Here is a 53,939-nt window from a genome sequence, read left to right as displayed (position 1 = left end):
TTGGGGGTGGCGATTTTAAGTCAATGCCTATCTCGGTCAACAACAAGCGGTCAGCATGACAGGCAGCTTTTGGTAACCATATCGATACCACACGGAGTAATCACACGCGATGAAATGACTCTGACTCTCAAGGTTCGGCTATAAGCAGGGCTCTGGGTTGCCGGGTGAAACGCTGGGCAGAGCTGTCTCGCTACCTCTACGAAGGGGCAGTGCCCATTGGAAATAATTGGCATGAGAACTAGATCAGACCTTGGGCTTGAGTCGGTAACCCCGCCAGCATCTGCTCGCAATCACTCAACAACTTACCAGCAATCAGGATCAAACCTCGATCACCCTGCATGGGATGCTGCCACCATCACAAAACTGTTATTTGGATTGCGGGTGCAGCGGTAGCGTGACGACAAACTTGCTACCGAGCCCTAAGCCACCGCTGAACACGCTTACCGAGCCTCGGTGCCCCTCGACCAATTCGCGAACGACTGACAGCCCAACTCCCAGGCCTGGGCCGTTGAACCCAATGGCGTGGGCGTCCTGAACGAACGGATCAAAAATAAAAGCCAGAACCTCAGCGCTAATACCTATACCGGTATCGGAGAAGGTCAAGGTGATGTCCTCGGTACCGGCACCGATAACTAGCTCGATTGAACCATTATTGGGTGTGTACTTGGAGGCATTGCCTAGCAGGTTGCATAAAATTTGCGTCAATCTGAGCTGATCGCCATTGATCATCAGCGGGCGACTTGGCTGGCGCATTACAAATTGCTGAAAGCGTAGGTCGATCGCAGGACGACAAACAATGACGGCGTCATCGATGATCGTTGCTATGTCTACAGGCTGGAAGTTCAGTCTGAGCTTGCCTGTCTGGACCATGGATACGTCCATCAGGTCGTCGACCAGCCGCGAAATATGGCTTGTCTGACGCTCAATAATCCCCTGTATGCTCGCCAACCGCTCACGGGAGGAGTGCATCAGCATCCCCGCCACCTGGGTTAGCGGTGTTAGTGGATTGCGCAACTCGTGCGCAACCATTGCCAGAATTTTTTTCTGCTTATCAAGGGCGTCCTCCGCAGCGACTTGGAGTTGTTGCGCGTTGAGTGCCGTTAATACCAACTGCTCGTTTGCCTCTCGCAATTGAGCACGCCGTCTTTCGTGTTCTCTAGGGGCTATGTAGTGGTGATCGCCCGGTTTTCTTTGTGCCTGGCTAATTGGAAGTCTGGTGGGCAACGGTACTGGAGGCAAGTCGGTGCTGTGAAAGGCTACCCCTAGGCCATGCCGTTTTGCCCGATACATCGCCGCGTCAGCGCAATCGATCAATGTGTGCGGGTCATCGCCATCTTTCGGGTAATAACTCACCCCGATGCTCGCTGCCAGTTGCAGAATCTGATTCCCGATCGGATGTGGCACTCCAAGCGCCTTGATAATTTTCTCGCAGATACCCAATACATCGGCATGGCTGATTGTGCCTCCCAGCAAGATAATGAACTCGTCCCCGCCGTATCGTCCAACCGTATCATTCTTGCGTACCGCGCCACTCAGTCGCAGTGCAGTCTCCTTGAGCACTTCATCGCCGACACTGTGCCCCAAGGTGTCGTTGATCAATTTGAAGTGATTTAGATCCAAAAAGAGTACCGCCAGACCCTCTCCCTCTAGCGTCGTATCTTCGATCGCCTGGGCTAACCGTCCGAGTAGCAATCTGCGATTGGGAAGCCCCGTCAGTACATCGAGCTGCGCGGCGTGAGAAACCTCCACAAGCGCAGCGGCTGCCTGTTCAACGCCAATTTGGGCTTGGAGAAGCGCTAATACCAGTTGTTCATTGGCCTCGATTAACTGCCCGGATTGGTGGTTTTCCAGCATTTGGTACTCAGTGTTCAAGACTTTCTGCTCAAGAGCATCAAGCTTTAGGCGAGCCTCCTGAGTTTTCTGCACAACCTTAGTCAGCTCGATACTCGCAGCAGCGAGCGCTTTTTTGTCGTTGTCCGATTTGCGGTTCACGAAAGCCTCCCAAGGTCATCCGCCTCAGACCGCGGCATTGACGCTTGATTGTTCTTCTGAGTCGGGCGGCCCCCTAACAGACCTTCTCGGTCAACAAGCATTTCGCCAATCTGCAGGCCGTTGTCGTCGATGTGATACTGGCGTAACTCATCGGAATGGGCGCTGGCGCGTACCTTTACCACAGCCATGATCCGCAGCAGGCGGCTCTGCACTTCAATGTAGCGCTGGACAATGATCGCGTCGGTGAGAAAAGCGGTGCCGTAAGGACTAAACCGCAGGTCGGTGTAGCGGTCTTCTAACTCAGAGGTCATCAAGACGCTGACCCCAGCAGCCGTCAGCGCGGTGACCATGCGCGAGAGTGACTCGCGAAAGTCAGAGCGAAAGGTTGGCGCCAATGCCAGCTCAAATCCCGACAGCGAATCAATTACCATGCGGGTGGCTTTTAAACGGCCGATCTCACCGAGCAACAAGTGGACGATTTCGTCGATGGACAGGTCCGGCACGCGACTGTCCACCAGGCCAACCTGCCCGCTCTTGATCAACTCGGCCAACTTCGGGTTTTGCGAATGGTTGGGCCGTTGCTCGAACACCGCAATCACACCGGTTTCACCGTTGCGTGCGCCTTCGGCCAGGAAGGTCGCCGCCAAAATGCTTTTGCCCGAGCCCGATGGCCCGGCCACCAGCAGCGAATGCCCGCGAGGCAGGCCGCCGCCTAGCATCTCATCGAGTGCCGGCACGCCCATTTTCAGGCGCTTGATAGGGAACGTCGACGGCGCTTCAACCGAACGATTGATAGCCGCCGGTGGGAACACCTTGATCCCCGAGGATGCAATACGGAAGGTGTGCAGGCCCGGCAAAGTCGGCTGGCCGCGCATCTTCATGATTTCCATCTTGCGAACCATCGAGTTGCGCTCGACGCTTTGCCGCAGCCATATCAGGCCGTCTGCCACGGTGAAAATCGGATTTGTGTCGGTTTCGGTGAAGTATTCGCCGATCAGAAAGGTGGTCGCCTGCCACGTGGTCATCAACATACCCAGTTGCTGGATGAACTGCGGCAGGTTGTTATTCGGGTTGTCTTGGGTCTGGCTGGCCAACACCACGGAGCGGAACGAATCGACAAATACCAGCGACGGCGAATGCTTCTCGACTTCGCTGACGATCCGTCGCAATACTTCGTCCAAGTCACCGGCCAGGGTGTCGTTGGACAGGTTGATATAGCGAATCGACTGGTTGATCGCTTCGTTGTCGAAAAAATCGAATTGTTGCTGATAGCGCAGCATCTTCAGCGGCGGCTCACCGAGGACGGTAAAAAACAACGCCGGACGTTCAGGCGTAGCCAGGGCAAACATCATCTGGTGCGCAAGGGTAGTTTTGCCACAGCCTGGAGGGCCGGCGATCAAGTTGAACGAAAACTCCGGTAGGCCTCCGCCCAGGACCTCGTCCAGTCCTGGCACACCCGTAGACAGACGGTTGATAGCCACTTTGGTATTCATGAGGAGGTATCCTGCGCAGGGGTGTCGCTAAAAGAGTTGTCCCAAACGGGCTGCAACAGACGTACGGATAGAGAAGACCCTATGAACGAGGTCAGTAGCTCATTCAAAGTCTTCAGCAAGTCGTGACCATATGCTGTGGCTGTGTCGCTGGTTTGCTGCGCGAGCAGAAGTCTCAATCCAGAAAAGTCTGTATCGAGGCTGTCGTTGAGGATGGAGAGACAAGTGTGACGTGAGGCACAAATAAATACGCTTCGCCTATAAAGCGCAAACACGCCTTCCTGCCCAATAATCGGCGCGAGAGTAGTATAAATATCCCTGAATGTTGCCACTACCGCATTAGCGATTTGTCCAGCGTTCGGAGTGTCACCGGCGCGTTTAGCCGTCGATGCCGAAATCCTGCGGCTATCATCCCTTTCCATGGGTACGTATCACTTCTTGATGCTATTTTTCGATAGTACACCCTGCTCCCCTGACCAACAGGTCTATTTTCAGCAAAGAAAATTTCGTGCGACGACCGGCGTTATAGAGATCACGTATAAGTAAAAGTTAACGCTTCCATCCTACGACTTTGAACTTTGACGCGTCGCTTAGGTGGACACCATTACCCTTAGTTTAGGTATCCGAGTAGGTGTGTTGTCCAGGCGCGTACTTTAAGGTTCTGTTTTGCGCTCGACGGCAGGTTTTGACGGGTTCTCGACCTGAATAAGGTTAAGTTTTATTAAGTCGCTCGCGCTGATCAAACGGCAGAAATCTGCCAATTGCAGCCCATCGTGACAGGCAGCTATTGGCCGGAGGCGGTCAGTCATGAGCGGCTGCTTCCGTCCAGAAGCGGGCATTGGGTTTCTTCGCCCCTCGCCCACCCCCTTTCCATATTTCCAACGTTAGTGCAGCATGCATTGACCTTGGAGCAGAGGCTGAGCACCAGTTCAGTGGCTCTCAAAACTAGCCCTACACATGGATGCGAGTACCGGGGGAATATCAAAGGAACATCACCAGACACATTGATGTCATCCACTTAGCTGCAAGCAAGGGTGCAGATCTCGTGCTCTTTCCCGAACTTTCCCTAACCGGTTACGAACCGAGGCTGGCTGAGGTCTTAGCGGTGCATCCGAGTGATAGCCGTTTTGATGAGTTCCAGAGATTAAGCGACCAATATGGGATGCTCATCGCTGTTGGTGCGCCAACGAAGGGTTCTAAAGGCACCGAAATCAGCATGATTACCTTCCAGCCCGGGCTGGAGCGCTCTAGCTATTCAAAACAGCACCTACACGTCGACGAATTACCTTTTTTCACCCCCGGCACCCAAAAGCTTGTGCTGAGCCAGGCAAATTTTGTCCTGGCACCCGCCATTTGCTACGAGTCACTGCAACCAAGCCACGCCGAACAAGCCTCACATTCAGGGGCTCAGGTGTATTTGGCAAGCGTGGCCAAGTCTGAGAGAGGTATTGCATCAGCAAACAGCCATTATCCGATGGTTGCTAAAAAGCATCGAATGACTGTAATGATGGCGAACTGTATAGGTGCTGCCGACGACTTTGTAGCAGCAGGTTGTTCCGCCATCTGGAATAGTTACGGTGAAATCGTTTGTAGCGCCGATGCCATACATGAGGCGTTAGTTGCGTACGACATACAGACTGGAGAAGCGAGCATTTTCAGCCTGGCATGAAATCCGGCCCTGCCCACTGACGTTTCTAAATCGAGCGACTGCTTTGGGTCGAGTGCCGTCCTTCGCCACTTGCAACAATCGGCAGAGAACGGCCAATCGCAGTCCTTCGCGACAGGCATAAACCGGCCGAAGCGGACGGTCGCTCAAGCGCTGCGCACACTGGCTTCCGTCCATAGGGCAATGAGGGTAAGACGCGTTCATGGGGAAACTCCATCCCATAGCAATCTAATTGCATTTGCAATCATATTAAGGCGTGCAGTATGGTGCAAGCATGACGGAACGCACGGAGATTTTCGGAATATGATCCGCTTTTCCAGCTTCAGCAAAACACAAGATACCCGCCTTGCCGCTCAGGCCTGCATCGATAAAATCCGAACCCGGGCACAGCAATACACCGCTGGCTTCTCCTCTCCGCTCCACACCATGATCGATATCGCCAACCGACTGGAAAGGGATCCGGGAACGGCCAGGCATGTCTGGGTCATCCGGTCCGACAAGCAGTCTCAAGTCGAAAGCTGTCACACACGTATCAGCGCCTGGCCTCTGCGCTTTAGCCATGCTGCCTGCACCAGCGAAAAACCGCTGTTGTACCTGACCACTTCTGCGACATCAGCCGAACTTTGCGCACTTTCAAACGAGTCCGCCCGCCGGGGCATTCTGTGCAATGACATAGAAACCCTGCCCTCCCGCTGGCCTAAAGGCGCTCATCCCTGGGTTCCGCTTTGGCTGGCCGCCAACCCGCACTGCCTGCCCTTCGACCCCGCCAGCGGTGCCGAAGCGCACGCCATTGCGCTAGCTGCGTTGCAAAGTTTGTATGTGGAAGGCAATGCCGGCTTCTATTACATGGCGCTTCACGATGAACCCAATGATTTAGTCGCCCCCATCAGCAACCTTAGTGCGAGTCAGGCCTTCAAGGGCATGTACAAACTCAACGAGATTGATACAGATGCCGGGCAACCCCGGGTCCGCTTGTTGGGCGCGGGGCTGGCCTTGCAGTCGGTGGCCTCAGCGGCGCAGATGTTGCGTGATGACTGGGGCGTCGAAAGCGAACTCTGGAGCTGCCCCAGCTACACCCGCCTGGCCCGTGATGCAGACAAGGCACAACGCTGGAACCGAATGCATCCTGACATGCCGCGGCGGTCGTCGCATTTGCTCGACTGCCTGAGCGCCGATGATTGCCCGGTGGTAGCTGTGACCGGTTATGCCCAGCATGTCGCCGATCAGATCGGTAGGCATATCCAGTCACGGTTCGTGGCGCTCGGCGCCGATTCAACCGAAACACCTTCGGGCAAAACGGTGGATAAACGCTGGATCGTGGCACTCGCTCTGCGAGCGCTGGCTCAGGAAGGTGTCATCGCGCAGGCGTGCGTCGAACAGGCCATGGACCGTTATCTGCTGCAATGACCAAACAACGGTCAACCCGCTCGCCCACTGTTGCGCGCCGCCGTTGCGGCCAGCTCAAGCGCGTCACTGAAGAACCGCTGCTGCTCGTCATCAAATTGCGACAAAAACAGCTCGTCCACCGCCCCTTCATAGATTTGCCACATTTTTTTACGCAGCACTTTCCCGCTCTCTGTAATGGCTGCATACGCACCACGGCCGTCATCGCTGGCACGGCTGCGTGTCACCAAGCCTTCGGCCTCCAGACGGTCCACCAGCCGGGTGAGGTTATAGCGCTCGATCGCCATCACGTCAGCCAATTCGTTCATGCGCCGAGTGCCGTCAGGGCCGCTTTCCAGACCCCATAACGCGTCGTACCACGCGTAAGCCGGCAGCCCGGCCGCCGCCAGCCGACGCTCGATTTCCCGGATCAGGCAGCGGTGAGCCCTGACGAATCTGAACCAGGTATCCGGATCGCTTGAAGACATGCATCACCCTTTTCATGAAATCTATTTAGTTGCAATTGTAGCGTGCGGCAGGCTAAGTTCTCGCATGTAGTTGCAAATGCAACTACAAAAATTCTTTAAGGCTGGCATCGACCCACACCCCTTAGTCAGGCACCCAACGACTCGGTGCTGCTGCACTGTTCAGGAGACGACGATGGCACAACAACCCCTGTTTCTCGACGAAGATCCACAAGAAACCCGTGAATGGCTCGAATCCATCGAATCGGTGGCGAGCGTCGAAGGACGTACCCGCGCCCACTATCTGATCGATCAGATGCTGGATTTCGATGCCAGCCGCCATGGTAATTTTTATGGGCGCGTCACGACGCCTTACGTCAACACCATTGCGGTCGACCGTCAGCAGCCCTACCCCGGCGACCTGACGATAGAGCGCCGGATCAATGCTTACATCCGTTGGAACGCTTTGGCCATGGTGCTGCGCGCCGGCAAACATTCGAACGTGGGCGGGCACATCGCTTCCTACGCCTCGGCAGCCATTCTGTACGACGTCGGCTTCGAGCATTTCTTCCGTGGGCGCACCGAGCAGTTTGGCGGTGACATGGTGTATATCCAGGGTCACTCTTCACCGGGCATCTACGGGCGCGCCTATCTGGAAGGTCGCCTGAGCGAAGAGCAGCTGGACAACTTCCGCCGCGAGACTGACCGCGACGGTGTCTCGTCATATCCACACCCAAGGCTCATGCCGGACTTCTGGCAATTTCCGACGGTATCCATGGGGCTTGGTCCGATCACAGCCGCGTACCAGGCCAGGTTCATGCGCTACCTCGAAGACCGTGGCCTGAAAGAACATCAAGGACGCAAAGTCTGGGCGTTCCTAGGTGACGGCGAAATGGACCAGCCGGAATCCCTGGCGGCGATTTCCCTGGCGGGTCGGGAGAAGCTCGACAATATTATTTTTGTCGTCAACTGCAACCTTCAGCGCCTGGACGGACCGGTGCGCGGCAACAGCAAGGTTATTCAGGAATTTGAAAGCCTGTATCGGGCAGCCGGCTGGAACGTTATCAAAGTGATCTGGGGCAGCGGTTGGGATGCCTTGCTGGAGAAGGACACAAGCGGCCTGCTGCGTCAGCGGATGATGGAATGCGTGGACGGCGACTATCAAAACTACAAATCCCAGAACGGCGCTTACGTACGTGAGCATTTTTTTGGCAAATACCCTGAGTTGCTGGAACTGGTCAGCGACCTGAGCGATGAGGACATCTGGAAGCTTTCTCGCGGCGGCCATGACCCGGAAAAAGTCTACAACGCCTACGCCGCCGCCATGCGCCACACCGGAGGGCCGACGGTCATTCTGGCGAAAACGGTAAAAGGCTTCGGCATGGGCGAAGCCGGCGAAGGCCAGAACATCAACCATCAGCTCAAGAAAATGGGTGAGGACGCGGTCAAAGCGTTCCGTGATCGTTTTGCGCTGGACCTCACCGACGATCAACTGGGCGACATGCCCTACCTCAAACCGGCAGCGGACAGTGTCGAGGCCCTTTATCTGCAAGCCAGGCGCACCCAACTGGGCGGTTACGTGCCTGCACGCTTCAGTGCGGTCGAGCCCTTGCAGATCCCACCACTGTCGGCTCTGGACAACCAGCTCCAAGGCACCGGCGAGCGCGAGATTTCCACCACCATGGCGTTTGTGCGCATCCTCGGCACTTTGCTCAAGAACCCGAACATCGGAAAGCTGATCGTGCCCATTGTCCCGGACGAATCACGCACCTTCGGCATGGAAAGCCTGTTCCGTCAGATTGGCATCCATTCCCACGTCGGCCAGTTGTACACACCTCAAGACGCCGGCCAACTGAGTTATTACAAGGAGGCGCGCGATGGGCAGATCATGCAGGAGGGGCTGAACGAGTCCGGCGGCATTTCTTCGTGGATCGCGGCGAGCACTTCGTACAGTACGCACGGCGTGACGACAGTGCCCTTCTACATCTTTTATTCGATGTTTGGCTTCCAGCGTGTCGGCGATCTGGCCTGGGCGGCAGGCGATGCCCGCGCCCGAGGTTTCCTGCTGGGCGCCACGTCCGGCAGGACCACGCTGATGGGCGAAGGCCTGCAACACGACGATGGTCACAGCCATGTGCTGTCCTCAACCGTACCGTGCTGCGTGTCCTACGACCCGACGTTCGCCTATGAGCTGGCCGTGATCATCCAGGATGGCATGCGGCGTATGTATGTTGAAAACGAAGACATCTATTACTACATCACGTTGCTGAACGAAAACTACGCCCATCCGCCCATGCCCGAAGGTATCGAGCAGGATATTCTTAAAGGCATGTATCGGCTCTCAGCCCCGGCGCAGCCAATCGAAGGCAAGCATGTACAACTGATGGGTTGCGGTTCAATCCTGCAAGAAATCATCGCCGCCGCGCAGTTGCTGGAGCAGGACTTCGGCGTCAGCAGCGAGGTATGGAGCGTCACCAGCCTGACCGAACTGCGTCGGGACGGCCAGGATGCCGAACGCTGGAATTTGCTGCACCCGCATAAGGCGCCACGTATCGGTCACGTTGAAAGTTGCCTGCAAGATAAACAGGGACCGGTGGTGGTCGCGACTGATTACATGAAAATATTTGCCGACCAGATCCGCCCGTTCGTGCCCATGCGACGCTTCGTGGCATTAGGCACCGACGGTTTCGGCCAATCGGATACCCGAGAATCGCTGCGCAGGTTTTTCGAAGTGGATCGTCACTTCATCGCGTTGGCGGCCTTGAAAGCGCTCGCCGATGACGGAGGGGTGCCAAGGGAAAAAGTAGCTGAGGCGATTGCGCTTTATGGGATTGACCCGGAGAAACAGAACCCAGCGAAAGTTTGAGTCTTATCTGTTGTAAATGCCTCCCACTGTAAAACGGGAGACGGCTTCTGGCCGCTGCCTTTGCAGCGGCCTTTTTATGGACTCTATTAACCTACCTGCTATTTCTTCGCGCAGATACGAAACTTCAAACCAGCCCCCCCGCAGCCCGGCGATTCGACAGCTTGTTTGTGAGGGGACCTCGGCAAACTCAAGCCAACAGCTCGGTGACCCACCGGGGCCTGCCGGGCGATATCCTGCACCTTCTCCTTGTTCGCGGCCCCTCGCCACAGGCAGAAAACGGCCAGGAGCGGCCATTCAGGACGCTCCTGTCCTCATAAATAATCGCCATGCGTTGCGGCACTATCCATTCGTCACTTTGATATGTCGATAGACCTTCGTTGTGCGCACCGAGAATCCTACCCTCTCGTACAAACGATGGGCAGATTCACGGTCTGGGTTGGATGTCAGATCCAGAGTTTTCGCACCGAGGTTGTGGCTTTTTTCTATTGCTGCTTCTATGAGTGCTTTGCCGACACCTTGACCTCGAGCACTGGCATCTACTACGACGTCTTCGATCCAGGCTCGAACGCCTGTCGGAATACGAAAATGAATTAGGGTTAATGCCCCTAAAATACTTCCCCCACCTGCTGTTCTCACTACTAATAAGTTGGAGCACTCTGAATTCACTATCTGCTTCAGATTTTCCATTGTCATTGCTTGAGCGTTTTTGGAAAGCTGTGGGAGAAGTTCATTCAAAGACCTGAGCAGCATAGGATCGGTTTCTTGAACCACCTCTACAATAGCGGGTTGGTTTGTCATTGGAGATCCTCAATGGGCGGTGAAGCTTCGATGGTACAATTCGACACGTTACTCCAGAGCGTCTGCGAGTGACCGCTTCTGGCCGAGGCTGTGTAAAAACGTTTTTCAGCGCGACAGGCACTCAAAACTGTACTGGAAATCGCGCTTCTACGCGAAATCCACATCTGCTTACGTTCGCCAACAGTTTCTCCTGAACGCACTTGGATGCACGGTCGTTCCCATGATGGATTGGGCATAGCTCTTCATCTGCACCCCGGCCAGCCATTCGCACCGGTGTGAAGGAGCAAAATCATCAAAGTCATACTCTCCAGAGTTTCGTACAAACTAAAGATAAGAAAATTGATTTCTACCTCGTTCTTTAGCCATGTAAAGAGCTTTGTCGGCTCGGGCTAGCAGATCGTTACATGTGTGCAGCGGACTAAATAGATGTACTGAAAAACCCACGCTTATAGTTAAGTATCCTGTCTTAGAAGCGCAGTGCGGTATTCTCAGGTCTCGCACTAGCTGACAAAGAGTTTCAACATGCCGAGCTGATTGGTCGCTTGTCATTCCGCTGAAAAGAACTACAAATTCTTCACCACCATATCTAGCTGCAAAATCAGAGCCTCGCTGAAAAGACTTACTCAAGCTATCCGCGACACGTATTAATGCCTCGTCGCCAACTTGATGCCCGTAAACGTCATTGAATAGCTTAAAGTTATCAACATCAATCATAGCAAGAGTCAGTGAATCGCTGTTACGGCACGCGATTCTGCATAAGACTTCAAACTGCAAATCAAAAAAACGACGATTATAAATACCTGTCAACCCATCTTTTATGGACAATTGCTCGAAGTGCGCCTTCATCTCTTCGAGAGACTGATGCTCGTCGCGAAGTTGCTGCAATATAAGCATGCGAGGCGTAACATCTTTTTGTATACCCAAAAAATTTGTCACAACACCATTTTCATCATGAATTGGAGATATGCTCAGTTCATTCCAAAACATCGTCCCATCCTTGCGATAGTTACGCAGTGTTACAAGGCAGTACTCTCCGTTTTTAACGGCATCGTGAACAATCCCAAGCTCAGGCTGTTCTCGATCGTCTTTTTGTAGGTATCGACAGTTAATATTAGTGACCTCTTCAAACGAGTAGCCGGTCATGCGTTCAAAAGCAGGATTTACAAAAATCAGCGGATTGTCTTTAATACCATTATCAGAGATAGTGATGCCATCTCGTGAATCCATAACTGCCTGTTTAAGAATCTCAATTTTCATGCAAACTCCTTTGGTACGACTGGGTGGAATATCGCTGTTTTGCATGGAAACAAGATCTAGAAGGCCAGCTAATCAATTTTCTTATCGTATAAGCGTAGCTCCTGAATAAACACAATGTATTTTTATTCTTTCGATCGCCGTTTTGTTTGATTTCGGTGAAAAGCTTCGCACAGATGGCGATCTGGCTGGGCGCATCGGAGATAACCAGCGAAAGGGATCATTATTAAGGCTTAATCGCTCACTTCTTTTTCGCACGTCTGCTTTGTGGCAAACAGTTTTTGCCAGAACGCGGCTGTTCGCCCGCAGCTCGTCGCATACCTCTCGCACACCTACCTCGCCTCGACCACTGTGCATACATACAGCAGTTGTGCGGCGAATCCCGCAACATGAATTTCGATCAAGCGAAAACCCTCCGGATCCAGCGATGGCGCTCAACTCTCGACGATCAGGACTTCCGTCTACAGAACCCAGAGGGTCATCGGGAAACCCTTCACGAGATGGCCGCGACGCTCCTTGATGAGGGCCTGATCGACCAGCTTGAGCAGTTCGATATGAACGAAATGGCAGACGCCGCGTACTGGCACTCCGTCGAGGAGCTGCAGAATTCGCCCAGCCAATACCGCGGAGCCTCGACCTATGACGTTGTGCAGTTCGACAACCGAAAGCTGCTTGGTACTATCAGTCGATCGATCTTTAACTTCGAAAGTGACGAACCACGCGGTGCCTCCTTCCCCTACGACGGTAAGGTCTACTCTGACGCGGAGGGGGTGCGGCTGACCTTGGGGCTTTCCCGGAAGGTTGGGACAATCTCGGGCCTGATGCTGGAAATCAACGGGCGCCGGTACCAGTTAATCGAGACCGAGCGGGTTATCAGTGGTGTTGACTACAAGCCTATCGACGATCCGGACGCTTACCGCGCTCTCGTTGATGTAGCTCAGGTCGCTAAGGAAGATCGGAATCTGCGCGCCTTTGAAAAGGTGCGACCTCATATCGAGTCAGCAATGTTCTGCATGTGCCCTGCCTGCCTCGATCACTTTTGTTCGCGCGATGATTGTTCGACGTGTGCCGGAAAGGGCTTCGTGACAAAGCCTGCGCCAAGCTCGCGCACATAAGCCTGACAAGCCTGCAGCGCGATCAGTCCCCGGTCGCCTTCATCGGTGATGGCGATAATTCGTTGAGCATGCGCCGGGTCAAGTCGGGCTCGTACGGTTGCATGATCCACGCCGCTGGCGCCGGCGGCTTTTGGCAAGTCACAGCCACTGGCTGAATCCGAGTCGATGAGGACTGACAGCCGCAGACCAGCAGTGGCAAGGCGATCGCGCAGGCGATCTTGGTCACGTTGGGCATCGGTCATTTTCCTGAAGTGGGTTTGCTCGCTGGCCGCCAGCCGCTGCTCGAGCGCCAGACGCTTGTCCTGCTCGGCCTGCTGTGCGGTGGCGGCGGCCAGGGTCAGTTGATTGAGGGTTTCGGCGTGCAGCTTGCCCTGTTCCGCCAACTGCTTCCCGTAACGCCAGTCCTGAAACTGCCAGGCGCCGCCGAAGCAGGCGAGCATAAGCGCCAGCAAACCAAGCGCTCGCCATGGCACCACCATCACGGCACATCCCGGAAGAAGACGTGACCACCCAACTTCAGCGTTTGCGTTGCCTTCACTGACCAGGCGGGCGGCTTAATGCTGGTGGCGTAGTAGTGCGTGGCACCGTCCGTGGGGTCTACCACTTTGCCGTCAATCACTTGATCTGCCGCGATCCGGCACTGCGCCAGCTCTCGAAACTGAATCTGCTTCACGCCGTTCAGGAACTGATAGTTCGGGTCGGTCTTGTTCCAGCAGCTGAACTGGTACGGCTTCTGGCAGACTCCGGCGTAGCCCTCGCCCCACCACGACTTTTCCTTGCCATCGAACACGCGGTTGCGGATCGTCCAGGCCACGGCCACTTGTCCCGCCGTTCCTTCCCCGCGCGCCTCACCCCACAAGGTGCGGGCGAGGATGTCGCGGTCTTGTTCACTTGCAGTCATTGGTTTTCTCCACGCGAAAAAAATCCCCGCACTTTGCGAGGATCTTTATTGGTTAATAGGCCGTATTGGTTGTTCTGCCGCCCAGTGACAAGAGCTTGCGCTGCTATTAATTCATGAACACTGCATCTCTTTTGGATAGATCGGGAGAGATTTTTCGGGCGACGAGCACTATCGCGTTCTGCCCAAATATTCCATACAGCGGGCTATGAAGCTTAAGCAGGCGCACCTCGAATCCTTGCCTTTCCATCATGCAAAGTAGCTCTGGCGCGAATATGTTGAACACCAACGCCCCTTCAGGCCTCATCGGATCATCGTGATACCAAGGTTTCATATGCTCTACTACAGATCCGTCATCTTGTAGGGTTGCTCTGAGCTCATTGGTGAAACGGTGATGGTAAAACGGTGCAGTGAAGATGTGGCAGCCACCAGGCTTTAGAATTCGATAAGATTCGGAAATAGCTTTTTCCGGAAAAGGGATATGCTCAAACACATCACCTGTAATCATGAAGTCCAACGAGTTATCAGAAAAATGGCTGCCTTGGATATCTCCATGCACAACGCCATTTAAAACTTCTCCGCTACTGAGCGAAGGGTCAATGAACTCGGTGGAAATATAATTTTCGCCCAGATGGTTCATCAGACTCATGTGGAGCGCGCGAGTGGTTTCAGTGTTCCAAACCACAATGTCCTTCGGCAGGTCTTTAATGCTAGTCATGCGCGGATGGGATGGGCCTCTGCGAAGCCGGCGCGATGCAGGTCCCGATCCGAGGTAGTCGACTAGATCAGTGGGCTTTTGATTACGAGCTAATGCATAAGACATTAGAACTGATGCGATTTGCCGCTGACGATTTCTGCTGCCGCATCGACTGCACTCTACATGCTCACGAAAGCCTGCCACGTGTGTTTTAAATACTGTAAACCGCCCACAGATATTACAGAATCCGGGAGTACGTTTAACTTGATAAGCCAAGCGATCGATCATTGACTTTACTGAATTACGGCTTTCCGTTAGCGGCCAAATCGTTTCCATAAATAATCTTCAGTTCGCTTCATAGAGAGTAGCCATTCTCATTTTGCTGAGGTCCCCATTGCTAAGGATGGTGACGAAAAAATCATTCACATCACATTATCCTCAGCCTGTGGAGTCCAGCGCTCCTTGCCTGAGCATATCAAGACGCAAAAGAGCAGGTGGGAATTTTCTGCAGCCGAATAGGATTCTATTTTCCTCACCACGGTATCCCGCGCGCGCACGTCATTCAGTGAAATTCACATTGAACTGGTCGGCGTTATGGGCCAATCGATGTCTTGCGGATATCCCGGTTGTTCTGCAAGTCGGTTGAGGGCAACTCGATATTTCTTCCAGGCTTTCAGCCGAACTCCCTCATCCTCTGTCTCCTCATCGATGTCCACTGCATCTTGCAGTGGCGCAATTCGCAGCGCGGCCTGTTCGAGGAGTCGATCAACCTTCGACATCGCCTCGCTCACCAACTGGGCGCACTTCAGGTCAGCCAGTTCCTGGTCGGACAGCGCCTTGTCGTCGACCCAGGCCCCCTTCACCCATTCGCCGGAGATTGATCGGGACCCCGCATAACGCCCGGCGAAAAATCCGTCTGGACAAATATCAGCGGTCCAGTTGTTGGGGGTGGGAAGGCCGATACCTTCGATGAAGTCCGAGACAAATCTTCCGGATTGATCCAACTCTACGATTCGATTCATGCTGGCTTGAACTCAAAGGCGAAACTGGTAGAGGCGCCGGCGACACCACCATTAACGGCGACCGTGCCGTCGGTGTTTACGACCACCCGAGAGCCAAAGGTTCCCGGTATCGCGAACGCCTGATCGGGTCTAAACCCCGCAGGTAATATCGTAACAACCATGCCATCCGTGTAGCTCGCAGGGAAGATGATGTTCATCTTCACCTCGACTTTGCCGAGGTACATTCGGTAACCGTTCAGGCGGCTCGGTTGAGTCGAGTAATTGTTCTGGAGCGTGGTCGGAATGTAGTTACCAGCCGCAAGGCCGCTGTGGTAAATCGTGTAATTACGCCAAGTGCCGCCCGAGGTCGGGTTCGTGATCGTGGTCCAGTTCAGCTCCCCACTGGTGCCAAACTGCAGGATGTTGCGCCACTCCCCGGACGAACCCTGAACACGCAGTGCGCAGCCGAACGATGTCTGAGCACCGGCGGTGCCGCTGTTGAACTGAACCGCTTCGAACGCCCTCCCGTTGTACAGATCGGTGACGATGGGCGCGCCACCAATCCCGCCTAGGCCGAAAGCCCCGGTCAATAAAACCCGGCTGGGCGTGGAGTCAGTTGCAGAGGATTGAAGGGTCAACCCGAGATTTGCTCGAGCCGTCGGGATGTCGTTCGCGGAAGTACCGCCCTTATCAATCGGCAGGATTTCGTAGTTGCCAGTGGAGCCGAGCGCGGCAAGCTTGGCGCCGTACTGATTCACGATGCCACGCAGCGCATCGGCCGAGTCCTTCACGTATCCCTGCATCGGTGCGATGGCGTAACCGCCGCCAGCAACAGTCACGCCCTTGTAAGCCGGTGAAATGGACATCGCTGTATCGCTGGCAATGTTGGTGACCTCATACCAACCGCCGTCCGGGCCGCGGAACGCATCGCCGACCCGGCCGTTGGAAATGAAGGCGGTGCCGGAACCGATCACTGCGCTGGAATTTTGGGTGATAGAGACCGTTCCCGATTTGTACCAGGGCATGGAGAAATCCTTCTTTTATGTTCAGGTAAGATGGGAAGTGATCAGTTGTACGGGAAAGGCAGGTTGTTCGTCTTTATTACCAGCGCCACTGGAAACCGGTCGATCGGCAGGCTAAAAAAGTGTGTGTTGGCTGTTAGTGGACTCGCCATGGTCGTTCCTGCGCTAGCTCCAAAAATAAAAGACATATTGCCCATACCGCCGAAAGCTCCCTCCGCTCCTCCGTATTGGATATACGCCGGGTATCCCCCAATATCAGACGCGTCGTAAATACCTACAGACCTGCTCCACGGAAGGTAGGCTGCATACTCGTAACCGGCTGACAGCGGGATGTCTATCCTCGAAATTAACCTAGACCGGTTGTACTGGTTAACTGGGCCGCTATTTAAATTGTAGTTGTACCCTCCCGAGTAGGTCGTTCCATACTTGCCTCCTGAAGGGGTTGGTGGCGCGGGAGCCTGAATGGCATAGACAATGTTTAACGGAGGCTGGAGAGAGTTAAACGTAATCAGCCCGTTAACGTTTCGAGTTTTCATGTAGGGCGAACCGGGAATGTTATCTGCCATCAAGTCAAAACAATAAAACTTTGTGGACGCATCCGCATTGGAAAAAAGAAATGTCATGGCATTGCCCGCCAACGAGGTGCCGTTCAGACAGCCGGGCCCAACTAAAAACACGATGGGAGATATCGAGTTGTACAGAGTGAATCCGTAAAGAGCATCAGCTTTGTGAGCGGGGTCATACGTAACCGATACGGGAACCCAGTTGGCTCCGTTATTGGGATCTAGCTGCGCCGACCTTAAAGTTCGCCTGCTCCAAGTCTCCTGATAAGTAACATATCCGCTCTTCACTAGCCCATAGCATATTAAATCGGTATCAAACAGAAGCTCACCACTCTCCTTAGTTACCTTCATCAGTAGTACCCATAGTAGATTCGACAGTTAGCCGAGAAATAACCCCAGCCGCTGGTGGAATATGAATAAGCCCAAGAAATGCTATTCCCAGAGATAGTCACGCCTGGTTTCTTTCCTTTTTCCAATTGCAAATCCACCAGCGGGACAACAATGTAAAACCGGGTCTTCCCCGCTGGCAGTGCTGGCAATGCTGCGGACCCGTTCGACGATGCCGTATCGACATAGCCTTGCCGCTGACTAATATTCATCGTCATGTCAACCATAACGACGCCGGCGGCGTTTTTTATTGTTAGTCCGGTCATATCAAAGGCTTATATCGATGCCCAACACGCCGTTGGCGTGGTAGAGCTGGATTGCTGTATTGGCGATCTGAAGACGACCCGCCCCGTTTGTGCCGTTCAACTGCCAGGGCCCTGTTTTAGGAAGCATCCATCCTTGGGTATTTCCTATGAAATCCGTCGACTGAAGCGCTCCGCCAATCTTAGCGTTGGTGATCGTGCCGTCCTGGATGAACGCCGAGTTCATAAAAACCTGCCCACCCTGCACTGCGAACGGAACCGAAATTCCGCCGCCGGCAATGGAGTTGACGATGGCGAAACGGTCAGCGGCAACCAGAAACTGGCTCTGCAATCCAGCCCCGGTGTTCTCGATACCAAGGCCGATGCCCGCGGCGACGTACTGCCCGTTTGCAGTGACTTGCATCTTCACCGACCACATCGTCGTCAGCTTCCCAGCGGTGTCCGCATAGGCGGTCGAGGTTTGCTGAATCTGCGCAGTGTTTTGCCCAACGGACGCGGTCAACTGATCAATCTTCGTCGCCGTCGCCGAATTGGTGGTAGTAACCACTCGATCAAGCTCGTTGATGGTCGCCTCGTTGCGCCCTACTTTCGCGTCCAGCGTTATCTGCCGTTGAGCCATCGCTTCGCCTTCGGACGCCCGCACTTTGCTTTCCGTAGCGATCGCAGCGGTGCTACTCCATCCTTTCAGAGCATCTGCAAGCGCCCCTTCGCCGTTGTCGTCTCGCGACGATGCCCGTAGCGCCTCGAATGAAGTTGCTGTCGCCGTTACGACGCCGTCGAGTTCAGTAATCTCGGCGGTGTTGGTTGCGACCTGCTGCGCCAGACCATTTGCCGTCTCCACTGTCTGGCCGACATCAAGCCAGTAAAGCGGGTTCGGCGGCGGCATGTTGAGCGGTACCGGGCCAGTAGCCTGATAGATCCGCTTGCCCTGTACAACCAGGTCATATTCAACGTAGGTGGCTTCCGGGTCGTAGCCCTTCAGCCCATCCAGTGCGTCGATCTGGGCCTGCAAACCTGGGATCTTCTCGATCTCTGCCAGCAGATCCTCACCTAGCTCTGTCTCGGTAATCTGACCTGCGATCATCTCCAAGATGTCGCCAGCGTTAGAGCTTGACTGCCCCTGCACGCCAAGGCCGATCGGATACCACGGGCCGATGTTGCCGATCTTGTCGACGATGCGACCCCAGAAGTAGAAGGTCACGCCAGCAGCGAGCCCGAGCATGGAAAAATCACTTTGTGGGTAGGCCAGATCTGTCAGCTTGGTGGCAGCATCGAGGCTGGTCGTCGGCCCGTACCAGATCTCCGTGCGCTGACTGTCCTCGGCGCCAGCAGGGAAACCCCATTTCAGGTAGATACCGAACAGCAACGGTGTTGCGGTCAGGAATGCCAGCGGCGGCGGCAACCCCTGCTTACCGCTGAGGTTGGTCAGGATCGAGTTGCGCCATGGCGACGTGATGTCGAACGCACTCACCGCGCGAACGCGGGCCACGTATGCACCGGCATAAATGCCGACCACGTCCACGTTGGTCATGCCGGTGCGCTGAAGCTTGATCCAGTTGCCGCTGTCCTTGCGCCATTCCACGTCGTAACCGACCGCGCCATCGACAGCAGGCCAACTGATGGTCATGGTGGCCACGGCCAAGCCCTGCACTACCGACGAAGTCGACGACAGCGAAACGCTCGCCGGCGCCGGAACGACGGTGATCGGGATCACGCTGATCGGGCGCTCTTCCAGGCGTGCGCCGGTGTCGATGAAAGCAAATTTGCTCGGCTCAAACTGGAGCGCACTGATTTCGTAGTCGCCCTCGGTGGTGCGCTTGGTGCGCAATACCCGATACAGCGGAATGGCCAGATCATCGGCATCGAGCGCCCATTGCAACTGCGCAACAGGTGGCTCGCTGTAAGCAACCGTGACGGTCACGGCGCGTCCGCTGACGCTCTGCACGGTGCGGCCCTCAGCACGACCGCCCGGCAGGTTGATGATCAGCCGATCACCTGCCTTGGCCTGTGTGTCGCGATCGAGCGAAATCACCCGCCCCGCGACCGCCGAAATCCGGCCGCCGACTTCACGACCAGCAAGCAGCGAATCCGCCACGGGAATGATGTGGCCCGGCAGTGGAATCACGCCTTCCATACCGGTCTTGAACGAGACGGTCCGGTCTTGGTTGTTGCTGAGGATCGCCCACTTGCCACGGCGCTGAGCCTCGGATGCGCGCGTGCAGCCGATCGCGCTCAGCTCTGTCGGCCTGTCGCCGTAGCGGCGTTGCAGATTCAGATCCGCGAACGGAATGACGTCGGTGTCATAGTTGTTGGCCGGGTTGTCGTAACTGACCAGTGCCCGGGTATAACGGGTTTTGGCAGAGGCACTGCCATACGAAAACTTGCCGTCGATCACGTTGGACCGGGTGAAGACATAGTCGAAGTCCTGAGCGCGCGGCATGTCCGCCTGCATCACCAGCTGACCTTGAGCCCAGTAGGTCATGCCCCGGTATATCGCCGAGATATCGCGCAGCAGCGACCATGCGTCAGCCTTGCCCTGTAGGTTCATGTCGCAGAGGAAACGCGGCTCCACGCCATCCAACCCATTCGGCACGAGCTGATCGCAGTACTGCGCGATTCGGTACAGCTCCCACTTGTCGACCATGAACGGTTTGATGCGCTTGCCTAGGCCGAAACGGTCTTCGGTGCACACCCCGTAGGTGATCCACGCTGGATTGTTGGTCCACGCCGACTTCATGCTGCCATCCCACGTCCCGGTGTAGGTGCGCTGGATCGGGTCGTAGTTGCTCGGCACCATCCAGCGCCGCGCCTTGCACTTCACGGTGACGGCCGGGATGTTGGTGAACTGCTCAGCGTCGAACTCGATGTAGAGCAGCGCGGTGTTCGGGTAGCGCAGCTTGGCGTCGATCACTTCGGTATAACCGGCGATCAACATCGTGTCGGCGATCTTGTTGCTGTTCTGGTTCGGCGTCAGGCGGCGCACGCGGATCTGCCAGCCCGTGGTGGCGTCCGGTAAATCGATGCGGCGTGAACGCTCGTATCGCGTGGTGGTCTTGCCGTCGGCCGCGTCCACCAGCACTTGCTGATAGGCGCCGCCGTCGGTGGCCACGTCGATGGCGTACTCGACGCGGTAGCCGCCGACGTTGCCCTCGTCATCCTGACGTTGCAGTGCTGGCCAAGCCAAGCGAATGCGCACAGCGGAAAGCTGAATGCTGGTGATCGAGCGCACCCATGGCGAATCGTTACGCAGCTCAATGTTGAGCGACGTCTCGTTCTCCACGGACGGGATGCCCGGTATGTAGGTCTGATCCACCGAGCCCGGGCGCCAGTCCCACTTCACGTTCGGGAAGTTGTAGTTGCCGCTGGCATCGCGGATCGGCGTGTTGTCCAGGTAGATGTCGTAATCGGTGGGGGCACTGTCGAACTCGCCCTCGCCCACGGCGATCAACAGCTTTGCAAGGTTGGTCGAGCGCAGGCTGTCGCTGGCTTCGGTCGGCGACTTCGGCTTGCTACTACCGCCTTTCTCGCCGTGGATATCGATGTGTGCTGCTGCGCCCATGCTTTCCTCCAGGCATAAAAAAACCGCCTCGCGGGCGGCTGGTGTGCTGTTGTTCTGATTACGCTTTGTCTTCAGCCACGATCGAGGCCGAGATGATCATTCCGCCCCAGCGACGTTCGCCGATGCAGATCGGTACCGGGTTGCCGCTGGCTGTGGTGTTCTTGGCGCTGCCGAAAGCGTAGGAAGGTGCGTTTTCGGGGGATGCGCTTTGCTTTAGGCCTGAGGCTTGGGGGCTGAGCATTTGGATCACGCCTCCGATCGCCATAGACGCACCGGCCGCATACAAAAACGGTGACGCGGGCGCAAAGGGTGTGAACGACAGCACATAGGCTGCTGCGATCATCACCGTGCCGATGATTGTCTGTAGCCCACCGGCACGCTTGCTGCCACCGATCACCGGAACAATGCGGATTTCCCGCGTGCCGCCGAGATCGAATCCGCCCATCCCAATGTTTGCGCGGTTCCGAAAAATCGCAAACTTCAGTCCAAGACGCTCCAGCCGCTTAATTTCCTCGGCGAAACCATCTATCGTCGCATTGAGCGCGCGGAACACTTCCACTGCCGATCCGCCGTCGAGTAGGAATTGCTTGCTTCGAAAAAACTTTTTCGCGAGCGAACCGGACAGCATCACTTTCGTCGACGGTGTGTAGGTGATTGCAGAGCACATGCCATTCTCCAGGCAATAAAAAACCGCCCGGAGGCGGTCTGTTCAAAGGGTCGTTGGCAGTATGTCGATCTGCCCGTCACCACCGGTGAAAACTCGATATTTCTTGATCGCGCCGTCTTTCACGATTGCTTCCCGCTCCACTCGTGCAGCTCCCATGGAGCAGATGCCAGAGCCGGTGTAAGCGGCGCCAACTGAAACCGAATCAGGCGGCAGATAGAACGATGCCTTCTGACCCGGGTCGAGCTTGGCGGCTTGTTTGCCATCGATGAAAACCGCCATTGAGCAAAGGCTTCCGGTCTGCCCAGAGTCGCGGATCACTTGCAGTGTCCCATATGCCCCTGATGGCTTGGCCTGGTAGGCCGACAGCTGACTGGCCGGCGCCTGCTTGGCTTCATTGGAAGGCACCGGCGAAGCCGCACACCCCGCCAACAGCGCTACAGCCAGCGCTCCTACGATCAATTTCATGCAGGTCACTCCTGTGGGAAAGGGTGCACGATATCACCGGCTATACCCTGCGATCTCGGTAGGTGTCGAAAAACATTTCTCAGTCGCCGTATCACACTTAAACCGCCAGAGCATGAACATACGTTCATCGAAAACATCGTTCCATACGTCTAGTCTGCGGGTTCCAACATAGTGACTACAGGAGTAACCCACCATGTTCTCGCACGAAAGCGTCCCGCTGATCATCATCTTCATAATCATGCTGCTTGGCGTGGTTGCCGCCGTACTTCATCCGTTGCATGCGCTCATTACCAGCGTTCGTAGGCGCAGAGACAGATCATCCGCAGAGATCACAAAAGAGGTGGATTCGCGCTGAGTTTTGGTTAACAAGCCCGGCGAAGGGTCGGGCCATCACGTCACTTATGGAAGATCGCCCAAAATACTGCTCCAACAATCAGAGTGTTGAGCAGATAAGAGCCGATGTCGGGTTTAAAAAAGTCTGACACCTGTGGCACTCACAAAATTATTTTATGAACTGGTGCATCCACTTTGATCGTTGGCTCGTAGATTCAATACCCTCACTCGGAGGGCATAAGAGCCAAGGAGATACACCATGCACGCCTTTTACAAAAAAATTGCTGCAGCAGCCTGCTTCGCTATTCTCTCCGCAACTGCAACGATCAGCTTCGCCGCCGACTCTGTGATGGTCGGAGGCGCAGCGATGTACCCAAACAAAACCATCGTAGAGAACGCGGTTAATTCAAAGGACCACACAACACTCATAGCAGCAGTAAAGGCTGCCGGGCTGGTTGATACGCTCAACGGCAAAGGTCCCTTCACCGTATTCGCACCGACGAATGAAGCCTTTGCCAAGCTGCCCGCAGGCACCGTCGATACTCTAGTCAAGCCTGAAAACAAAGCCAACCTGACTAAAATTCTTACCTACCATGTTGTGTCCGGCACTCACACATCTGCACAAATGATGGCCGACGCCAAAAAGAACGGCGGCACCGTTGCGTTGAAAACAGTTCAAGGTGAATCGCTGAATATCAAGCTGTACGACGGCAAGCTTTGGGCGGTAGACACCAAAGGCGGTAAGGCAGGTATCAGCATCGCAGACGTGATGCAGTCAAATGGCGTGATCCATGTTGTCGATTCTGTCTTGATGCCTTAAGCACTTTTCACTCCCGGCAGACGCACAGTTTGCCGGGTGTTTCTTTGTGTCTGAGGATCAAGCGCGCCCGGTCGAGCCAAGGCCCACCGAAGACAATGACTTCAGACGGTCTCCCGTACAGGTGGTGCAGAAGGAACGGGCCGGGGCCGAACGTCGCTGCGTCCTCACCGGGTAGCGCCGGTTCAGCGCCGAGGAAGATGCCAGCGTGGTTCGGGTAAACCGTGCGTCCCACCTCCATCACGATCATGTCGCCGCGCTGCGGCTGGTCTACGCGGTAGAAGCCGGCCGCCTCGTAATTCGCCTCGTACAGGCTGGCGTTGTCCTTGCTCTCCCACCAGCCATCGGCGCGCTTGAAGGCTTCGAACTCCAGCCCCCACTCGCGCTTGTACCAATCTGCGCACACCTGCCAGCAGTCCCATGCGCCGTGCACGAATGGCCGCTTCAGCAGCGGAACGTCGCCAGATGGCATGACAGTTCTCAGATCGCCCTCCGGCCAACTGAGTATGTGCCAAGGCATCGCGGTGGCTTCGCACATGGCGAGGTCACGCGGTGACGGTCTGCTGGTAGCGTCCGGATGCGAATGCACAACGCCGATCACCTCGCCGACGTCCTCCGCCGCCGCGTACTCTTCCGGGTCAATTCGGAACTCTTCGTTCGGTTCAGTCGAGACATTGCGGCACGGGTAGTACTGCTGTTTGCGACCGATCGCCAGCAAGAGCCCGCAGCACTCTTTCGGGTACTCGGCTGCCGCGTGTTCCTGGATCGCATTCAAGATGTGCTTTCGCATGTCAGCTCCTTGCGATCAGGGATACAGCGGGGAAGCCTCCGAACGGCATCGGGTTTCCCTCGCCGAAGCGCGGGATGCATCCCTTGCCCAGCGTGGCGTCACACTCGTCCAGTTCGGGGTTGTCAGTGATGACACCGTCCTTCGTGACGTACGGCCCGGTGTAGCCGCAGTTCGGCCCGCGATAGCCGCCGGTGAGACACCAATGGCAAAGGGTTGTGGCCTGTCGACCGATCGACTCATTCCCTACGTCGCCCGGGCTGGCCAGCTCCCAACTCACCGTCTCCCCGTCCTCGTTCGTTTTCTGGTCGATGTACCAGACCTCGATCGTCTCCTGGGTTGGGTCGGCCGTCGGGTTGCCAGCTGAGAAGTTCGCCGCGTCGAGGTAGGTGCCGAGCGTGTGCCGCATCGTCAGCTTGAACTCGAGGAGATCCTCGAACGCCAGACAGAGCGCGGTGATGCGACCGTTGACATTGCCCACCGACAGCGTCGGTCGTACTGCAGTGCCGTCGCCGTTCGTCTCGATGCCGTCGATCTGCATCGGCCACGCGCTGTACTCGTTGCCCTGCCAGTAGATGGCCTTCGCCGGCAGTTGGTCGGCATTGTCGCCGGCGGCGATCAGCTCCGCCGCCGTGTGCGGAATTGCGTGCCCGTGGAAGCGCAGAACGTCCGCACCGTAGTCCGTGCCGTCCAATTCAAAGAGCAGCACTTCGCTCCCAGGTTCAAGCACCTGGATGTCACTAATCAGCGGCATGGTTGCCCCTTATGGATGGAATGCACGCTCGAACGTGGCGGTGAGTTTGAAAACGCCGCCGCCCACCGGAGTGGGCACGGGGTTCTTGCAGGTGAACAGACCAAGCTGGCCAAAGGGAGTTGTCCAAAGGAAGGCTTTCGCGCCGGCGTGTCGGTCAAGGAAGCTCATGATCTCCTGCACTTTGGCCTGCGGGCCGCTGTAGGTGATCGGATACGCGTCTTCCTTGTTGTTCGGCCCGTCGCCAACTTCCTGTTTGTAGCCGCCGCCAAACTGCGAGGTGCGCACCCGATAAGTAATCTCGGGTGAGTCACCGTGTTGGGTCGGCCAGATAAATGTCTCGATAGCCATCAACCCCTCCCATTTGTAAGACGCCAGATTGAACCGCCTGGCTGTAGAGCTCGGGCAATCGCAGTTTCCGCTTCAGTTTTTGCAGCCTGCTGGATGCCTTTGCCGAGTTGGCTCGATGCCTCTTGCGAGACCCCGCCGCCCTCGCTGCCAGACGTTTGCACCGAGACCGATACAGGGAAGTTGTAAATATTGCCGCCGCCGGTACCGGACATTGCGGCAAGCGCTGGCCCGCCACCGGAAGTCAGAGGTGTGACGCTACCGCCACTCGCGCCAGTCATGAGGTATGACCTGCCGCCCTGATTGAAAAGCTCAGGCCCGTTTTCATTCACTTCGTAGAAAGTGTTCGGTTCAACACCACCACCTACAGCACGACCACCACCGAAAGACACGGATGCAGAGCTGGCATCAAACTGACTGCCAAAACTCTGGGCCCCGGCCTCCGCCCCACCTGCCGTCGCAGACGCCGTCGCACCGCCTCCAGTGAAGTAACTTGTAGCGGCGCCGACCAAACTGCTCAGCAGTGCCGAACTGGCCTGCCGAGTCGCGATCCGCGCCATGTCAGCCAGAATTGATTTGGTGAAGTCGGCAAACGAAAGCTTCCCAGTCATGGCGAAGTTGACGATCGCGTCTTCCATTGAGCTGAAGGCGTTGGTGAACAGACTTTTGGTCTGCCCGGCAACGTCGCGCGCCGACTCTAGGTAGTTCTGCCACGCCGACGATGCGCCAGCGCTCCAGTCTCCTTGGGCTGCGGTCATCTCGTCGTAGTTGGCCTGAACGGTGTCGTGTAGATCCTGTTGCGTGTTTTTCAGCGCCGCCAGTTTCTGCGTGTACTCGTCGAGACTCATACCGCGCGAGCCGTCGCCGTACTGATTGGCAAGATCCAGCTTTTGCTGATTGAAGCGGTCGTCGATAAAGTTTTGCTGATCGGTTAAACCGCGCTCCCGATCACCTTGACCAAGTCCCGCAGCCGCGCGCTTTCCCTGCTCGCGCAAGGTTTCGACTTGCTTCTGCAATGCGCTGGTGTACATCTGAACGGCCTGCTCCTGCTTCTTCAGTCGCCCCAATTCATTCGTCGCCAGCACATCCAGTTCGCTGTCCGCCGCCTTCTGCGCCTTGACCATGTCGGTGCGTGCATCGGCGATCTTCTGGTCAAGCTGAATGCGCTGCTCAGCCGTTGTGCTGGCCTTGGACTTGGCGGCTTCGAGCGCTGCAATCTCTGTCTCGTATGCGGCAGTGACCTCGTCCCGCTCGTTGCCGATCAGTGCCTCGCGCTTCAGCAGATATTCCTGCTGCGAGATCAGCCCCGCCTTCTGCGCGGCATCCAGTTGTTTCTGGGTGTTCGCGTATTCGGCCTGGATTTCCTTGAGGGCGTTCTGCGCGGCGTTGTAACCGGTGAGGTCGACGGCGCCGGTCGAAGGACCCTTCTGATCCCTGTTCTTGTCCTTGATGTTCTGAAGCGTTTTTGCGACATAGTCGGCCTGGACTTTGGGATCGTTAGGATTGGCCTTTCTCAGTACCTCAACGTCCCGCAGATAAGCCTTCGTCAGCTTGTCGCGCTTCTCGGCGTTGGTAAGGTTTGAATCGCTGATCTGCTTGAGTCGCTGTTCAGCTTCAATCCCCTCCTTCTGTACTTTTGCACGATTGGCTTCAATTGCAGCGTTCTCAGCCAGTGCAACTTTGCGCTTTTTGAGATCCACCAGCTGCTGCTCGAGAAACTTCGTCGAGCTACTGGACGCCCCCAAATCGTCGGGGAAAAGTGAAGTCAGAAAACCGCCTTTGCGATCGCCGACGATCTTTTCAAGGTTGGCGATCTGGGCGTCAATGGATTGCACCCTGCCGACATCCAGAATCGAATCGAGTGCACCGCTCGCAGAATCCTTTACGCCCTTCCACGCTTTTTCCCACAAGCCTAAATTCTGCGTGACCTGCCCAGAACGCTCTTGGATGGTATCGGCATAGGCTTTGGTGAGCAGATCAGCAGCGCCAACCGTGTCGCCCTGTTCCTTGAGCGCGACAATTTGCGAGTACACCGACGCCGTCAGGAATTGGTACTGGCTGTTCAGTTCTTTCGCCGCCGCTACCGGGTCTTTGGCGATCTTGATGAACTCAGCGATGGTCGCGTCAACCGACTTGCCGGTGGCGTCTTCCATCGTGGCGGCAGCGTCGGCGATTTCCTTGAAGCTGGAGCCGGCAATGACTCCACTGGCAGCCAGCTTAGTCAGCGATGCCGCCGCCTCCCCGGTAGTGCCATTCGTAGCGCTGACCTGCTGAGCCAAATTGGCCAGTTGGTCGGCTGATGTCCCAGCGGCATTGCCGGTGAGAATAAGGGCCTTGCTGTACTCGTCTGCTTCCTTGCTGCCTTGGCTGTAGCCGTAAATCAGGGTGCCGACTGCTGCAACCGCGGTCGCTACCGCAGCAGCCATACCCAAGACGCTTGTTGATGCACCGGTCACGCTCGGTGGCAGCGCGCCGTATGCCTTTTGGGCGTTTTCTGCCGCTTCGGCCGCAGTGTTCGAGCTTTCAGCCAGGTCCGACAGACTTTCACCAGCCTCCCCTGCGTTGTCGGCCACGTCCTTGGCATTGGTGGCAATGCCGGCGAGCGATTCGCCCAACACCGCAGCGCCGGCGCCACCAGTGAAGAGTGACCGGAACTTGTCCTTCAGCGCTTCAAGAGTGGCACCCACGCCACCGAACGAGTCCTTGATCTGCCCTCCCTGCTGAAGCAGCACCAACAACGGGTTTTGACCACCAGCCAGGCTGGTGAAAATATCCGTGAATTGTGCCGGTAGTTGTCGCAGTGCTTCCTCGGTCTGCTTCGAGCTGACACCAGTTTTGCGAAGCCCTTCGTCGAAGTCGCCCAGCTTCTGCCGGGAAGCGTCGATGCGGGTCGAGTATTCGCGGAAGGTGTCGGCATCAATCAGCCCGGCCGCTTTGTACTTCTGGAGCTGGGCTTGTTGCTGATCGAGCTTGTCGAGCGCTGCAATGGCGGGATTGATCTTGCCGAGCAGCGCTTGCAATCCCTCCGCTTGTACACCGGTCGCAGCCGCCGCCCTCTTCGCCGCATCAGCCTCTTTGTCTGTCGAGCCGATCAGTGCGTCCGATTCAGCCTGCAAGCGCCGCTTGAGTGCCGCGAGACTGCTGACTGACGAACCCGAGGCGTCCATTGCTGATGCACTGGTACCGACGCTGGTGGTCAGCCGCTGGTAGTACTCGCTTGACTCCAGCGAGGCTTTCGCCATCGCCGTCAGACGTTTCATGGCGTCTTCGGTGGACTCGGCCAGTTTGCCATCGGCGGAGGCCAGGCCGGTTGATGCGGTTGCCGCTTTACCGAAACCTGCCGCCACACCATCAGCGGCTTTTTCTGCCTTGGCGCCGGCCTGCGCGAGGCGCTCCAGATCCGTAGCGGCCTGGACTGCCTCGCCTGAATCAACGGCGACACCTAACTGTGCAATTGTGCCCGACATGAGTGCTCCATTACTTCGATTCGCTCATGACGAGCAGGGCCTCGACCTCCATTGCCTGAAGATCTGGGAATATCTCTCTGAGTTGTTTTCTGGATGTGCCGACGAAGTCGGAGACGTCTCGAAGAGCGGTGTAATCAAGGCCAGTAGCCCCGCCCATGCCGGTGCGCCACTGAGTAGACATGGCGTTGAAAAGCACGAAGGCCGGCCAGTTTTCAGCAAGTACTTCGCACTCCTCTTCCGGGATGTCAGCGAGGGACAAGCCGAACGCCGCCAGATCCGCCTCAGACGGACCAGGCTCGTACATCAGGCGGGCGACCTTCGTCAGTTTCCCAGTCGGGCCGCCGAGAAAGCCTTCTGGTAAGCATCGACAATCGCGTCACCGGCACCGGCCGAGGTTTCAACCAGGGCGCGGATAGACTCAGCACCGAGCTTGTCGTCGAAACCCCAGCCAGTGACCAATTGGGTGACCTGCTCGATCTGCCGCTCGACATGAGAGTCGGTGATCTCGATCAACGTGAGTTCGTCCCCCTTGGCCTTAAAGCGCTCCTGATCTTCCTTCGCGCTTTCCTGCCAGCCTGCGAACAGCACTGCTAGCTCCTTGCGATCTCGGTACTTGAACTCAAACGGCACTTTGATCGTGGTGCCGCCGACGCGCGGAATATCCACGTCGGCTTTGAACGTCGGGTTTTGAGCAATCTTGAACTTGGCCATGGCTTACACCACCGCCGCATAACGGGCTGGGCGACCAGTCAGCGCCACGCTGATAACGCGGGTCATCAGATTGTTGCGAGACATCGTCGGGGTCGAGGTGATCGACACGTAGCCGTTGTAGACGATGCTGCTGCCACCCGGGAGATTGAGCCGGAGCACGCGCGGCTGCTTGTCGTCATCAGCTGCTTCGCAGACATCGACATACGGTTTGGACGGATCGTCGGCGACCGTGATGGAAAGCGTGATCGGGTTCTTGGTGGTCGGCATCTGCCGATCATCATCGTCAGCCAGGAAACCGTATGTCAGGAACTGCTGATCACCGCCGGTAGAGTTCAGCTCGGTAATCTGCGAGATCTCAGTGAACGAGGTCACTTCCCGCGCCGAGCCAACGCCGGAGCCCGCCGGATATTGCTGAACGTTGACGGTGTTGACGCCGCCCAGCGCAAAGGTGCCGCTCGCGATATCGGCAACCCGAATGGCGCGGCCATCGAGGCGGGTCCAGCCGGAGTTGACTGCGATGATGTCGCCGTCGGCCAAGCCATGTGCTGCGGCAGTAGCAACCGCCGGGTTCGCGTTGCTCAGCGAGGTGAATGGGATTGCGGTGCCGTAGGCGGAAGCAATTTCGAACGTTGCGCCGTTGGGCATTTGAATGCCAGCCATTGGTGTTTCCTCTTTTCAGACATGAAAAAACCCGCTCATGGCGGGTTTCGGGTTTGCCCAATGGGCGAATTAAATTGTTGTGTCGGATCGGTATTGGAACGACACAGGCACGGTGAAGGTTGTGTCGTCGGATATGCCGGGGCCGGGGTCAACCGGCGTCATGGTCACCACCGTCAACGCGCCTTTGGTGTTTCGCTCGTACAGCGGGAAAAGCGCGGCGATCTGATCGGCCAGCGAGCCGGCCGCCCCGCGATATTTGCCGGAGGGCGTCACGATGCTGACCTGAAACACGCCGGTGTACAGCTTGTGGTCGCCGGCCAGCGTGTTGCTTGCCGTGTCGGCCGGCAGCGTGAACGCCTTCAGGAAAGTGGCGCCATCAGCAGGCGTGTAAGCCTCGTTCTCGACGACGACCTTCAGCGGTACCGGCAATGCTTTAGCCCAGTTGATCAGCCTGGCTTCGAATATCGAAGCGATGAGGTTATGGCTCATACCTGGTTGTTCCTGATGGCCTCCAGCACGATCTGCTGGAAGCGGGCCACGGTAACGCGGACCATCCCACTTGGCGCCTGAGTCGAATGCCCAAACTCCAGCGGAATCGCATACCCAAGGCTGTTGGTGATGTAGCAGGTATCGCCGGCTTTGAATTCGATTGCGCCGGAAACGATCCGCGCCGTTGATTTGGCTCCGGTGGGATCGACCTCTTCGGTCGTGGTGCTATCCGGCGAACCAATGTTTAACATCCAGTTGCCCCGGAACCGGCCGCCAACGTAGCCACTCGGCGCGCTGATATCCATGCCGTCGTGAAGCTTTCGCCCGGGCTTGAGCCGGCCGGCCTTCGTCAAATTGGCCGGATCATTCCGCAGTCCGCTGTTGTGATCGTCGACAGCCTTGTTGTACTGACTCGCGACGGCGTTCTGTGCCCAGATCTCGGGGTTGCCTACCGGTGACATGCGAATGAGGCTGTTGCCCACTTCGATGATGATCTCGCGCAGACTGGCGTCGATGGCTTCAGTGGCCTGGGCTGCGAACTCGGCGAGACTCAAAGCGAAACTGCCGGACTGACCGGCGCCGGCGCGAATCACGACCGCAACTGCAATTCGTAGAGAATCGGGGTGCCGGCCGGATTGATCTCTTTCAGCGGCGGGACGATTGACCATGTGCGACCTTGAACAATGACCTTATTCAGTAAGTCAGGCACCCACTCCAGCTCCTGGGCAGCGATCTTCAGCTTCTTGTCGCCCTGCTTGATGAGGCTGTTATTTTGAAATTCTTGGCCGGTGAAGTCGAGCAGGATGCCTTGGGCGGTTTGCTCTTTCGTACTGTCGGGCGGCGCGGTACCGGCATCCGGATCGTACTCGCCGACAGTGGTTGCCCGAATGATCACGGGCTGGCCGAACTCTGTGATCATCTCCAGAGCCATCAAGGCCATTTCGTCGTAGAAGGTGGCCATCAGCGCTCCAAATGTGAATAGCCCAGCGCGATGGCTGGGCTCTTTTTATACTTCGCTTTCGTCCCATAGCTGAGACAGCTTCTTTCTTCGGCGAAGCAACATCGCGTCAGCATAATGAGCCGCCTCATCTGCGAGGACAGCCCCATCGGCTGGTTCCCTCGAAGCGATAGCAGTGATTGCTGCAGCTGCATACAAATCCCACGCTTCAATTTCCTTTTCGGCAACGCTTTTTCTGTCAGCCATTTGGAGCTCCATTGAGTGAACCCCAACGCTACCACTATGCGCGAACTGCAAACAGGCCGCGGCGTTGCAAGTAGTCAGCAAACTGGGTTGCACTCGGCCGGTCTGGCGCCGCCGGCAACACCCGGCCGCTGGTGTTCGAGATCGTCGCGTACTCGCGCGTTACCGCGCCCTCGACACGCTCCAGCGTAATTGCGCCTTTGCGCTTCTCCACCGGATCGATATCGTCCTGATGGATCTCAGCAGCCAAGGCCATCTGTCCATACTGGATCCGCGCCGGTAGATAATTGTTAGGCTTGATCTCGCAATCCAGTTCGACGCCCCGACGCGGCCAGGACAGAGCCTGCTCGCTGTTGGTCTTGCGCCCTTTCCAAGTCATGCCATCCATCGCCAGGGCGGCCCGGCGCAGCAGCGCTTCCTGCTTAGCTGCGTCCGCAGGGATGGTCACGCCAAACTTACCGGCATACATGGCCAGGTCCTCGGCGCTCGCGTAGCTTTCGGCGTCAGACTTGCCTGTGCCGTCCTCGATGATGAGTTTCATGCGTCAACTCGCTGCAATGGTTTGTAGATTGGCCGCCGGGGGACCGACAGCCAGCAGTATTACTTCTTGAGCAACTCAGCGACGAGTTTTTCGAGGGATTCTTTCGAGGCGTTGGCACGGTACTGGATATTGGCTTCATCGAGCCTTGCCTTCAGCGCCGCGATTTCACCAGACTCATCAGCCGGCGGCGTGAGGGCGGACTTCTTCAGCTCTTCAACCTCGCCGCGAAGTGCGTCGACAATCAAGACTAGGCCGTCACGCTCAGAGGTCAGCTCAACAACCGAAGCATGGATGGTGCCCAGCACTTCAAACAAGCGTAACGCCAGTTCGCCCGACTCGGGACGATCAATCTCGCCATCTTCCAGGCCGTCAACAAGGATCTGGATCGATCCATGCTCAGCACGCAAAGCCGCGATCACCTTTTCCAGTTCAACCTGGTTGCCCGCACCAACAATCAGCACGCGCTTGGCTTCCTTCACCGATACGTCAATGCCGGCTGCTTCGTACGCATTGACCACGCTCGGCCAATCGCCAATCACCAGCACGCTGGTGACGCCGGCTTCGGGCTTATCGAAGTGTTCCGGATTGCGATAACGCTTCTCCGGGTCGAAGCCGTTCAGTTGGTTGCTGTAAGTCAGTTCCATGTGTTTCTCCAACGCGGCCATTGCTGACCGCGCGTTTAGACTTAGCCACCAGTGATAGGAGGCGTTGCGGTGAGCGTGATCATCACGCCAGCGGTGACCTTGTTGCTGCCCGCGTGCTTGACCCAGTTGGCAGCGGAGCCGACGGCAGCCAAGGTCGGGTTGGAACCGCCAGTGGTGGCTTTCCAGCTGTAACCCAGCACATCGATGTTCACCGTGCCTTCAGCGCGGTAGCCGATGCTCAGGTTTTCTTCGTCGTTCACTTCGTAGGAACGGAAGCCCGGGGCCTGGGATTCAGTGATGGTTACCGCGTTTGGCAGCAGGCCAAAAATCACGTCCGCCGGCGCGGTATCGGTCACCAACACCGGTTTGCCCAGGGTGCCCGGCAGGCCGCCGTAGATCACGACGCCAGCTTCCTCGTAGATCTTGTTGGTGATGGCTTCGTCGACGATGTCGAAGTAGGCGCTGGAGTGCATGACCCACAGAGCAATACGGCCGAACTTGTCGCCGAACTTGCGCATGCCGCGGGTCAGCGTCTTCTTACCGTCGGTTTCGATGTTGGCCGAGACCACCATGTCAGCGTTGGAACCGATGGCGGCACGCAGACCAGCAGTTGCGTACTGGATGAAGCCTTCCAGAGTCGCATCAGCAACATCGGCACCGACGATCTGGGAGAACTCCTCGACCGGACGACCGCGGCGCTTGAAAGCCTCTTCAGTGGTCTGGTACGGACCGTATTTCCATGGAGCCTTGACGCCGACAGCTTCGCCGGCGCTGATCTTCTTGGCAGTTACCTTGCCGTCGGAGTTGACGTCGCGGTGCTCTAGGGAGCCGTTCAGTTTGTAGAGAGCGCGTTTACGGAAGTCGCCTTCGATCAGCTCGTTGTCCAGCACCATCGCGCCGTTGGACGATGCGTTGAACACATCCAGGTTGTCCTGGACACGCTCCAGATATGCGGTTTGCGCCTCATCGTTGTAGATGATCAGGTCGCTGTTAACGGTTGTAGCCATGGGTGAATCCCCTTACTTGGGCAATGCGAGATATGCGGTTTGGCCGTGCTTGCGCTGAAAATCGCGCTTCTGCTCGGAGGTCATTTCGGAGCGCTTGAATGCAGCCTTGCCGCCACCCCCGCCCGGGGCAAATGTCCCTGAAGCCCTTGGCCACAGATGAGGTGCGCTTTCGCGCAGAGATTCCGCCCATTCGAGCGGAGTCAGAGGGGTCTTGCCGTCTTTACCGAGGATGACCTGGCCGGATTCATCAACGGCGACTGCATCGCCATCGTCGTTAAGGGTGAACACGCCTTTGGCGCGCAGGATGATGTCGTCAGTTGCTTCTGGCAGAGCGCCGGCTTTCAGTGCCGCACCGCGCACCGAGTCACCCAGAACCTTGCCCTGGAACTTGGCAGCGAAGGATTCAGCCTTTTCGGCGCGCTCGCTGATGGTCTTCAACTGCTTGTCGTAGTCACCACGCAGGCGTTCGGTGCGGCGGTTGAAGACTTCGTCCACCTTGCCCTCTGTCAGCAGCTTGGTTTCTTCGTCTTGGCCGGCCCGGCTCAGCAGACCTTTGACGGCGTCGATATCGATGCCTTCAAACTGGGTTTCAAACTGGGTGAGCTTGCCGGTGGTGTCCTTCAGCTTACCCAGCAACTCGGTATTCTTGGATTTCAACCCTGAAACAGATGCTTCAACGGCAGTCGCGATAGCGGCCTTGATAGCCGGGTTTTCTAGGTCGATTTCTTTTTCTTCTGCCACGTTGATGCACCCCTTGGGTATGTGTCGCCCACTTTGCAGGCATAAAAAAACCGCCGAAGCGGTGGGAATTTAAAAACTGGCCGTTAGGCTGTATGAGCTGCCCTAGAGAGCAGACCTCTTTAGCAACGGGAAAAAAGATGAGACGTGTATTTCGAATTAAGGCAAGCGACGCCGCTACTGAAAAAAAACGGGCCTCTGAGGTCATATACGCGGCATTCATCACGGGTTTTGTCGCAGCTGCCGGAGCGGGGCTCACGTGGTTTGCCAGCAACGAATCAACTAAGCAAGCCGTAGCTCAGAGCTGTATCCAAAGAATCGATATTCAAGAAATGAAAATTCGAGAAAAAACCGAAGCTTTCCTGGGAAACATTGCAGATCTCATAAGTCGAGGGTCTAACAAGAAGCTGTCATTCGACGATTCGAGACCCGACGCAGAAAAAGTCATTCGCTCGGGATTTGAGCTAATTGCATATGCACCACCTGAAATGGGGCACTCAGCGCTGAAGGTGACAATGGCAGTCCAAGAGATGCTGAATGTAGAAAGCAAATTAGATGTTGATCGGGTCGCACTGCAGAGCCAAAACGCAATGACCGAGTGGCCGAACCAATTCTTCAAGCTCATGGACGAATTCCGCGACCAGAAGGCCAAATGCCAAGAGTGATGCAACTTATAAAAGCGACGCTCTTTGGAATGCCAAGGGCTCCAGAATCTTCATCTGCGCCAGTGTCAGCGGAGCGAAGTTTCGATCGAGCTGCAGCTCCGCGAAGCGCTTAACGCTCAGCCCTCCCTCGCGAAACAGCTTCGCCCGCACCGGCCCGATTGCCACGTCCTGAAACGACGCCGGCTGCTGCTGAAGCCAGTGGTAATAGTCGAGGCTCGCACTGACCTGCCCTGCTCCATCTGCGCCCACCGAAGCCCGGGTAGCGCCCTTGGCGAACATCTCGCTGAGCTTGGTCAGGAGGACGAACGTGGTGCGGCAATTTGGGTGAAACGGCGGACGCGGCCCGGAATCAACCGGAAACCGGCGTTTATCCATCGACCGACATTGCTGACTGGTCTTGCTGTCCAGCGTGGCAACCATCTCGACTTCGGACACGATGTCCGTATTAGCCTTGGCCACCTCCATGCGCGCCTGAGACGACACATGCTGTATCGCGGTGTGTACGACAGTGCTGGCATTGCGGCTGGTGGTGGCGAGAACTCCGTCCTTGTAGCCGGCCAGCTTCGTGCCGCGGATGTTGCGGATGATCTGGAAGTTCGTTTGCCCTTCGAAGAAGCCCTGCCTGATCGTACCAGTGACGCGCTCGCGCTCGGTACTGGTCCAGCCCTTGATGAACGACTTCAACAGCTTGCCGCCGCCGGTACCGCGTACGCTGAGAGGGTTGGTCAGTACCGCGGTGCGGATAGCGGCCGCTGTGGGGGCCACGACATCAAGCGAGACACCGACCGGCGCAGACCGGGACAGGCTCGACGCCTCAAACTCAGCCTCATAGTTGGCGATGTCGATCAGGTCGAGGTTCAGTTGCGCGCTGTAGCGGTCGAAGATGCCCAGCAGCAAGCTATCAACCTCCTTCAGCAGCGCCTCCAACCGCTTCACGTTGTACTCGGTCAGATCCGACTGGGTGAGTCTGGCGCGAATCGAGCGATCGATCTCTTTCAGGAAGGGTGCAAACTTTCCAACCTCCCCGGCCTTCAGTTTTTCGAGGAAGACCGCGTGCCGAATCGTGGCGTCAAGAATTGCTTGGTTTGCCGCCATCTACTTTATCCTCGTCGTCCAGACCTAAGCCGTCGCCCTGCTCTGCCAGCTCACCATCGATCTGCTGGTCTGTACGCTCAGGCGCGATCAGGCCCAACTTACGCAGGTACGCCCGAAGATCCGCTTTGGCGAATCCACCGTTCTGCCATAGGCCGACCAGTGCGGTGGTCATTTGCGGATCAGCCGTCAGCTCCACGAATTCCTGATTGATCTGATAAGCGACCTTAGCGTCGTCGACGCCCATGTAGGTGCAGCACCACATGATCGCCCGGGTGTAGGCCTCGCTAACGTTGGCCACACAGCCGGCGAGCACTGAAGTCGATGCAGACTGATCGCCGCGCGACTCGGTCGCGGTCTTAGTAGCGAGCGAAGCTACGACCATCCGTGCACCCAGCTCAATCATCATCTGGTTCTTGTCGGCCATGGCCTCTTTGACCAGCGTGTTCGGCAGTGGCTGGGCATAACCGAAGGCGCCACCTGTTGGCAGCATCATCGGGGCACGTGAGCCGACGTAAACGCCGTTCTTCTCCATCCAGTCGCGCCACTGTTCATCCAGACCGGAAATCCATGGCTGGGCCTGGCCACACCAGAAGACGCTATCTTCGTAGTCGGCACTGTTCCGGTAATGGCCTAAGTTGATCATGGCGATATCGTAGAGCGGCGACTCGTCAATGCTCGGATCGTTGTTCTGTGCGCCGACGAAGGTGAACGGGATCTCCTTAAGGCGTCCGGCGGCGCCGGTGGGTTTGAATTCCTGAACAACGGCCAGCGGCCCGCCACCTTTCGGCCCTGAACGGCGCCAAACACGACAGACAAATCCGTCATCCTCAAGGGCCAATTCCCGGTACTGCTCGATCACCTTGAAGCCGAAGCCGTCTTCGATTTCCGGCGATTCACGCAGCACCACAAGGGTAAGTACGCAGTGACCGTTCACCATGCCTGTGCGCCAGTTGATGATGTCTTCGGCGCAGTACGACAGGATCACCGAGTGCCCACCGGCGCCGGCGTCTTGGTGATAGTCGACGTACAGACCATGCCGCCCAGCCTCAAGCACCTTTTCCAGCGTGCCTTGCGAGTGCTGGTAGATGCTCACACCGAAGCCGTTGGCATCGTCCTGCAGATACTCCAGCTTCTTCGCAACGACCAGCGTCGGATCTTTGTGAAAGGCCAAACCGAGCAATCCGTTTCGCGTGTGACCAGTGGCGTTCTTGAACACCGCCCGTTCGCGATAGGCCTTGTTTCGATCTACGTTTTCTGGCGACTTGTCGTGAGCGTTGATGTAAGGCAGTCGGTCGACAACTCGGTGCTGGCCGGCGCAAACGTCGCGAACGGTTGACCAGCGATCCAATACTTCGATGTAGTCCGCCCGCTTGAAGGAAACGTCGTTGCTCATCGGGCGTATCCCATTTTGATAGCGGTGACCGGTTTGATAATCGGGTACTCGCGGTGAATGAAGTAACCGCCGCCGTCGTTGGCGTGGTCGTTTCCTTGGCTCTTGTCCGGCTCGCCGTTGGGCGCCCAGATCTGCTGTTCTAGGCCGTCGGCGTAGGTCAGACATGTAAACGAGTTGACCAGGTAACGCCGCTCGCCCTGCGCATTGCAGAACATAGCGTTCATGGCGTTGATCCGATCCTTCACCGGCGGGTTGGCCGCAGGCGCGATGACCGTGAAACCCGCCTGCTTGAGCATGGCGATATCGGTGAGGCTGGCATTTACCGACTTGCGCGAATCGCCAGAGGCGTCCGGGTAGATCCGGATCTCGCAGGTTTTCTTGTAGTCGTTACCGGTGTGTGCCCAGTAACGCTCTTTGATGCGACGGATCATGTCCGGCGTGTCATAGCCATCCATCAACTCGTCCACAGCGCGCGGCAGGCCCTGATCACGTTTGACGTGCGTAATCGCCGCCATCTTGCCGACGTTGAAGTCCATGCCGATGAACAACGGCTCACCGGGCTGGACCGTGTCGAAGCACTGGTTCAGCTTGCGGTCGTAGGCGTGGTAGATCGATCCGGATGTCAGGTTGACGAACTGGCCATTTAGGTACGCGCGGATCAGTTGTTCGGGATAGGACTCCATCAACGACGCGATGTAGTCGTCAGGCAGGTTCAGCTCGTTGTCGAAGGTGCTGGCTTGGATCAGGCCATACATCTCCTTCAACGCGGGCTTGTCGCGCAACTGCTTCACGAACTGGAGAAAGACGAACTTGAAACCTTCCGGCGTCGTAGTCACGTCCACGCCGTTTTTCAGCCCGGGCAGGTTGTAACGCATTCGGGCAATGATCTTGCGCCAAGCCTGCTGCGCCTTAATCGACGTCAACACGTCCAGCTCATCCACCAGCGCGTGACCGATCTTGAAGCCGACGATTGTCTGCGGCTTTTCCATCGACCGGCAGATCACAGTGCCGCGATACTGCCGGCCGCTGTAAATGTGAACCTCATGATTCGCCTGGTTGATCTTGGTCTTCAGCCCCCAGTCGTAGGCCACCTCCTCCATCGTGGGATAGAAGATGTCGCGGATCTGCGGGTAAGTCGGTGCGAAGTAACCCGCGTTGACGCCGGGCCACTCCATGAAATGCTTGCTGAGCGCTGAGCATCCGACCCAGGTCTTTCCCGAACCGAACCCAGCAACGAATGCGCGAAACTTGTGGGGCAAGAGGAGGAACTGCGACTGCGGAACGTTAAGGCTCGGCATTCGTCTTCCTCGCATCCACTACGTCGACCTGGATGCGCGTCGGGATCGCCGGCTCATCGTCTGGCTCGTCCTTCCGGTTGCGATTGACATAAACGTCTCCGACTTCCTTGGCCGCCTGCTCTAGGATCTGCATGGCGAGGCCGATGTTCTTCATCGTCTCGGCCCGTTCCACGAATCGGTTCATGGCCCGGAGTCGGAACGCTCTGTTGGCGATCGGGATCTCGGCCGTCTCTTCGCGGAAGCGCTTGCGGGTATCTTCAAACACCGCCTTCCACTTCACGCCAAGCTCACGGCCAGCGTGTTTCGTTGGGTCGTACTGCTCGCACTGCTGGCGAGACACCTCGACGCCGAATGTTTCCTTGACCGCCTGCACTACCTGAGTCGGCGTATCAAAGCAGGCCAACGCCTGCACAATGAAGCGCTTCACCTCATCTTTCAGGGCTGCCATATGGGTTTATTCCGTCAAGGTCCTGTCAAGGATCAGGCCGACTTGAGCAGACAGGTTCCGCAGGCCCTCGATATGTTCAACTTCGGCGTCATTTCAGATGTGCGCCCATGTTCTTCTTGCTGCCACATCCCTAACGGTCGCCATCGACACGCCGAATTGATCAGCCAATTCAGCCTGAACTGATTTCGTCAGCGACCTGGTCGCGCGAATGACGCGAACGTTATCTTCAGTCAGCTTGGAGTAGCCGTTGCGCTCACCTTCAGCTGCGTTGGCGCCATGATCATATCCGTGCTTACGATTACCTGAGGCACTGACCCACTCCAGATTGAGCAGGTCGTTGTTGGATCGAGATGCATCAATATGATTTACCTCGGTGGCGCCTACCGGCTTTGGCAGGAAGGCTTCAGCAACCAGGCGGTGGACACGCACAGATTTTCGCTTTCCGGAATCGGTTAGGTTCACCGACGGATACCCAGAGACCAGGAACTGCGAAAGAATTGCTCCAGCCACTCCGCTGTTTCGAGTCGTGAGCCTCTTGATTCGTCCGCGATCACTGACCGCGTAGTTGGGCCAGTCCAGAATCTGTTTCCATTGCTCTTCCACCTATGCAACCCCTCTGATGCAAGTACCACAGGACCGGGCAATCGAAGCCTTTGAGACCTCGGGGGACCCGTTCGCCACCTCAACCATTTGCTGGACGTCTTTTGATGCGCCGTACCGCCTGACTACGCCAACAAATTCCTCGACATCATGCCCGCGGATACAAAGTTTTGGCGCACCCTCTTTTGTAAACTTTGGAGCCCCGTACTGATCAAGCTCTTGAGCTATATGAAATAACTCATGCTCCACCAGTGCGCAGAAGTCAGCGTCAGAACAGTCAGCGCAGTAGTCGGCAGCCAAGGTGATGATGAAAGCCGGCACATCGCCGAACCAATCACGCATCTGTTGTTCCATCCGAGCTTTCTGCCAACCACCTGCGCGGAACGCTACCTGCTCGGTTTGGCCAAGAACTGTCCGACCCTGCTTCTCAAAGCTCGACGATGCCCACATGATTCGGATGTCTGCATCGAGAAGGTGGGCATGATCTTCGTTGTGGATGGTGCCGGTATCGGCGAGGATCTCGGTCTGGAGCCACTTCCATACCTCAGGAGCTGGTGTCACACGTGAACCAAAGTCGCCCATATCAGACAGCTCAAGTAGTGATAATGGTGGCATAGGCCGATTCATCCGTTACGCCTCCAATCAGAATGGTTGGTCTATGGTTAAGCGTCTTATCAAATGAGGAATATGAATGATCGAGCGAATCACTGAGGGCTTGGTGATACAGGCTGCCCGGGAATGGTCGGCACGAAAGAACAAAAGCGAAGCGACCGCCGTAGCCAACGTAAGTGAAACAATCGCCGCGCTTAAGGCGCAGCTCAAGACAGAGGAATACGACGACGCATTGGCAAAGCTTTATCGCGAGTACGAGGAGTCGTAGCGCGCTCAGTCCACAATGATGTGGGTCTGTGCGTGGGAGTGGGCATGCCCGTGCAACACTGCGACGATCAACCCCTGAGGTAGTCCAGCAGCCTTAGTAGCGCCCACGGCCTTGGTTATCCCGCTATCCAGCTCGGTCAGGACATCGTTGATGTCTTGGCTCAGCGGCAGCGCGTAGCGCAGGCAGTTTTCGTTAGTCAAGCTCAGTCCGGTGTCGCGACACTCTTTGCTGATTCGCGAAATGTGTCGCGGATTATTCAGGCTTGCGGCTCGGCAACTTGAAGTCAGTCACCCGATCCGCGATGTTGCGGATCTTCTCCACGCCCAAGAAGCCAACCCAGCCGCCGGCGAAAGTCGCCATGCTCTGGGGCAACCCGAAGAAATCTAGGCCGCTGATGATGGTCAGTGTTAGGCCTCCGCATATGGCGCCCTCCACCAGCATCTGGCGACGTGTGCCGCCACCGTAAGTGATCCGCAAGACGGCCATTGCGCAGGACAGCGCAGCCGCATAGAGGATCGGCGAATGCTGGCTCAACCACGCAAGCGCTATCGCCCATGTGTCTGGTTTGTCTGGCATGTTGGACATCTCGGTTCCTCCCTGTCAGGGAGCTAGGGATACGACAGGCCTTGACCTGCAGATTTGATTCAGCCCCATCAGCACTCCCAGCTCGGAGCAATGGGTGTGGTGGAGCCAAAAACGAAAAGACCTCCATCAATGTCGAGGCCATGAATAGGTGCGCAATCGAAGCGCGCGAGGTTTAATCACGGCGAATTTTTAGCGTTCTACGGACAAATAAATGAAGAAATCGAAAATCTTCGCCTTACTGCTCTCGGCCTTCTCCCTTCCTTTGCATGCGAGCGAAGTTGAACAGAAATTACGGTTACACAGAATCCGGGAAACCTGCAAAACATGGGAGTTACATCACGTCCTGGCTCAACAGCGCCATTGTGTATTCGCGCCACTGAATCGAGGGCACGCGATAAAATTCGCCGCACTTATTTGACAGGCCACAATAAGTATCTAGAGTTCGTCTGTGAAGAACTGGAAGGAATCCAGTCTACCCGAGCTAGAACCAGGAGCTGCATGATGTACAAGATCACGGATGAGCCGCAGTTGAACCGCGAAAAAGCCTACCAGAACAATCCCGCCTACTCGTATATCGACTTTCGCCAGACAGCCTCCGCGGCTATCTGCAAGTTGACGCCCATCTTCTATTGCGTGCGCCACTAGCGACGTACTGCATTCGCTCGTCCCGAATAAAAATCAGACGTTAAAAAACTTGGTGTGCCATTACCCCAACAAGCTATCCGGGGTGGTGCATCTCGCTCTACAGAACTGCCACTCGAATCTCTGGCGTGTTTGTGTAGTTGAAAAGCAAAAGGTCCCTGCACTTATGAAACATGTTCTTGTGATTCGTTATTCGCAAAGCGGTCAGTTGAGCGAAGTGGTCGAAAGCCTGATCTCGCCTCTACGTTCGACACAGGAGGTTAAGGTACATGAAGTGGTGCTCAAGCCCCGGGTTGCCTATCCGTTTCCTTGGCCGGTGGGCAAGTTTTTCGACGTGTTTCCCGAGACCGTGCAGCTCAGCCCGCCGGCCATCGAACCGGTGTATACGAATCACACTCAGCCCTTCGACTTGGTGATCCTAGCGTATCAGGTCTGGTATCTGTCGCCATCACCGCTGATCACCGCGTTTCTCAAGAGCGCGGAAGGCAAGCGTCTGCTGGCCGGGCGCCCGGTGGTCACGGTGATCGCCTGCCGCAACATGTGGCTGATGGCCCAGGAGGCGGTCAAGCGTCTGCTGGATGAGGCCGGCGCGCAGTTGCGCGACAACGTGGTGCTAACCGACCGGGCCAATACCTTCGCCACCCTTATTACCACGCCGCGCTGGATGTTCACCGGCAACCGCGAGTCATTTCTCGGCCTGCCCAAGGCCGGGATTAGCGCCCAGGATGTCCAGGGCGCCGCACGTTTCGGACGGGCATTGAATGCCGCCCTGTATGCCAATAAAGAGAAAGCCGAAGGGCCGATGCTGGCTGGACTGGGGGCGGCAACCGTCAATCCCGGGCTGATACTCAGCGAGCGTGCGGCCTATAAAGGCTTCAAGTTCTGGTCGGGAATAATTTGCCGTTTCGGCAAGTATGGACAATGGCTACGGCGAATCTTGCTGTGCTTATTCATCGTTTATCTATTGTTGGTCATCATGACCGTCCTGCCTATTTCACTGGTGTTACGCCGTTTGCTTCATCCCTTTATCCGGACGCGCCTCAATGAGTTGCAGCGTTATTACGAACAGCCGTCCGGCTCGCAACTAAATTTTGAATCTAAAGAGTGAAATAATCATGAGCAAATCGTTTGTCTATATTACGAAAACATCCACTTACATGCCGGGAGAGGCGGTCGATAACGATACGATGGAGAGCATTCTCGGGTATGTGGGCGGGCGACCTTCACGGTCTCGGCAAGTGGTGTTGCGTAATAACGGAATCAAGCAACGCTATTATGTGCTGGATCCGGAGACTGGTGTTCCCCGTTTCACTAACGCGCAAATAACCGCCGAGGCGATCAAGGGCCTGGTGGGCGACGGTTTTACCCTGGACTCCATGGAATGCCTGTCCACCGGCACCACCTTGCCGGACCAACTGATGCCCAACCATGGCGTGATGGTGCATGGCGAACTGGGCAACAAACCTTGTGAGGTGGTGTCCACCGCCGGCATCTGCCTGGCTGGCCTCACCGCGCTGAAATATGCCTACCTGTCGGTGCTTGCGGGAGCCAGCCGCAAGGCAGTGGCCACAGCTTCGGAGGTGGTTTCGCCGGTGCTGCATGCGCGCAATTTCGATGCGGAAAACGAGGCGCTGGTGGCGCAGATGGCGGCCCGCCCGGAAATCGCCTTCGATAAAGACTTCCTGCGCTGGATGCTATCCGACGGGGCCGGGGCCTTCCTGCTCGAGAACCAACCACGGGCCGGCAGCCTGTCGCTACGTATCGACTGGATAGACATCTTTTCCTACGCCAACGAATTGCCGACCTGCATGTACGCGGGCGCGGAAAAGGCCGAGGACGACAGCTTGACCGGCTGGATGCGGCTGCCCTCTGAGGAAAGGGGGTCGCGCTCGATTTTCGCAATCAAGCAGGACGTGCGGCTGCTGAACGAGAACGTGGTGAAGTACACCCTCGGCAAGCCGCTCAAGGAGGTGATGATCAAGTACAACCTGTCGCCCGAGGCCATCGACTGGTTCCTGCCGCACATGTCATCGGAATACTTCCGCAAACCGATTGTCGAGTGCATGGAAAACACCGAATTGGCGATTCCCCAAGAGCGCTGGTTCACCAACCTTTCCCAGCGTGGCAACACCGGCTCGGCGTCGATCTACATCATGATCCACGAGCTGCTTGAGTCCGGACGCCTGCACAAAGGGCAGCGCGTGCTGTGTTTCGTCCCGGAAAGCGGGCGCTTCTCCGGTGGTTTCATGCATCTGACGGCGGTCTGATACGCATGGCTCAAGAGCCCAGTGGTCGGCGCGGGCCGACCACTGTTTCGTGGTACGCATCCAACCGCAAGGGAATGAACATGGAAACGTTCGAACAACATGTGAAAAAAGTGGTGGCGACCGAACTGGGCGTCAACCAAGCAGACTTCACAAATTATGCCCACGCCTCACAATGCCCAATCCGCCGACTACCGAGTGCTCATCGAAGCGTGGGCGGCCAACGCCGTGCCGCCGGCGCCCACAGGGCGCAATCATTGCGGTCGCCCTCTCTTTTACTCCGCGCATAAAAAAGCCCGAACTTGTCGGGGCTTTTTGCTTTCTGGTGGGCATAAAAAACCGGCTTCAGAACCGGCTTTTTCAAGTAAGTTGCCGTAGGCAAAATACTAACTGTGGAGAAATCATGCCCTCAGCCGTGCGGGAAGTCAAGCGGCCTCTTTCATTTTATAAATCACCCCACCAACTGGACTCAATGCGCGTGCGTCGATGTCGTAACAGGCATCGAAGCAATGCTGCACGAATGGCTCCCAATCACGGCCCCAAGCTGCGGACGGCAGCTCGACGTCGTACTCCCCTTTCATCCAGGCTCGGAACAACTCGGGCTTTATAAGCGGATCGGCATTGGCCGATTGTCCGCCTTGGTGCATGTAGCGGTAACGACGAAACACGCCCTTGGCAACGTACTCGGCCCGCTCCCGCTTGCCGGCAGTCATGCGTACTGCTCGCGAACATGCAAGATTGAAAACCGCTGCTTCGGCCTCCTCCCGATCATCATCTGTCGGCTCAGCCGCATACATGGCATTGCCGAAAGCCCGCAGTTGAAAGTGAAGCCGTGCAATAGCCGACTGAATATGACCGGCTAGCGTTGCGTGCATCGCGGGATTCGCTGTGGGGCCTCGCTCAGTGTTCTGCACTACTACCCCCAGTTCGGCAGCGTCGGAAGTCTGGCCCGGGGCCGGGTTGTAGTTGCAGTCGTGCCAAGCCTGGCGCGCTGAATTGATTTTCATGCTGCGTGCCCCTTTTTCAGTTCTCTGGTCTTTGCCCGGCAGTCAGCCTTGATGGCCTTGATCTCTTCTACGGTGTGCTTGCAGGCCTGGTGCGGTCCCTCCAGCCAATCGACTTTTTCCGGGCCGATCAGCTGCAGGAGCGAAAGCCGGTAATTCACCAAGTTGCCGGACAGGTGCGTGTTGCAGGGCGCGCACTGCTTCCACACGTTGAGCGCCTCAAAACGAAGTTCTGGGTTCGCTCCTACAGAGCGGTAGTGCCCGGCGTGATATTGGCCTTCGTGGTGACGACCGCAGCTCACGCATGGGCGATCGGCATCACGCAGGCGGATCCACTCGTTGAACGCGGCCTGGGCTTCGCGCATGTGCTCCGCCCTGCTCTTCAGCTTCTCTTTGCGGACTTTGATCTCGCGGCGCTCGCACTGGTCGATCGCCTTGCGAGCTTTTTCGTGATGACGGGGGGCATCAATTGCCGCACAAGCCGGGCTGCAAACTGCCTGCCCCATCCGCGAGGGGACGAATGAGACCCTGCAGGTAGCGACACGGCATTTCTTCGGCTTGGGCTGCTTCCGTTCAATCGTCATGCAACCTCCTGGCTCAGAAGATCATCGAAGTACACGCCCTGCTGACCGAAGCGCGCGACGATACGGTCCGTGTACGCCACACCCTGAGCGCGATTGAACAGACTGGTAACCGGAAAGCCGTCCGGACCGAACAGCTTGCAGCCCCCCATCATTTCCAGCTTTGTCGCGTACGGCAGATGTCGCATTACGCGGTACCACTCAACCTGAAACCCGGCGTCCTCGTTCAGCAGGATCTGCACGCCGATGTGCAGCTTGCAGTATCGACGCGCGTCGGCCTCGTCGCCGATCTGGGTCATTTCGGAGATACGCTTGTACATTGCGAACCAGAGACGGTTCTGGTCGAGCGTACGGTCTTTACCCGGCCGCAGTGACACCACGACGAACTTCTTGTCGCGGAACATCCCGCTGAGCTTGGTGATCGCCTCGGAGAGTCTTGCCGCGCTGTTGACGCTGATCTTGTCGGTCATGTCAGAAACCCTCCTTGCCGCGCTGTGACTCCCAGGTGAATGGAAGGACAATCACGCCGCCCTCACGCAACCGGTCTGCTGAACGCTCGCCCATGGCCGCCGGCAACTCCTTCACGCCAAGGTTCGAGATGACGATCGTAGGAAGCATCTTCTCGTATCGACCGTTGATGATCGCGAACAGCCGGCTCAACTCGAACTCACTCGGGGTTTCCTTGCTCGCCCCTACTTCGTCCAGCACCAGAAGCGTGGGTTTGATCAGTGCGTCTAGGATGCTGCCTTCCGTCTGGCCGGATGAACCGTCAAAGGTGGCGCGGATGGCGTGCAGGATTGCCCCGAGAGTGCGGTAAGCAGCGGTATGCGTGCTGGTGGCCATGACGGCCTGGGCAATTGCGATGCCGAGGTGGGTTTTACCGGCGCCGGGGTTGCCCACCAGGATCACGCAGCGCCCCGCTTCGAGATTCGGCTCGAACTCTTCGACGTACTGCCGGCATTTGGCGAGAACCTTCTTCTGGGCACCGGTCGAAGCCGTATAGCTGTCGAAGTTGCGATCCTTGAAGCGTTTCGGGATCAGGGCGTCTCCAAGCTTCCAAGCCAGCTCATGGCGCTGACGCTCGACTTCCTGAACTCTGTCCGCCTCGGCGCGCAGTCGCTTGCACTCAGGGCATGGCGTGCGGAACGTGTGACCCATGATTTGGGTTTCGGTCACCTGGTATTCACCATGGTCTTCGCACACTGCCACGGAGGTGGCTTGCGGAGTCGCCATGTTCGCCAGTCGAACAACGTTCTCAGAAACCAAAGCTGCCATCCTCACGGGCGATCAGCCCGTCGGTGTAGTCGCGGTCGGTGAAGCCGTGGTGAATCGACTGGCCACCGCTGGGTGGCTGGCGGGCATCGCGAATCCGGTTGATCACCCAAGACGCCTTGAAGCCCTGCCAGCCAGCAGAGAGCGCTTCGGTGATCGCGGTTGCTGCGGTGATCCCAGATTCTGCGCACTTGCCCAACTCGGCGTTCACAGTCGCCCAGACGGTGGCGGTCACTGCTGCGCGCTTGGCCTTGCGCTGGGCCAGCCAGTCACCAAGCAGTTGCTCAGGGATCTGGTGCGGGTTGTCGGCCAGCATCTGTGCCATTCCGAACGGAGTCTTGCGGTCAGCCTTCGCCGGGCCGGTCTGAGCTTGGGGCGGATTAATCTCTTCCGAAGGAAGAGTTAATAGGGGTTCTTTCTTTGTATAGAGAAGGCAAGTTGCAGATTTGGTCTCACTCAAATCAGTTCTCAGTGAGACGATTTGAGCTGAGTGAGACGTTTTGGTCTCAGTGAGACGGTCTGTTTTTTCTTCGTAGAAAAGCCATTCAGAGGCTGGAGAAATACCGATATCACCTCGGCTTCCTCCAACGCGGTAAATGATCCGACGTTCGAGCAAGTGGCTGATTGATTTCGAAGTGACGTCGCGACGCATGTTGGTGAGCTTGCCGATCTCGTCAGCGGTGAGGCGCTTGGTCTCGACCTGGTAACCGATGGTCTGACGGGCTATGGCCATCAAGACGCGCAGATCGCGCGCCGGAAGGTCTACAGTGGCCAACGACTCCATTAGGGTGTTGTCCATTCGGGTGAACCCCCTGGACTTGTCAATGTGAATGATGTTTGTCATATTGGCTCCGTCAGTTACATCGAATCAGCCGGGCCGCAATCCCGGCTTTTTTGTGCCCGTCGTTTGGGCTCTACTACCACTTCCGAAACGCTTGAATCGTCCCGCTCATGGCCTTAGGCCTGGTCCTACGCGTGAGCTCCTGCTGAATCCCAAGCTTTGCCAGCTCAGCCGAGGTCATCCCCCGCTTTGCGGCCTCAGCCTCCAGCAATCGCAGCTCATCCGGATCAAGCAACTCATCAAGCTCCATGCCTTTCTGTTCTTCTGGCATATGCCCTCCGGTCCCTATCGAGTCCCTGCTGGGTCCCTACGGTTTCGCTTCAGGCAGCTCGGTCGTCGCGAATAGAATTGCCAACAAGACCAAGCAGCCATGACTTCAAGACCTCTCGGGCGAGCACCGCTTTTTTTGTGCCGTGAATTTGTGCCGCGCAGGTCAAAAGGTCTTCGAACTCTTCATCGAGCAAGACCTTGATCTGGTTGACGTGCTTATGGTTTTTCCGTGGTTCGTCTGCCATTGGTGAGGCTCCTTGGGTATTCAAATTTTCAGGCCGCCGCTGCCAGCTCTGGCCAGATGACGCTCCAGTCATCCGGGCGCAGAAGCTTCCTGGTCATGAGTCCAGAGGTCTCGCGCTCGAGAGATGCAGCAATGGCGGCGGATGCTTGCTTGTTGCCGTAGGCAATCTGTTTCAGGTAGCCCCGCGTGGTTCCGGTTCGTTCAACCACCTCGTCAGAGGCGGTTTTGAGCCAGTCCAGGAGCTGGAGGTGTTTTGTACGCATCACGATTCTCCTCGTTGATGCGACAATTTTTACCCATAGGTACGTAATAAAGCAATACCCGCAGGCCATTTACCTATGAGTAACTAGGAAGGCATATTTCCAACATGGATAAATTCGAAATCAGAAAGGCAAATCTGCAGACGCTCATTGATCGCGTCTACGGTGAGGGTGTGTGGGGTGCAAAGGCGAAATTTGCTAAACGCCTTGAAAAACAGCCCGACTATCTCTCGCGCCTGCTATACCCGAAAGGGAAGCCTGGAGCCAAAAACGTAGGTGAGGACTTGGCCCGGGAGATCGAAAGAGAATTCGATCTCCCTCAATACAGCATGGACATGCCTGGCCTGAGGTTTGACCAAGGCCCGGAAGAAGATTTTCTTATGGCCGAGGTGGTTGTTCGACCACGCTACCTCGACCAGAACTACGAAAAGGCGGCGCCTGGCCTTCGACGGATCGCGGATGAGATTGCAAACCGCATACTCCAGATGCCGGAAGACCGGGCGCTTAAACTGAAGCAGGCTATAGAACTGCTGGTGCCCGCTGATGACGTCAAAAATTGACTACCCACCGCTTTTGGGTCATGGGGTTCATCCCTTTACCCCGCTCCAGCTACGTCAGCTAACCGTAGAAGCATTCCCAGATTCCAGGCGACGGCCTTCGTTACTCAAGAATCTTTTTGCCTACCTCGACCGACTGTCGGCGACTGGCCTTGTATTTGAGGTCTTGATTGGTGGCTCATTCGTCTGTCGAAAGCCAAGCCCCAATGACGTCGACCTGATCATCGTGTACGACGCCGATTCAGTCAGGAGACTGTCTCCAAAGGAAAAATCCCTGGTAGCCCCTCTCCTGCATCCCAAATATGTCTTCAACGAGTACCAGCTGGATGTCCGAGGGGTCAGGTCGAGTGATGACGACGGTATTACCTATTGGTTGAATAAATTCGGTACACAGCGAGACGACACCACCCCGCAGGGCCTGGTATCAGTGAGGCTAAAACCATGAAAGAGCAAGTAAACACAATCGACTGGCTTGAGCGCCAGCTTGCTCAGGTAAAGACCTTTATCGAGCGGGACACTGCTCTTCTGAAAGAAGACCCAGATGACTTCGCTGTTGAGTTGTCTTTGAATTCTTGGAAGTTCGAGCGTGAATCACTTGAGGACGAGTTGCGACTTGCGAGAAAAGATCTTGTACCTAACTCGCTTGAGATTTTTTTTGCTAAAGATGATGGCTTATCGCTATCGAGAAAAGAAATAGATGATGCATTCCAAATATTGATTGACGACCTAATCAAAGCAATTTCTCTCGCGCATTTATTTAGGTCAACTGGGAGAGGGCCTAATGAGGACCTAAGCAAATCTCATGATAAGTATTTGTCACTCTCTTACAAGAGAAAAGAAAACGAATACGGTAAATTCATATTGTTTGAAAAAACAAAAAGTAAATCTTCTGTAGATATTCAGTTTGAGAGCGCAATATTAGGAATACTCAATACCCTAAATGCAGACACATACCATAAGCTATTTGAAAATTTTTTAGCCATCGGATTGGATTGTACAATCCAATTGCGAGACATGCTTGCAGCGCTTGACCGGCGAGGCATTAGGCCTAGGTTTGCATGGGCATCTCACGATCATGCTTTGTTCTGGCATGGAGATGTAAAGCACTCGATAAAATCATTCGAGCGACTTTCGTTAGCGGAGTATATTAAAACAAGACGCGTATTTCTTACTGGCGAGTTTATTAGCGAGGATGAAAGCGGAGTATTCATCAAAGCTCAAAACAATGAACCAGTAAAAATAATTTGCTCAGAAATTCAGCGTGAATCGATGCCAAAACCTAAAAGAGACAAAATTATATCCATCGAAGTTATGGAATATGATTTATATATAAACGATGATCATGAAAGACTGATTGCATTTCACGCAGCCACATAAATTGCAGCCCGGAGAAATCCGGGCTTTGCTTAACAAGACATGAATGGAGGCAAAATGTCGGAATCGTCAAATACAAGAAATCTTGACCAGCTTGTTCCTCAGACTCTCTCTATAACGCCTGAACAACTGCAGGAATATGTAGAAAAAAAGAAATGCCTAAAGACTTGCGAAGCTTGCGGATCAGATAAGTGGGATGGTTCTGCAATAGATGGGAAGCCAGGCCTATTCACTATCGCCAGCGCACGAGACACGAGCTACGCGTCCTGGATGTTCCAGTTCAACTGCCAGAACTGTGGCAACACCAGGTTCATTGGGGCTGGCTACGTCTGGAGCTACTTCTTTGATCGTAAAGGGCTGCTCTCATGAACAGCAACGTATTCCCTTTTCCAAATCCAGAGATCAGTGACAAGCATCACGATGGCGACCATACTGAGCACCACGGTAATGGTAGCAACGGCGGAGGTGGTGACATGGAGGCCCGAGTAGCAAAGCTGGAAACCCATGTGGAATACATCCGCAGAGATGTTGATGCCCTGGTGAAGGGCGTAGGTGAACACCGCAAAGAAACTGCCGCCGACTTCCGAATTTTGTTTGGAGCGCTGATCACCACAGCCCTCGGTCTCGCGGCAATTATTGCCAAAGGATTCCACTGGTTCTGATGACATAATGCCTTTCTAAAGCCCGGCCCAGCGCCGGGCTTTTTGTTTCAGCCCTCCCCTATCTGACCCAAAGCCCGCCACTGAGCGGGCTTTTTTGCGCCTCGCAGAAATTATTTTACCTTTGGGTATTTACACAAATATTTACCCCGAGGTATCTTTGATCCATCGCAGCGACACACAGCCACTGCGAAGGGCCTCAAGAGACCCGCCGCTCTTTCACAATTTGGAATCTTCGCGGATCGATCCCCGGAAACGGGCATAGCGCGAAACACAAACTTCGATCTCCATGCAGGCTCTGGAACCTGCCGGACTCCCCTAATGGGAGGACGCCAAACCATGCAAGCCAGCCGGCGAAGAACACCGAACACGAAATGTGTGACGCCGGCCAGGTGGGGAAACCGCGGCGCCGAGCATGGAGCGGATAGCAACACGGAATTTTTCACTGATGCACCTGGTAACGGGTGCATTGGGAAAACAACCGGGAGTTTGAAATGGGTAAACAAGATGAGCAGGAGGCGCACAACGAGTCGCAAATGGCTTGGCTTGTGAGAATGCTTGCTTCAGGGATCGAGTTTGAAGAACTCGATGTGATGCTTAAAGCACTGGACGATTACAGATCAGCCCCGAAAGTAAAGCGCCAACGCAACAGACCACCGGCCGCGTCGTGGTCGCTCCCTGAAGGAAAAATTTCCTACTCCATAACAGAGGCAGCTCAGTTAATCGGGGTCAAGGCCAGCACTGTCACCGGATATTTGAACGTGAGCGGATTGCCAAGCTTCCGACTAGGCAAGCGCCGTTTGATTCTCGCGGATGACCTTGAGAAATGGCTACGCGTACAGGCCGCAGAAGGAAGGGTGAATACCAGATGAAGTCGCTATCCAACGAACAGATATTGGCATCTGAAATCTCCTCCTATGAGGAAATGCTGAAAACAAGCATTCAGCTTAAAACCCGAGTCGACGAGACGGTTACAGCGCTTGAAACCTCTTACTCCAATATCATTGGTGCGAAGTCGATCTTCGAGGAAATAAAGAAGGAAAACATCGAAGAGCTTCGGCTTTACAGGCAAACAATCGCCCGAGAGGTCGGCGAAATCACTCAGGCAGTCAAGCAACTCAAGTCCAATCTCGATTCAAAAAGCCTTTCCGATCTGAGGGAGTACGTTTCCCTCTGTGAGCGCTTGAAGGTGCTTCAGGATACCGGATTTAAATTTCCAGCCTGACCAACCAGCGCCACGTCAGCGACTGGGTAATCAACAGCGTCAAGCCCAGCTTAAAAACCGGGATTTGAGAACTGGATATAGATACCAAAGTTTGCGAGAACCACCCAGAAAATCACAAAAAGCCACGGGGTTCTCATAGAGAACTGGAGGGATTTTCGATACCCCTTTTGGCTGGACTCTGCTTCGCAGAACAGGGGCGAATCATCATAGTTGGCCCCCATTGCAGGCTCACTGCGCAAAAGATGGCTTTGCTTGAAATGCCAGTGATCAATTATTGCGTAAGCAGCTCGAATCCCTGGCCGCGCATTGAGCGAACTCACAATCCCGAGTATGGCCATCAACAAAGGTACAACCAAGGTAAAGATCTTGCCCCATTCTGGGTTGACGTTGGCCATTGAAGATGCGAACGCAATCACCAAAAAAGATTGCGCCGTCAGATTCGCATTTGTTCGATTCGATAGCAGAGTGGTTTCGTACTGAATTTCTCGACGATAGAAATCGAGACGGTCTTTCGGAGTTCCGAATAGTAATGCGTCAGGTGGGAGAGACTCATGCGTACTGACCTTCTCGGTAATGATCTTAGTCACAGTCGCTCACCAAATATGGATCAATTGATTTAGACGCCCGCGGGCTTCAGTGGTTCATTACATCTAACCCCCTTCCCCGCCTCTACCCGCATGCACTCCCCTCCGCGCCCAACGGCAACCAGCGGAGCGGATGAGTGCATCCGAGTTTTGT

Annotated in this window: 64 protein-coding genes; 17 read left to right on the top strand and 47 right to left on the bottom strand. The window is 56.1% G+C overall.

Translation table 11 applies throughout. The features are described 5' to 3' along the window. Positions 1-366: 366 nt before the first annotated feature. Both ACIQVE_RS09435 and ACIQVE_RS09430 read right to left on the bottom strand, forming a co-directional pair. Positions 367-1,992 carry a diguanylate cyclase domain-containing protein gene (locus ACIQVE_RS09435; RefSeq protein ID WP_402807143.1) on the bottom strand — a complete coding sequence of 542 codons (1,626 nt, stop codon included), beginning with the start codon at positions 1,990-1,992 and terminating at the stop codon, positions 367-369. Continuing rightward, on the bottom strand, positions 1,989-3,485 hold the full coding sequence (locus tag ACIQVE_RS09430) for an RAD55 family ATPase (RefSeq protein WP_402807140.1): 1,497 nt from the start codon (positions 3,483-3,485) through the stop codon (positions 1,989-1,991). Before ACIQVE_RS09430 ends, ACIQVE_RS09435 begins: the two co-directional genes overlap by 4 nt. A 958-nt stretch (positions 3,486-4,443) precedes the next feature. Here ACIQVE_RS09430 and ACIQVE_RS09425 point away from each other — a divergent pair. Both ACIQVE_RS09425 and ACIQVE_RS09420 read left to right on the top strand, forming a co-directional pair. Continuing rightward, positions 4,444-5,151: a carbon-nitrogen hydrolase family protein gene (locus ACIQVE_RS09425; RefSeq protein ID WP_402807137.1), complete on the top strand. Its 708-nt coding sequence runs from the start codon at positions 4,444-4,446 to the stop codon at positions 5,149-5,151. 300 nt (positions 5,152-5,451) lie between these two features. Continuing rightward, a complete protein-coding gene (locus ACIQVE_RS09420; protein WP_402807134.1) occupies positions 5,452-6,555 on the top strand; it encodes a transketolase-like TK C-terminal-containing protein in 1,104 nt (367 codons plus the stop codon). Positions 6,556-6,566: 11 nt separating this feature from the next. On the opposite strand, the gene ACIQVE_RS09415 is transcribed toward ACIQVE_RS09420, so the two are convergent. Then, on the bottom strand, positions 6,567-7,019 hold the full coding sequence (locus ACIQVE_RS09415; RefSeq protein WP_402807131.1) for a MarR family winged helix-turn-helix transcriptional regulator: 453 nt from the start codon (positions 7,017-7,019) through the stop codon (positions 6,567-6,569). A gap of 172 nt (positions 7,020-7,191) precedes the next feature. On the opposite strand from ACIQVE_RS09415, the gene aceE reads away from it, so the two are divergent. Then, positions 7,192-9,861 carry a pyruvate dehydrogenase (acetyl-transferring), homodimeric type gene (gene aceE, locus ACIQVE_RS09410; RefSeq protein WP_402807128.1) on the top strand — a complete coding sequence of 890 codons (2,670 nt, stop codon included), beginning with the start codon at positions 7,192-7,194 and terminating at the stop codon, positions 9,859-9,861. 339 nt (positions 9,862-10,200) lie between these two features. Here the strand turns inward: aceE and ACIQVE_RS09405 are convergent, their stop codons facing one another. Beyond that, a complete protein-coding gene (locus tag ACIQVE_RS09405; RefSeq protein ID WP_402807125.1) occupies positions 10,201-10,659 on the bottom strand; it encodes a GNAT family N-acetyltransferase in 459 nt (152 codons plus the stop codon). A gap of 324 nt (positions 10,660-10,983) precedes the next feature. Further along, positions 10,984-11,916: a diguanylate cyclase gene (locus tag ACIQVE_RS09400; protein WP_402807123.1), complete on the bottom strand. Its 933-nt coding sequence runs from the start codon at positions 11,914-11,916 to the stop codon at positions 10,984-10,986. A gap of 386 nt (positions 11,917-12,302) precedes the next feature. Between ACIQVE_RS09400 and ACIQVE_RS09395 the strand changes: the two genes are divergently transcribed. Continuing rightward, positions 12,303-13,028 (top strand): hypothetical protein, encoded by a 726-nt coding sequence (locus tag ACIQVE_RS09395; RefSeq protein WP_402807121.1) that lies wholly within the window; start codon positions 12,303-12,305, stop codon positions 13,026-13,028. Here the strand turns inward: ACIQVE_RS09395 and ACIQVE_RS09390 are convergent. The 10 genes from ACIQVE_RS09390 to ACIQVE_RS09345 form a co-directional block, all read right to left on the bottom strand. Beyond that, positions 12,947-13,507, bottom strand: a complete 561-nt coding sequence (locus ACIQVE_RS09390) for a lysis system i-spanin subunit Rz (RefSeq protein ID WP_402807119.1) — start codon at positions 13,505-13,507, stop codon at positions 12,947-12,949. The genes ACIQVE_RS09395 and ACIQVE_RS09390 overlap by 82 nt on opposite strands. Continuing rightward, positions 13,507-13,929: a cell wall hydrolase gene (locus ACIQVE_RS09385; protein WP_402807116.1), complete on the bottom strand. Its 423-nt coding sequence runs from the start codon at positions 13,927-13,929 to the stop codon at positions 13,507-13,509. The genes ACIQVE_RS09390 and ACIQVE_RS09385 overlap by 1 nt, the downstream gene beginning before the upstream one ends. A 106-nt stretch (positions 13,930-14,035) precedes the next feature. Then, a complete protein-coding gene (locus tag ACIQVE_RS09380) occupies positions 14,036-14,575 on the bottom strand; it encodes a class I SAM-dependent methyltransferase (RefSeq protein WP_402807114.1) in 540 nt (179 codons plus the stop codon). A gap of 620 nt (positions 14,576-15,195) precedes the next feature. Continuing rightward, positions 15,196-15,645 (bottom strand): tail fiber assembly protein, encoded by a 450-nt coding sequence (locus tag ACIQVE_RS09375; protein WP_402807111.1) that lies wholly within the window; start codon positions 15,643-15,645, stop codon positions 15,196-15,198. After that, positions 15,642-16,649, bottom strand: a complete 1,008-nt coding sequence (locus ACIQVE_RS09370; protein ID WP_402807108.1) for a hypothetical protein — start codon at positions 16,647-16,649, stop codon at positions 15,642-15,644. The genes ACIQVE_RS09375 and ACIQVE_RS09370 overlap by 4 nt, the downstream gene beginning before the upstream one ends. A gap of 41 nt (positions 16,650-16,690) precedes the next feature. After that, positions 16,691-17,560 (bottom strand): hypothetical protein, encoded by an 870-nt coding sequence (locus ACIQVE_RS09365; protein ID WP_402807105.1) that lies wholly within the window; start codon positions 17,558-17,560, stop codon positions 16,691-16,693. Continuing rightward, on the bottom strand, positions 17,560-17,862 hold the full coding sequence (locus ACIQVE_RS09360; protein WP_402807102.1) for a hypothetical protein: 303 nt from the start codon (positions 17,860-17,862) through the stop codon (positions 17,560-17,562). Before ACIQVE_RS09360 ends, ACIQVE_RS09365 begins: the two co-directional genes overlap by 1 nt. Position 17,863: 1 nt before the next feature. Beyond that, positions 17,864-21,418 (bottom strand): host specificity protein J, encoded by a 3,555-nt coding sequence (locus ACIQVE_RS09355; RefSeq protein ID WP_402807099.1) that lies wholly within the window; start codon positions 21,416-21,418, stop codon positions 17,864-17,866. A 58-nt stretch (positions 21,419-21,476) separates the two neighbouring features. Then, positions 21,477-22,085 (bottom strand): tail assembly protein, encoded by a 609-nt coding sequence (locus ACIQVE_RS09350; protein ID WP_402807096.1) that lies wholly within the window; start codon positions 22,083-22,085, stop codon positions 21,477-21,479. A gap of 42 nt (positions 22,086-22,127) precedes the next feature. Next, positions 22,128-22,550, bottom strand: coding sequence for a hypothetical protein (locus ACIQVE_RS09345; protein WP_402807093.1), 423 nt, complete (start codon positions 22,548-22,550; stop codon positions 22,128-22,130). 193 nt (positions 22,551-22,743) lie between these two features. On the opposite strand from ACIQVE_RS09345, the gene ACIQVE_RS09340 reads away from it, so the two are divergent. Both ACIQVE_RS09340 and ACIQVE_RS09335 read left to right on the top strand, forming a co-directional pair. Next, positions 22,744-22,905 carry a hypothetical protein gene (locus ACIQVE_RS09340; protein ID WP_402807090.1) on the top strand — a complete coding sequence of 54 codons (162 nt, stop codon included), beginning with the start codon at positions 22,744-22,746 and terminating at the stop codon, positions 22,903-22,905. Between the two features lie 237 nt (positions 22,906-23,142). Further along, positions 23,143-23,703 carry a fasciclin domain-containing protein gene (locus ACIQVE_RS09335; RefSeq protein ID WP_402807087.1) on the top strand — a complete coding sequence of 187 codons (561 nt, stop codon included), beginning with the start codon at positions 23,143-23,145 and terminating at the stop codon, positions 23,701-23,703. A gap of 7 nt (positions 23,704-23,710) precedes the next feature. Here the strand turns inward: ACIQVE_RS09335 and ACIQVE_RS09330 are convergent, their stop codons facing one another. From ACIQVE_RS09330 to ACIQVE_RS09260, 15 genes are all read right to left on the bottom strand, one after another. Then, positions 23,711-24,490 (bottom strand): C40 family peptidase, encoded by a 780-nt coding sequence (locus ACIQVE_RS09330; protein WP_402807084.1) that lies wholly within the window; start codon positions 24,488-24,490, stop codon positions 23,711-23,713. A gap of 1 nt (position 24,491) precedes the next feature. Continuing rightward, complete coding sequence (locus tag ACIQVE_RS09325) at positions 24,492-25,241, bottom strand: phage minor tail protein L (RefSeq protein WP_402807082.1); 750 nt, start codon at positions 25,239-25,241, stop codon at positions 24,492-24,494. A gap of 9 nt (positions 25,242-25,250) precedes the next feature. Then, positions 25,251-25,589 carry a phage tail protein gene (locus ACIQVE_RS09320; RefSeq protein WP_402807079.1) on the bottom strand — a complete coding sequence of 113 codons (339 nt, stop codon included), beginning with the start codon at positions 25,587-25,589 and terminating at the stop codon, positions 25,251-25,253. Continuing rightward, complete coding sequence (locus ACIQVE_RS09315; protein WP_402807076.1) at positions 25,589-29,053, bottom strand: phage tail tape measure protein; 3,465 nt, start codon at positions 29,051-29,053, stop codon at positions 25,589-25,591. Before ACIQVE_RS09315 ends, ACIQVE_RS09320 begins: the two co-directional genes overlap by 1 nt. A 10-nt stretch (positions 29,054-29,063) precedes the next feature. Then, positions 29,064-29,357, bottom strand: a complete 294-nt coding sequence (locus ACIQVE_RS09310; protein ID WP_402807074.1) for a DUF1799 domain-containing protein — start codon at positions 29,355-29,357, stop codon at positions 29,064-29,066. Positions 29,358-29,374: 17 nt separating this feature from the next. Further along, positions 29,375-29,764 (bottom strand): phage tail assembly chaperone, encoded by a 390-nt coding sequence (locus ACIQVE_RS09305; RefSeq protein WP_402807071.1) that lies wholly within the window; start codon positions 29,762-29,764, stop codon positions 29,375-29,377. A 3-nt stretch (positions 29,765-29,767) separates the two neighbouring features. After that, positions 29,768-30,424 carry a phage tail protein gene (locus tag ACIQVE_RS09300; RefSeq protein WP_402807068.1) on the bottom strand — a complete coding sequence of 219 codons (657 nt, stop codon included), beginning with the start codon at positions 30,422-30,424 and terminating at the stop codon, positions 29,768-29,770. Positions 30,425-30,493: 69 nt separating this feature from the next. After that, positions 30,494-30,913, bottom strand: coding sequence for a phage tail terminator-like protein (locus ACIQVE_RS09295; protein WP_402807065.1), 420 nt, complete (start codon positions 30,911-30,913; stop codon positions 30,494-30,496). Then, positions 30,910-31,506, bottom strand: a complete 597-nt coding sequence (locus ACIQVE_RS09290; RefSeq protein WP_402807156.1) for a hypothetical protein — start codon at positions 31,504-31,506, stop codon at positions 30,910-30,912. Before ACIQVE_RS09290 ends, ACIQVE_RS09295 begins: the two co-directional genes overlap by 4 nt. Further along, positions 31,503-31,874 carry a hypothetical protein gene (locus tag ACIQVE_RS09285; protein WP_402807063.1) on the bottom strand — a complete coding sequence of 124 codons (372 nt, stop codon included), beginning with the start codon at positions 31,872-31,874 and terminating at the stop codon, positions 31,503-31,505. The genes ACIQVE_RS09290 and ACIQVE_RS09285 overlap by 4 nt, the downstream gene beginning before the upstream one ends. Positions 31,875-31,919: 45 nt before the next feature. Then, positions 31,920-32,117, bottom strand: a complete 198-nt coding sequence (locus tag ACIQVE_RS09280) for a hypothetical protein (protein WP_402807060.1) — start codon at positions 32,115-32,117, stop codon at positions 31,920-31,922. Positions 32,118-32,151: 34 nt separating this feature from the next. Then, complete coding sequence (locus tag ACIQVE_RS09275) at positions 32,152-32,655, bottom strand: DnaT-like ssDNA-binding protein (RefSeq protein WP_402807058.1); 504 nt, start codon at positions 32,653-32,655, stop codon at positions 32,152-32,154. Between the two features lie 59 nt (positions 32,656-32,714). Beyond that, on the bottom strand, positions 32,715-33,299 hold the full coding sequence (locus ACIQVE_RS09270) for a hypothetical protein (protein WP_402807055.1): 585 nt from the start codon (positions 33,297-33,299) through the stop codon (positions 32,715-32,717). Positions 33,300-33,340: 41 nt separating this feature from the next. Then, entirely contained in the window at positions 33,341-34,306 is a 966-nt protein-coding gene (locus ACIQVE_RS09265; protein WP_099547967.1) for a major capsid protein, read from the bottom strand. Positions 34,307-34,318: 12 nt separating this feature from the next. Further along, on the bottom strand, positions 34,319-35,047 hold the full coding sequence (locus tag ACIQVE_RS09260) for a hypothetical protein (RefSeq protein WP_402807052.1): 729 nt from the start codon (positions 35,045-35,047) through the stop codon (positions 34,319-34,321). A gap of 137 nt (positions 35,048-35,184) precedes the next feature. On the opposite strand from ACIQVE_RS09260, the gene ACIQVE_RS09255 reads away from it, so the two are divergent. Beyond that, positions 35,185-35,709, top strand: a complete 525-nt coding sequence (locus tag ACIQVE_RS09255) for a hypothetical protein (RefSeq protein ID WP_402807049.1) — start codon at positions 35,185-35,187, stop codon at positions 35,707-35,709. Between the two features lie 6 nt (positions 35,710-35,715). Here the strand turns inward: ACIQVE_RS09255 and ACIQVE_RS09250 are convergent, their stop codons facing one another. The 6 genes from ACIQVE_RS09250 to ACIQVE_RS09225 all read right to left on the bottom strand — a co-directional run bounded on the left by ACIQVE_RS09250 (position 35,716) and on the right by ACIQVE_RS09225 (position 41,170). Beyond that, positions 35,716-36,804, bottom strand: coding sequence for a minor capsid protein (locus ACIQVE_RS09250; protein WP_402807046.1), 1,089 nt, complete (start codon positions 36,802-36,804; stop codon positions 35,716-35,718). Further along, positions 36,779-38,197 (bottom strand): DUF4055 domain-containing protein, encoded by a 1,419-nt coding sequence (locus ACIQVE_RS09245; protein WP_402807043.1) that lies wholly within the window; start codon positions 38,195-38,197, stop codon positions 36,779-36,781. The genes ACIQVE_RS09250 and ACIQVE_RS09245 overlap by 26 nt, the downstream gene beginning before the upstream one ends. After that, positions 38,194-39,495: a terminase large subunit domain-containing protein gene (locus ACIQVE_RS09240; RefSeq protein WP_402807041.1), complete on the bottom strand. Its 1,302-nt coding sequence runs from the start codon at positions 39,493-39,495 to the stop codon at positions 38,194-38,196. The genes ACIQVE_RS09245 and ACIQVE_RS09240 overlap by 4 nt, the downstream gene beginning before the upstream one ends. Continuing rightward, entirely contained in the window at positions 39,482-39,943 is a 462-nt protein-coding gene (locus tag ACIQVE_RS09235; protein WP_402807038.1) for a DUF2280 domain-containing protein, read from the bottom strand. The genes ACIQVE_RS09240 and ACIQVE_RS09235 overlap by 14 nt, the downstream gene beginning before the upstream one ends. A gap of 93 nt (positions 39,944-40,036) precedes the next feature. Beyond that, the gene (locus ACIQVE_RS09230; protein ID WP_402807037.1) at positions 40,037-40,546 is read right to left on the bottom strand and encodes an NUMOD4 domain-containing protein; all 510 of its coding nucleotides are present in this window, start codon (positions 40,544-40,546) and stop codon (positions 40,037-40,039) included. After that, positions 40,547-41,170, bottom strand: coding sequence for a putative metallopeptidase (locus ACIQVE_RS09225; RefSeq protein WP_402807034.1), 624 nt, complete (start codon positions 41,168-41,170; stop codon positions 40,547-40,549). A gap of 64 nt (positions 41,171-41,234) precedes the next feature. Between ACIQVE_RS09225 and ACIQVE_RS09220 the strand changes: the two genes are divergently transcribed. Next, complete coding sequence (locus tag ACIQVE_RS09220) at positions 41,235-41,423, top strand: hypothetical protein (protein WP_402807031.1); 189 nt, start codon at positions 41,235-41,237, stop codon at positions 41,421-41,423. Between the two features lie 5 nt (positions 41,424-41,428). Here the strand turns inward: ACIQVE_RS09220 and ACIQVE_RS09215 are convergent, their stop codons facing one another. Both ACIQVE_RS09215 and ACIQVE_RS09210 read right to left on the bottom strand, forming a co-directional pair. Further along, positions 41,429-41,623: a hypothetical protein gene (locus tag ACIQVE_RS09215; RefSeq protein WP_402807029.1), complete on the bottom strand. Its 195-nt coding sequence runs from the start codon at positions 41,621-41,623 to the stop codon at positions 41,429-41,431. Positions 41,624-41,675: 52 nt separating this feature from the next. Then, positions 41,676-42,008: a phage holin, lambda family gene (locus ACIQVE_RS09210; RefSeq protein ID WP_402807026.1), complete on the bottom strand. Its 333-nt coding sequence runs from the start codon at positions 42,006-42,008 to the stop codon at positions 41,676-41,678. Between the two features lie 501 nt (positions 42,009-42,509). Between ACIQVE_RS09210 and ACIQVE_RS09205 the strand changes: the two genes are divergently transcribed. The 3 genes from ACIQVE_RS09205 to darB all read left to right on the top strand — a co-directional run bounded on the left by ACIQVE_RS09205 (position 42,510) and on the right by darB (position 44,917). Further along, on the top strand, positions 42,510-42,653 hold the full coding sequence (locus ACIQVE_RS09205; RefSeq protein ID WP_402807023.1) for a hypothetical protein: 144 nt from the start codon (positions 42,510-42,512) through the stop codon (positions 42,651-42,653). Positions 42,654-42,816: 163 nt separating this feature from the next. Further along, entirely contained in the window at positions 42,817-43,758 is a 942-nt protein-coding gene (darA, locus tag ACIQVE_RS09200; RefSeq protein WP_402807020.1) for a 2-hexyl, 5-propylresorcinol biosynthesis aromatase DarA, read from the top strand. A 7-nt stretch (positions 43,759-43,765) separates the two neighbouring features. Next, positions 43,766-44,917 carry a beta-ketoacyl synthase DarB gene (gene darB / locus ACIQVE_RS09195; protein ID WP_402807017.1) on the top strand — a complete coding sequence of 384 codons (1,152 nt, stop codon included), beginning with the start codon at positions 43,766-43,768 and terminating at the stop codon, positions 44,915-44,917. A gap of 422 nt (positions 44,918-45,339) precedes the next feature. Here the strand turns inward: darB and ACIQVE_RS09190 are convergent, their stop codons facing one another. From ACIQVE_RS09190 to ACIQVE_RS09155, 8 genes are all read right to left on the bottom strand, one after another. After that, entirely contained in the window at positions 45,340-45,921 is a 582-nt protein-coding gene (locus ACIQVE_RS09190; RefSeq protein WP_402807015.1) for a hypothetical protein, read from the bottom strand. Continuing rightward, complete coding sequence (locus tag ACIQVE_RS09185; RefSeq protein ID WP_402807012.1) at positions 45,918-46,502, bottom strand: recombination protein NinG; 585 nt, start codon at positions 46,500-46,502, stop codon at positions 45,918-45,920. The genes ACIQVE_RS09190 and ACIQVE_RS09185 overlap by 4 nt, the downstream gene beginning before the upstream one ends. Continuing rightward, positions 46,499-46,969 (bottom strand): hypothetical protein, encoded by a 471-nt coding sequence (locus ACIQVE_RS09180; RefSeq protein ID WP_402807009.1) that lies wholly within the window; start codon positions 46,967-46,969, stop codon positions 46,499-46,501. Before ACIQVE_RS09180 ends, ACIQVE_RS09185 begins: the two co-directional genes overlap by 4 nt. A gap of 1 nt (position 46,970) precedes the next feature. Then, on the bottom strand, positions 46,971-47,765 hold the full coding sequence (locus ACIQVE_RS09175) for an ATP-binding protein (RefSeq protein WP_402807007.1): 795 nt from the start codon (positions 47,763-47,765) through the stop codon (positions 46,971-46,973). Then, the gene (locus ACIQVE_RS09170; RefSeq protein ID WP_402807004.1) at positions 47,755-48,615 is read right to left on the bottom strand and encodes a replication protein; all 861 of its coding nucleotides are present in this window, start codon (positions 48,613-48,615) and stop codon (positions 47,755-47,757) included. Before ACIQVE_RS09170 ends, ACIQVE_RS09175 begins: the two co-directional genes overlap by 11 nt. Before the next feature lie 73 nt (positions 48,616-48,688). Next, a complete protein-coding gene (locus ACIQVE_RS09165) occupies positions 48,689-48,883 on the bottom strand; it encodes a hypothetical protein (protein ID WP_402807001.1) in 195 nt (64 codons plus the stop codon). Between the two features lie 49 nt (positions 48,884-48,932). After that, complete coding sequence (locus ACIQVE_RS09160; RefSeq protein ID WP_105706777.1) at positions 48,933-49,127, bottom strand: hypothetical protein; 195 nt, start codon at positions 49,125-49,127, stop codon at positions 48,933-48,935. 28 nt (positions 49,128-49,155) lie between these two features. Then, positions 49,156-49,389 (bottom strand): YdaS family helix-turn-helix protein, encoded by a 234-nt coding sequence (locus ACIQVE_RS09155; protein ID WP_105706779.1) that lies wholly within the window; start codon positions 49,387-49,389, stop codon positions 49,156-49,158. 104 nt (positions 49,390-49,493) lie between these two features. Between ACIQVE_RS09155 and ACIQVE_RS09150 the strand changes: the two genes are divergently transcribed. From ACIQVE_RS09150 to ACIQVE_RS09125, 6 genes are all read left to right on the top strand, one after another. Continuing rightward, positions 49,494-49,946, top strand: a complete 453-nt coding sequence (locus tag ACIQVE_RS09150; protein WP_402806997.1) for a hypothetical protein — start codon at positions 49,494-49,496, stop codon at positions 49,944-49,946. Then, complete coding sequence (locus ACIQVE_RS09145; protein WP_402806994.1) at positions 49,930-50,388, top strand: DUF6932 family protein; 459 nt, start codon at positions 49,930-49,932, stop codon at positions 50,386-50,388. The genes ACIQVE_RS09150 and ACIQVE_RS09145 overlap by 17 nt, the downstream gene beginning before the upstream one ends. Continuing rightward, positions 50,385-51,320: a hypothetical protein gene (locus tag ACIQVE_RS09140; RefSeq protein ID WP_402806992.1), complete on the top strand. Its 936-nt coding sequence runs from the start codon at positions 50,385-50,387 to the stop codon at positions 51,318-51,320. The genes ACIQVE_RS09145 and ACIQVE_RS09140 overlap by 4 nt, the downstream gene beginning before the upstream one ends. 362 nt (positions 51,321-51,682) lie before the next feature. Further along, complete coding sequence (locus ACIQVE_RS09135; RefSeq protein WP_402806989.1) at positions 51,683-51,979, top strand: hypothetical protein; 297 nt, start codon at positions 51,683-51,685, stop codon at positions 51,977-51,979. Positions 51,980-52,470: 491 nt separating this feature from the next. Next, entirely contained in the window at positions 52,471-52,848 is a 378-nt protein-coding gene (locus tag ACIQVE_RS09130; RefSeq protein WP_402806987.1) for a helix-turn-helix domain-containing protein, read from the top strand. Beyond that, the gene (locus ACIQVE_RS09125) at positions 52,845-53,201 is read left to right on the top strand and encodes a hypothetical protein (protein ID WP_402806984.1); all 357 of its coding nucleotides are present in this window, start codon (positions 52,845-52,847) and stop codon (positions 53,199-53,201) included. The genes ACIQVE_RS09130 and ACIQVE_RS09125 overlap by 4 nt, the downstream gene beginning before the upstream one ends. Positions 53,202-53,251: 50 nt before the next feature. Here the strand turns inward: ACIQVE_RS09125 and ACIQVE_RS09120 are convergent, their stop codons facing one another. Continuing rightward, entirely contained in the window at positions 53,252-53,788 is a 537-nt protein-coding gene (locus ACIQVE_RS09120; RefSeq protein ID WP_402806983.1) for a hypothetical protein, read from the bottom strand. Positions 53,789-53,939 lie beyond the last annotated feature (151 nt).

Source organism: Pseudomonas sp. NPDC098747 (genome assembly GCF_044760045.1).
Taxonomy (GTDB): domain Bacteria; phylum Pseudomonadota; class Gammaproteobacteria; order Pseudomonadales; family Pseudomonadaceae; genus Aquipseudomonas.
The sequence above is the reverse complement of the archived record's forward strand: the minus strand, read 5'-3'. Positions and strand labels throughout refer to the sequence as shown.

Excerpts from the sequence above, each read along its gene's own strand:
- ACIQVE_RS09430 (WP_402807140.1), bottom strand. The coding sequence starts at position 3,485 with ATGAATACCAAAGTGGCTATCAACCGTCTGTCTACGGGTGTGCCAGGA.
- ACIQVE_RS09425 (WP_402807137.1), top strand. The coding sequence starts at position 4,444 with ATGCGAGTACCGGGGGAATATCAAAGGAACATCACCAGACACATTGAT.
- ACIQVE_RS09420 (WP_402807134.1), top strand. The coding sequence starts at position 5,452 with ATGATCCGCTTTTCCAGCTTCAGCAAAACACAAGATACCCGCCTTGCC.
- ACIQVE_RS09415 (WP_402807131.1), bottom strand. The coding sequence starts at position 7,019 with ATGTCTTCAAGCGATCCGGATACCTGGTTCAGATTCGTCAGGGCTCAC.
- aceE (WP_402807128.1), top strand. The coding sequence starts at position 7,192 with ATGGCACAACAACCCCTGTTTCTCGACGAAGATCCACAAGAAACCCGT.
- ACIQVE_RS09405 (WP_402807125.1), bottom strand. The coding sequence starts at position 10,659 with ATGACAAACCAACCCGCTATTGTAGAGGTGGTTCAAGAAACCGATCCT.
- ACIQVE_RS09400 (WP_402807123.1), bottom strand. The coding sequence starts at position 11,916 with ATGAAAATTGAGATTCTTAAACAGGCAGTTATGGATTCACGAGATGGC.
- ACIQVE_RS09395 (WP_402807121.1), top strand. The coding sequence starts at position 12,303 with ATGAATTTCGATCAAGCGAAAACCCTCCGGATCCAGCGATGGCGCTCA.
- ACIQVE_RS09390 (WP_402807119.1), bottom strand. The coding sequence starts at position 13,507 with ATGGTGGTGCCATGGCGAGCGCTTGGTTTGCTGGCGCTTATGCTCGCC.
- ACIQVE_RS09385 (WP_402807116.1), bottom strand. The coding sequence starts at position 13,929 with ATGACTGCAAGTGAACAAGACCGCGACATCCTCGCCCGCACCTTGTGG.
- ACIQVE_RS09380 (WP_402807114.1), bottom strand. The coding sequence starts at position 14,575 with ATGAGTCTGATGAACCATCTGGGCGAAAATTATATTTCCACCGAGTTC.
- ACIQVE_RS09375 (WP_402807111.1), bottom strand. The coding sequence starts at position 15,645 with ATGAATCGAATCGTAGAGTTGGATCAATCCGGAAGATTTGTCTCGGAC.
- ACIQVE_RS09370 (WP_402807108.1), bottom strand. The coding sequence starts at position 16,649 with ATGCCCTGGTACAAATCGGGAACGGTCTCTATCACCCAAAATTCCAGC.
- ACIQVE_RS09365 (WP_402807105.1), bottom strand. The coding sequence starts at position 17,560 with ATGAAGGTAACTAAGGAGAGTGGTGAGCTTCTGTTTGATACCGATTTA.
- ACIQVE_RS09360 (WP_402807102.1), bottom strand. The coding sequence starts at position 17,862 with ATGACCGGACTAACAATAAAAAACGCCGCCGGCGTCGTTATGGTTGAC.
- ACIQVE_RS09355 (WP_402807099.1), bottom strand. The coding sequence starts at position 21,418 with ATGGGCGCAGCAGCACACATCGATATCCACGGCGAGAAAGGCGGTAGT.
- ACIQVE_RS09350 (WP_402807096.1), bottom strand. The coding sequence starts at position 22,085 with ATGTGCTCTGCAATCACCTACACACCGTCGACGAAAGTGATGCTGTCC.
- ACIQVE_RS09345 (WP_402807093.1), bottom strand. The coding sequence starts at position 22,550 with ATGAAATTGATCGTAGGAGCGCTGGCTGTAGCGCTGTTGGCGGGGTGT.
- ACIQVE_RS09340 (WP_402807090.1), top strand. The coding sequence starts at position 22,744 with ATGTTCTCGCACGAAAGCGTCCCGCTGATCATCATCTTCATAATCATG.
- ACIQVE_RS09335 (WP_402807087.1), top strand. The coding sequence starts at position 23,143 with ATGCACGCCTTTTACAAAAAAATTGCTGCAGCAGCCTGCTTCGCTATT.
- ACIQVE_RS09330 (WP_402807084.1), bottom strand. The coding sequence starts at position 24,490 with ATGCGAAAGCACATCTTGAATGCGATCCAGGAACACGCGGCAGCCGAG.
- ACIQVE_RS09325 (WP_402807082.1), bottom strand. The coding sequence starts at position 25,241 with ATGCCGCTGATTAGTGACATCCAGGTGCTTGAACCTGGGAGCGAAGTG.
- ACIQVE_RS09320 (WP_402807079.1), bottom strand. The coding sequence starts at position 25,589 with ATGGCTATCGAGACATTTATCTGGCCGACCCAACACGGTGACTCACCC.
- ACIQVE_RS09315 (WP_402807076.1), bottom strand. The coding sequence starts at position 29,053 with ATGTCGGGCACAATTGCACAGTTAGGTGTCGCCGTTGATTCAGGCGAG.
- ACIQVE_RS09310 (WP_402807074.1), bottom strand. The coding sequence starts at position 29,357 with ATGTACGAGCCTGGTCCGTCTGAGGCGGATCTGGCGGCGTTCGGCTTG.
- ACIQVE_RS09305 (WP_402807071.1), bottom strand. The coding sequence starts at position 29,764 with ATGGCCAAGTTCAAGATTGCTCAAAACCCGACGTTCAAAGCCGACGTG.
- ACIQVE_RS09300 (WP_402807068.1), bottom strand. The coding sequence starts at position 30,424 with ATGGCTGGCATTCAAATGCCCAACGGCGCAACGTTCGAAATTGCTTCC.
- ACIQVE_RS09295 (WP_402807065.1), bottom strand. The coding sequence starts at position 30,913 with ATGAGCCATAACCTCATCGCTTCGATATTCGAAGCCAGGCTGATCAAC.
- ACIQVE_RS09285 (WP_402807063.1), bottom strand. The coding sequence starts at position 31,874 with ATGGCCACCTTCTACGACGAAATGGCCTTGATGGCTCTGGAGATGATC.
- ACIQVE_RS09280 (WP_402807060.1), bottom strand. The coding sequence starts at position 32,117 with ATGGCTGACAGAAAAAGCGTTGCCGAAAAGGAAATTGAAGCGTGGGAT.
- ACIQVE_RS09275 (WP_402807058.1), bottom strand. The coding sequence starts at position 32,655 with ATGAAACTCATCATCGAGGACGGCACAGGCAAGTCTGACGCCGAAAGC.
- ACIQVE_RS09270 (WP_402807055.1), bottom strand. The coding sequence starts at position 33,299 with ATGGAACTGACTTACAGCAACCAACTGAACGGCTTCGACCCGGAGAAG.
- ACIQVE_RS09265 (WP_099547967.1), bottom strand. The coding sequence starts at position 34,306 with ATGGCTACAACCGTTAACAGCGACCTGATCATCTACAACGATGAGGCG.
- ACIQVE_RS09255 (WP_402807049.1), top strand. The coding sequence starts at position 35,185 with ATGAGACGTGTATTTCGAATTAAGGCAAGCGACGCCGCTACTGAAAAA.
- ACIQVE_RS09250 (WP_402807046.1), bottom strand. The coding sequence starts at position 36,804 with ATGGCGGCAAACCAAGCAATTCTTGACGCCACGATTCGGCACGCGGTC.
- ACIQVE_RS09245 (WP_402807043.1), bottom strand. The coding sequence starts at position 38,197 with ATGAGCAACGACGTTTCCTTCAAGCGGGCGGACTACATCGAAGTATTG.
- ACIQVE_RS09240 (WP_402807041.1), bottom strand. The coding sequence starts at position 39,495 with ATGCCGAGCCTTAACGTTCCGCAGTCGCAGTTCCTCCTCTTGCCCCAC.
- ACIQVE_RS09235 (WP_402807038.1), bottom strand. The coding sequence starts at position 39,943 with ATGGCAGCCCTGAAAGATGAGGTGAAGCGCTTCATTGTGCAGGCGTTG.
- ACIQVE_RS09225 (WP_402807034.1), bottom strand. The coding sequence starts at position 41,170 with ATGAATCGGCCTATGCCACCATTATCACTACTTGAGCTGTCTGATATG.
- ACIQVE_RS09220 (WP_402807031.1), top strand. The coding sequence starts at position 41,235 with ATGATCGAGCGAATCACTGAGGGCTTGGTGATACAGGCTGCCCGGGAA.
- ACIQVE_RS09210 (WP_402807026.1), bottom strand. The coding sequence starts at position 42,008 with ATGTCCAACATGCCAGACAAACCAGACACATGGGCGATAGCGCTTGCG.
- ACIQVE_RS09205 (WP_402807023.1), top strand. The coding sequence starts at position 42,510 with ATGTACAAGATCACGGATGAGCCGCAGTTGAACCGCGAAAAAGCCTAC.
- darA (WP_402807020.1), top strand. The coding sequence starts at position 42,817 with ATGAAACATGTTCTTGTGATTCGTTATTCGCAAAGCGGTCAGTTGAGC.
- darB (WP_402807017.1), top strand. The coding sequence starts at position 43,766 with ATGAGCAAATCGTTTGTCTATATTACGAAAACATCCACTTACATGCCG.
- ACIQVE_RS09190 (WP_402807015.1), bottom strand. The coding sequence starts at position 45,921 with ATGAAAATCAATTCAGCGCGCCAGGCTTGGCACGACTGCAACTACAAC.
- ACIQVE_RS09185 (WP_402807012.1), bottom strand. The coding sequence starts at position 46,502 with ATGACGATTGAACGGAAGCAGCCCAAGCCGAAGAAATGCCGTGTCGCT.
- ACIQVE_RS09180 (WP_402807009.1), bottom strand. The coding sequence starts at position 46,969 with ATGACCGACAAGATCAGCGTCAACAGCGCGGCAAGACTCTCCGAGGCG.
- ACIQVE_RS09170 (WP_402807004.1), bottom strand. The coding sequence starts at position 48,615 with ATGACAAACATCATTCACATTGACAAGTCCAGGGGGTTCACCCGAATG.
- ACIQVE_RS09165 (WP_402807001.1), bottom strand. The coding sequence starts at position 48,883 with ATGCCAGAAGAACAGAAAGGCATGGAGCTTGATGAGTTGCTTGATCCG.
- ACIQVE_RS09160 (WP_105706777.1), bottom strand. The coding sequence starts at position 49,127 with ATGGCAGACGAACCACGGAAAAACCATAAGCACGTCAACCAGATCAAG.
- ACIQVE_RS09155 (WP_105706779.1), bottom strand. The coding sequence starts at position 49,389 with ATGCGTACAAAACACCTCCAGCTCCTGGACTGGCTCAAAACCGCCTCT.
- ACIQVE_RS09150 (WP_402806997.1), top strand. The coding sequence starts at position 49,494 with ATGGATAAATTCGAAATCAGAAAGGCAAATCTGCAGACGCTCATTGAT.
- ACIQVE_RS09145 (WP_402806994.1), top strand. The coding sequence starts at position 49,930 with ATGACGTCAAAAATTGACTACCCACCGCTTTTGGGTCATGGGGTTCAT.
- ACIQVE_RS09140 (WP_402806992.1), top strand. The coding sequence starts at position 50,385 with ATGAAAGAGCAAGTAAACACAATCGACTGGCTTGAGCGCCAGCTTGCT.
- ACIQVE_RS09135 (WP_402806989.1), top strand. The coding sequence starts at position 51,683 with ATGAACAGCAACGTATTCCCTTTTCCAAATCCAGAGATCAGTGACAAG.
- ACIQVE_RS09130 (WP_402806987.1), top strand. The coding sequence starts at position 52,471 with ATGGGTAAACAAGATGAGCAGGAGGCGCACAACGAGTCGCAAATGGCT.
- ACIQVE_RS09125 (WP_402806984.1), top strand. The coding sequence starts at position 52,845 with ATGAAGTCGCTATCCAACGAACAGATATTGGCATCTGAAATCTCCTCC.